Annotated in this window: 45 protein-coding genes (1 of these 45 running past the window's edge); 21 read left to right on the forward strand and 24 right to left on the reverse strand. The window is 51.7% G+C overall.

Features of this window, described 5'->3' with window-relative positions; translation table 11 throughout:
* The first annotated feature begins 102 nt into the window (after positions 1-102).
* Both DBY66_RS14005 and DBY66_RS14010 read left to right on the forward strand, forming a co-directional pair.
* Positions 103-546 carry a DinB family protein gene (locus tag DBY66_RS14005; protein ID WP_108570282.1) on the forward strand — a complete coding sequence of 148 codons (444 nt, stop codon included), beginning with the start codon at positions 103-105 and terminating at the stop codon, positions 544-546.
* Complete coding sequence (locus DBY66_RS14010; RefSeq protein WP_108570281.1) at positions 539-976, forward strand: ASCH domain-containing protein; 438 nt, start codon at positions 539-541, stop codon at positions 974-976. Before DBY66_RS14005 ends, DBY66_RS14010 begins: the two co-directional genes overlap by 8 nt.
* A 48-nt stretch (positions 977-1,024) precedes the next feature.
* Here the strand turns inward: DBY66_RS14010 and DBY66_RS14015 are convergent, their stop codons facing one another.
* Positions 1,025-1,594, reverse strand: coding sequence for a DsrE family protein (locus DBY66_RS14015; protein WP_158249874.1), 570 nt, complete (start codon positions 1,592-1,594; stop codon positions 1,025-1,027).
* A gap of 200 nt (positions 1,595-1,794) precedes the next feature.
* Between DBY66_RS14015 and amyA the strand changes: the two genes are divergently transcribed.
* The 3 genes from amyA (at position 1,795) to DBY66_RS14030 (ending at position 9,474) form a co-directional block, all read left to right on the forward strand.
* Positions 1,795-3,273 (forward strand): alpha-amylase, encoded by a 1,479-nt coding sequence (gene amyA / locus DBY66_RS14020; protein WP_108570280.1) that lies wholly within the window; start codon positions 1,795-1,797, stop codon positions 3,271-3,273.
* A gap of 84 nt (positions 3,274-3,357) precedes the next feature.
* Positions 3,358-4,041, forward strand: coding sequence for a haloacid dehalogenase type II (locus DBY66_RS14025; protein ID WP_108570279.1), 684 nt, complete (start codon positions 3,358-3,360; stop codon positions 4,039-4,041).
* Between the two features lie 714 nt (positions 4,042-4,755).
* The gene (locus DBY66_RS14030) at positions 4,756-9,474 is read left to right on the forward strand and encodes an SET domain-containing protein (RefSeq protein WP_146745177.1); all 4,719 of its coding nucleotides are present in this window, start codon (positions 4,756-4,758) and stop codon (positions 9,472-9,474) included.
* 429 nt (positions 9,475-9,903) lie between these two features.
* Here the strand turns inward: DBY66_RS14030 and traT are convergent, their stop codons facing one another.
* From traT to DBY66_RS14045, 3 genes are all read right to left on the reverse strand, one after another.
* The gene (traT, locus tag DBY66_RS14035) at positions 9,904-10,635 is read right to left on the reverse strand and encodes a complement resistance protein TraT (protein WP_108570277.1); all 732 of its coding nucleotides are present in this window, start codon (positions 10,633-10,635) and stop codon (positions 9,904-9,906) included.
* A gap of 315 nt (positions 10,636-10,950) precedes the next feature.
* A complete protein-coding gene (locus DBY66_RS14040; RefSeq protein WP_108570276.1) occupies positions 10,951-12,489 on the reverse strand; it encodes a methyl-accepting chemotaxis protein in 1,539 nt (512 codons plus the stop codon).
* Positions 12,490-12,600: 111 nt separating this feature from the next.
* Positions 12,601-13,401, reverse strand: a complete 801-nt coding sequence (locus DBY66_RS14045) for a glucose 1-dehydrogenase (protein ID WP_108570275.1) — start codon at positions 13,399-13,401, stop codon at positions 12,601-12,603.
* A gap of 211 nt (positions 13,402-13,612) precedes the next feature.
* Between DBY66_RS14045 and DBY66_RS14050 the strand changes: the two genes are divergently transcribed.
* Positions 13,613-13,849 carry a DUF2171 domain-containing protein gene (locus tag DBY66_RS14050; RefSeq protein ID WP_040113409.1) on the forward strand — a complete coding sequence of 79 codons (237 nt, stop codon included), beginning with the start codon at positions 13,613-13,615 and terminating at the stop codon, positions 13,847-13,849.
* A 72-nt stretch (positions 13,850-13,921) separates the two neighbouring features.
* Here the strand turns inward: DBY66_RS14050 and DBY66_RS14055 are convergent, their stop codons facing one another.
* Both DBY66_RS14055 and DBY66_RS14060 read right to left on the reverse strand, forming a co-directional pair.
* Complete coding sequence (locus DBY66_RS14055; protein WP_108570274.1) at positions 13,922-15,028, reverse strand: T6SS immunity protein Tli4 family protein; 1,107 nt, start codon at positions 15,026-15,028, stop codon at positions 13,922-13,924.
* Entirely contained in the window at positions 15,025-16,395 is a 1,371-nt protein-coding gene (locus DBY66_RS14060; RefSeq protein ID WP_158531834.1) for a hypothetical protein, read from the reverse strand. Before DBY66_RS14060 ends, DBY66_RS14055 begins: the two co-directional genes overlap by 4 nt.
* A gap of 475 nt (positions 16,396-16,870) precedes the next feature.
* Here DBY66_RS14060 and DBY66_RS14065 point away from each other — a divergent pair, with 475 nt between their 5' ends.
* Both DBY66_RS14065 and DBY66_RS18080 read left to right on the forward strand, forming a co-directional pair.
* A complete protein-coding gene (locus DBY66_RS14065) occupies positions 16,871-17,116 on the forward strand; it encodes a hypothetical protein (RefSeq protein ID WP_040113408.1) in 246 nt (81 codons plus the stop codon).
* A 212-nt stretch (positions 17,117-17,328) separates the two neighbouring features.
* Entirely contained in the window at positions 17,329-17,457 is a 129-nt protein-coding gene (locus tag DBY66_RS18080) for a hypothetical protein (protein ID WP_255420999.1), read from the forward strand.
* Positions 17,458-17,462: 5 nt separating this feature from the next.
* Here the strand turns inward: DBY66_RS18080 and DBY66_RS14070 are convergent, their stop codons facing one another.
* The 3 genes from DBY66_RS14070 to ycgZ all read right to left on the reverse strand — a co-directional run bounded on the left by DBY66_RS14070 (position 17,463) and on the right by ycgZ (position 18,477).
* A complete protein-coding gene (locus DBY66_RS14070) occupies positions 17,463-17,720 on the reverse strand; it encodes a biofilm development regulator YmgB/AriR family protein (protein WP_108570285.1) in 258 nt (85 codons plus the stop codon).
* Between the two features lie 139 nt (positions 17,721-17,859).
* Positions 17,860-18,126 carry a hypothetical protein gene (locus DBY66_RS14075; RefSeq protein WP_146745178.1) on the reverse strand — a complete coding sequence of 89 codons (267 nt, stop codon included), beginning with the start codon at positions 18,124-18,126 and terminating at the stop codon, positions 17,860-17,862.
* Between the two features lie 108 nt (positions 18,127-18,234).
* Positions 18,235-18,477 carry a regulatory protein YcgZ gene (gene ycgZ / locus DBY66_RS14080; protein WP_108570271.1) on the reverse strand — a complete coding sequence of 81 codons (243 nt, stop codon included), beginning with the start codon at positions 18,475-18,477 and terminating at the stop codon, positions 18,235-18,237.
* 433 nt (positions 18,478-18,910) lie between these two features.
* Between ycgZ and DBY66_RS14085 the strand changes: the two genes are divergently transcribed.
* From DBY66_RS14085 to DBY66_RS14110, 7 genes are all read left to right on the forward strand, one after another.
* On the forward strand, positions 18,911-19,150 hold the full coding sequence (locus DBY66_RS14085) for a biofilm development regulator YmgB/AriR family protein (protein WP_108570270.1): 240 nt from the start codon (positions 18,911-18,913) through the stop codon (positions 19,148-19,150).
* 179 nt (positions 19,151-19,329) lie between these two features.
* Positions 19,330-19,917: a TetR/AcrR family transcriptional regulator gene (locus DBY66_RS14090; RefSeq protein ID WP_108570269.1), complete on the forward strand. Its 588-nt coding sequence runs from the start codon at positions 19,330-19,332 to the stop codon at positions 19,915-19,917.
* A complete protein-coding gene (locus DBY66_RS14095; RefSeq protein ID WP_108570268.1) occupies positions 19,917-20,837 on the forward strand; it encodes an EamA family transporter in 921 nt (306 codons plus the stop codon). The genes DBY66_RS14090 and DBY66_RS14095 overlap by 1 nt, the downstream gene beginning before the upstream one ends.
* Positions 20,838-20,964: 127 nt before the next feature.
* Complete coding sequence (locus tag DBY66_RS14100) at positions 20,965-21,420, forward strand: hypothetical protein (RefSeq protein ID WP_108570267.1); 456 nt, start codon at positions 20,965-20,967, stop codon at positions 21,418-21,420.
* Complete coding sequence (locus tag DBY66_RS14105; protein WP_108570266.1) at positions 21,384-23,663, forward strand: pentapeptide repeat-containing protein; 2,280 nt, start codon at positions 21,384-21,386, stop codon at positions 23,661-23,663. Before DBY66_RS14100 ends, DBY66_RS14105 begins: the two co-directional genes overlap by 37 nt.
* Before the next feature lie 210 nt (positions 23,664-23,873).
* Positions 23,874-24,179, forward strand: a complete 306-nt coding sequence (locus DBY66_RS17800; protein ID WP_146745179.1) for a hypothetical protein — start codon at positions 23,874-23,876, stop codon at positions 24,177-24,179.
* A gap of 81 nt (positions 24,180-24,260) precedes the next feature.
* Positions 24,261-26,105: a hypothetical protein gene (locus tag DBY66_RS14110; RefSeq protein ID WP_108570265.1), complete on the forward strand. Its 1,845-nt coding sequence runs from the start codon at positions 24,261-24,263 to the stop codon at positions 26,103-26,105.
* Positions 26,106-26,122: 17 nt separating this feature from the next.
* Here the strand turns inward: DBY66_RS14110 and DBY66_RS14115 are convergent, their stop codons facing one another.
* A complete protein-coding gene (locus DBY66_RS14115) occupies positions 26,123-26,791 on the reverse strand; it encodes a hypothetical protein (RefSeq protein WP_146745180.1) in 669 nt (222 codons plus the stop codon).
* Positions 26,792-27,221: 430 nt separating this feature from the next.
* On the opposite strand from DBY66_RS14115, the gene DBY66_RS14120 reads away from it, so the two are divergent.
* Together DBY66_RS14120 and DBY66_RS14125 are read left to right on the forward strand one after the other, a co-directional pair.
* A complete protein-coding gene (locus DBY66_RS14120; RefSeq protein ID WP_108570263.1) occupies positions 27,222-28,031 on the forward strand; it encodes a winged helix-turn-helix domain-containing protein in 810 nt (269 codons plus the stop codon).
* Positions 27,997-28,521, forward strand: coding sequence for a hypothetical protein (locus DBY66_RS14125; protein WP_146745181.1), 525 nt, complete (start codon positions 27,997-27,999; stop codon positions 28,519-28,521). The genes DBY66_RS14120 and DBY66_RS14125 overlap by 35 nt, the downstream gene beginning before the upstream one ends.
* 54 nt (positions 28,522-28,575) lie before the next feature.
* On the opposite strand, the gene DBY66_RS14130 is transcribed toward DBY66_RS14125, so the two are convergent.
* The 5 genes from DBY66_RS14130 to DBY66_RS14150 all read right to left on the reverse strand — a co-directional run bounded on the left by DBY66_RS14130 (position 28,576) and on the right by DBY66_RS14150 (position 40,713).
* A complete protein-coding gene (locus tag DBY66_RS14130) occupies positions 28,576-29,709 on the reverse strand; it encodes an Abi family protein (protein WP_108570261.1) in 1,134 nt (377 codons plus the stop codon).
* Between the two features lie 223 nt (positions 29,710-29,932).
* Positions 29,933-32,884, reverse strand: coding sequence for an autotransporter outer membrane beta-barrel domain-containing protein (locus DBY66_RS14135; RefSeq protein ID WP_108570260.1), 2,952 nt, complete (start codon positions 32,882-32,884; stop codon positions 29,933-29,935).
* A gap of 352 nt (positions 32,885-33,236) precedes the next feature.
* Positions 33,237-35,741 carry an autotransporter outer membrane beta-barrel domain-containing protein gene (locus DBY66_RS14140; RefSeq protein ID WP_158531835.1) on the reverse strand — a complete coding sequence of 835 codons (2,505 nt, stop codon included), beginning with the start codon at positions 35,739-35,741 and terminating at the stop codon, positions 33,237-33,239.
* A gap of 1,095 nt (positions 35,742-36,836) precedes the next feature.
* Positions 36,837-39,743, reverse strand: a complete 2,907-nt coding sequence (locus DBY66_RS14145) for an autotransporter outer membrane beta-barrel domain-containing protein (RefSeq protein ID WP_108570258.1) — start codon at positions 39,741-39,743, stop codon at positions 36,837-36,839.
* Positions 39,744-40,197: 454 nt separating this feature from the next.
* Positions 40,198-40,713 (reverse strand): hypothetical protein, encoded by a 516-nt coding sequence (locus tag DBY66_RS14150; RefSeq protein WP_108570257.1) that lies wholly within the window; start codon positions 40,711-40,713, stop codon positions 40,198-40,200.
* 370 nt (positions 40,714-41,083) lie between these two features.
* Between DBY66_RS14150 and DBY66_RS14155 the strand changes: the two genes are divergently transcribed.
* Positions 41,084-42,049: a hypothetical protein gene (locus DBY66_RS14155; protein WP_146745182.1), complete on the forward strand. Its 966-nt coding sequence runs from the start codon at positions 41,084-41,086 to the stop codon at positions 42,047-42,049.
* Between the two features lie 164 nt (positions 42,050-42,213).
* On the opposite strand, the gene DBY66_RS14160 is transcribed toward DBY66_RS14155, so the two are convergent.
* Positions 42,214-42,978 carry a hypothetical protein gene (locus DBY66_RS14160; protein ID WP_108570255.1) on the reverse strand — a complete coding sequence of 255 codons (765 nt, stop codon included), beginning with the start codon at positions 42,976-42,978 and terminating at the stop codon, positions 42,214-42,216.
* A gap of 581 nt (positions 42,979-43,559) precedes the next feature.
* The gene (locus DBY66_RS14165) at positions 43,560-44,594 is read right to left on the reverse strand and encodes a RepB family plasmid replication initiator protein (protein ID WP_108570254.1); all 1,035 of its coding nucleotides are present in this window, start codon (positions 44,592-44,594) and stop codon (positions 43,560-43,562) included.
* Positions 44,595-45,961: 1,367 nt separating this feature from the next.
* Between DBY66_RS14165 and DBY66_RS14170 the strand changes: the two genes are divergently transcribed.
* Positions 45,962-47,164: an AAA family ATPase gene (locus DBY66_RS14170; RefSeq protein ID WP_108570284.1), complete on the forward strand. Its 1,203-nt coding sequence runs from the start codon at positions 45,962-45,964 to the stop codon at positions 47,162-47,164.
* Positions 47,161-48,132 (forward strand): ParB/RepB/Spo0J family partition protein, encoded by a 972-nt coding sequence (locus DBY66_RS14175; protein WP_108570253.1) that lies wholly within the window; start codon positions 47,161-47,163, stop codon positions 48,130-48,132. Before DBY66_RS14170 ends, DBY66_RS14175 begins: the two co-directional genes overlap by 4 nt.
* A 55-nt stretch (positions 48,133-48,187) precedes the next feature.
* Here the strand turns inward: DBY66_RS14175 and DBY66_RS14180 are convergent, their stop codons facing one another.
* Positions 48,188-48,901, reverse strand: a complete 714-nt coding sequence (locus DBY66_RS14180) for a winged helix-turn-helix domain-containing protein (protein WP_108570252.1) — start codon at positions 48,899-48,901, stop codon at positions 48,188-48,190.
* Between the two features lie 242 nt (positions 48,902-49,143).
* Between DBY66_RS14180 and DBY66_RS14185 the strand changes: the two genes are divergently transcribed.
* Positions 49,144-50,403, forward strand: coding sequence for a hypothetical protein (locus DBY66_RS14185; protein ID WP_108570251.1), 1,260 nt, complete (start codon positions 49,144-49,146; stop codon positions 50,401-50,403).
* Positions 50,404-50,465: 62 nt separating this feature from the next.
* Here the strand turns inward: DBY66_RS14185 and DBY66_RS14190 are convergent, their stop codons facing one another.
* The 6 genes from DBY66_RS14190 to sctE all read right to left on the reverse strand — a co-directional run.
* Entirely contained in the window at positions 50,466-50,729 is a 264-nt protein-coding gene (locus DBY66_RS14190) for an acyl carrier protein (protein ID WP_108570250.1), read from the reverse strand.
* Between the two features lie 75 nt (positions 50,730-50,804).
* Positions 50,805-52,760, reverse strand: a complete 1,956-nt coding sequence (locus tag DBY66_RS14195) for a hypothetical protein (RefSeq protein WP_108570249.1) — start codon at positions 52,758-52,760, stop codon at positions 50,805-50,807.
* Entirely contained in the window at positions 52,745-53,611 is an 867-nt protein-coding gene (locus DBY66_RS14200) for a hypothetical protein (protein WP_108570248.1), read from the reverse strand. The genes DBY66_RS14195 and DBY66_RS14200 overlap by 16 nt, the downstream gene beginning before the upstream one ends.
* Before the next feature lie 22 nt (positions 53,612-53,633).
* The gene (locus DBY66_RS14205) at positions 53,634-54,776 is read right to left on the reverse strand and encodes an IpaD/SipD/SspD family type III secretion system needle tip protein (protein ID WP_108570247.1); all 1,143 of its coding nucleotides are present in this window, start codon (positions 54,774-54,776) and stop codon (positions 53,634-53,636) included.
* A gap of 29 nt (positions 54,777-54,805) precedes the next feature.
* Positions 54,806-55,951: a hypothetical protein gene (locus tag DBY66_RS14210; protein WP_108570246.1), complete on the reverse strand. Its 1,146-nt coding sequence runs from the start codon at positions 55,949-55,951 to the stop codon at positions 54,806-54,808.
* A 9-nt stretch (positions 55,952-55,960) separates the two neighbouring features.
* Positions 55,961-57,671, reverse strand: partial view of a type III secretion system translocon subunit SctE gene (sctE, locus tag DBY66_RS14215; protein ID WP_108570245.1) — the 3' portion only. It continues 149 nt past the right edge of the window; 1,711 of the gene's 1,860 nt are visible here — the last part of the coding sequence; its start codon lies beyond the right edge, outside the window; it ends in the stop codon at positions 55,961-55,963.

Genomic DNA, 57,671 nt, shown 5'->3' on the forward strand with positions numbered 1-57,671 from the left:
TAGCCCACGGAGCGACTGTAAACCCTAAAGCCGCGTAATGCGGCTCAGGTAGGTTGCGTTGAAGTGGGAATCCCCGCCCTTTAGGGCGGGGAGCAGTCAAGGATAGATGCCGCCACCCTGCAGGCAATTTCTGACATTGATGCCGCACAGTTTGCGGAGAAACGTCATCTGGCATTGCGCCTGATGAACCACATCTATGTCGTGGACGCTATTTTCAAAGCCAACCTCACCGGTGAGCAACACGGTTACACCGCACTGAATACCCCTGAAACGCCTGCCGTTGAAGAACTGATGCACGCTCTGTCAGAGACCACTCGCTGGTACCTGAAGCATGTCGCCACGCTTAATGAAGCCGATCTTGCTGAAGTGATCCGCTTTCGTTTTGTGGATGGTGGCGCCGGAGAAATGCAGGCTGAAGAGATGATCAACCATATGCTATTTCACGGCACCTATCATCGCGGTGCCGTGGGCTGGCTCTTATCAGAATGCGGCGTTACGCCACCGAAGGATGTGCTGGCGGTCTTTTTGCGGGATCATAATGACTAAGATAAATGCTCTTAAAGCGAAATACCCGCAGGCGCTGAGCTGGACGTTTGGTGATTCCCCTGCCCTGGCAGATACCCTGGCGAAACTGATTGCAGATGGCAGGAAAACCGCCACCTGCAGTTCGCTGGCTGCTTTTCAGAACGATGCTGAAGCACCGACTGTCGGCCGCTACAGCATCGTCCTTGACGGCCGCAATCAACCGGTTTGCGTGGTCCGCATCGTCAGTCTGCAGCTGATACGCTTCTGCGATGTCACCGAAGCGTTTGCCCGTAAAGAGGGTGAAGGCGATCTGAGCCTCCGCTACTGGCGTCAGGAGCACCAGCGCTTCTTTGAAAACAGTGGCGTTTTTGATGAGCGTATGGAGCTGGTGGCTGAAGAGTTTGAGTTGCTTGAGGTAGTCGCCTGTCAGGCCAGCATTGAGCGCATCTAGATCTTTATTTTCTCCGCGTAATCCATCTCCAGCATCAATCAGCAGGGATTATTCAACCTGTCCGGCCCCCTGCGTATCCAGCAGCGCGTAACCCTGGTTCTGCAGCGTGGTCAGCGTCGTCAGCGCTGAGGGAGTGCGGATCACGGGGGACGCGACCCAGCGCGGATCGTAATGATGCCAGGCCAGCGCCTGACTGCACAGCGTCACTTTTACACCCGCATCGTTCAGCGCTTTTATCAGCTGCAGGTTAGGATTAGCCGCGCCAAACAGCTTCCGGTAGTGCTGCTCATCCAGCATAGCGGGCGTGGCACCGCCGTTAACCGCCACCACGGCGTCCAGCTGATTAGCCGGCACGCCGGAACGGCCATAAAGATTGATGACGCGCGCCACCTCATTCAGGCCGGGATTGATATCTGCTGCATTGCTGGCCGCCTCGCTCACTTTAAAAACCAGTTTGTAGTGCTGCGTACTGTCGGGCTGAAAAGCCGCGTCAGGGGTGTCATAAAGCTTACCGTAGCCGGCAACGAGCGGCGCCCTGGGCGTATCCGCATGCGCCCCCTGCGTTGCGTAAAGATAGGCGAGAACAATAAGCGAACAGAAAGAGAAATATCGGGTCATGTGCGTTCCGCATAAGCAAATGGCGGGGTCAGCATAAATTAAAAAACGCCGCTGCAAAGCGGCTGGCCTGTTTTTAAGAGTAATGCACATCCCGTGCCGGTCCTGCTGTTGCAACAGCAAAAAGTGCGGTGGCCGCTGAATATTCGCGCGCTTTTCCATTCCCGCTCCATAATTCTTTTGACTATAAACGGAGCCCGGCGATGAAAAATCCAACCCTGTTACAGGCATTTCACTGGTATTACCCCGAAGGTGGCCAGCTCTGGCCTGAGCTGACCGAACGGGCAGCGCATATGAGCGAATCGGGTATCAATATGATCTGGCTGCCACCAGCCTATAAAGGTGCTTCAGGCGGCAGTTCAGTCGGCTATGACACTTACGATCTGTTTGACCTGGGTGAGTTTGATCAGAAAGGCACCGTTGCCACGAAATATGGCGACAAAGCGCAGCTCCATACGGCGATTGAAACGCTTCATCAGCATCAGATTGCGGTGCTGATGGATGTGGTGGTTAACCACAAAATGGGCGCGGATGAGAAAGAACGCATTCTGGTTAACCGCGTCGACAAGCAGGATCGTTCACAGATTCATGAAGAGGTAGTGGAGTGCGAAGCCTGGACCCGCTACACCTTCCCGGTACGCGCCGGACAGTATTCAAAGTTTGTCTGGGACTATAAGTGCTTCAGCGGTGTCGATCATATCGAAAATCCTGATGAAGATGGCGTGTTCAAGATTGTGAATGACTACACCGGCGAGGGCTGGAACGACCAGGTTGATAATGAGCTGGGCAATTTTGATTATCTGATGGGCTCCAATATCGATTTCCGTAACCGCTCGGCGACGGAGGAGATCAAATACTGGGCGCGCTGGATGATGGAAACCACCCAGTGCGACGGATTCCGTCTGGATGCGGTTAAACATATTCCGGCCTGGTTCTACAAAGAGTGGATTGACCATGTGCAGGAGGTCTCTGAAAAGCCGCTGTTTATCGTAGCGGAGTACTGGTCGTTTGAGCTGGATAAACTGCAGCAGTATATCAATCAGGTTGAGGGTAAAACGCTGCTGTTTGATGCCCCACTGCACATGAAGTTTCATGAAGCCTCTAAGCAGGGCAGCAGCTACGACATGAGCCAGATCTTCTCCGGTACGCTGGTAGAAGCCGATCCGTTCCACGCCGTCACTATTGTTGCTAACCATGATACTCAGCCGCTGCAGGCACTTGAAGCGCCGGTGGAAGCCTGGTTCAAGCCGCTCGCCTATGCGCTGATTTTGCTGCGTGAAAATGGTGTGCCGTGCGTGTTCTATCCGGATCTTTATGGTGCCAGTTATGAAGATACCGGCAGCGATGGTGAAACGCATAAAGTTGAAATGCCGGTAATCGATAAGCTCGATCGGCTGATGATTGCGCGCCAGCGCTTCGCTCACGGGGTACAGACGCTGTGGTTTGATCATCCTAACTGCATCGCTTTCAGCCGCAGCGGGACTGAAGATGAGCCAGGCTGCGTGGTAGTGATGTCTAACGGCGACAGCGGAGAGAAAACGCTGACGCTGGGAGAGAATTACGCCGGTAAAAACTGGCGCGATTTTCTCGGCAATCGCGATGAGACGATTACCACCAACGAACAGGGTGAAGCAGTCTTCACCTGCAACGGCGGCAGCGTTAGCGTCTGGGTTATTGAGTAATACCCGCGCGGGCTGCGTCTCTGGCAGCCCGCGCGTTATGCTCTGCAGCAATACGTTTAATGCAAAAAAGGTACGCAGATAATAATGAAAGAGACCACTGTGCTGGTATTTGATGTTAATGAAACGCTGCTCGATCTGACCTATCTGGATACTTTTTTTCTGGATACCTTTGGCGATGCGCAGGTGATGCGTCAGTGGTTTGCGGAACAGATCCTCTACTCCCAGACGCTTACCTTAAGCGGTCGCTATGTGCCGTTTGGTGAACTGGCAGTTGCCGTATTGAAAATGGTAGCCAGCATCCGCAGTACAACCCTCACTTCAGCACAGATAACGCGGTTTCAGGAGGAGATGGCGGCGTTACCTGCTCATCCTGATGCGCTGCCCGCACTGGAAAAACTCCAGGCTGCAGGTTTTGAAATGGTGACGTTCACGAACTCATCGGCAGACGCCGGCAAAAAAGTGCTGGCGCAATCCGGACTGGCGTCGTTTTTTTCACAGCAGTTCTCCGTTGAGCTGAGCGGCTGTTTCAAACCTGCCGCTGCCGCTTATGGAAGTGTCAGTCAGGCGCTGGATCGGCCTCCTGCTGCGCTCAGAATGATAGCCACACACGCCTGGGATATTATTGGCGCCATGGCCTGTGGCTGGAAAGGCGCCCTGCTTACCCGCGCCGGTAACGCGCCGCTGTTGCTGGGCGAACAGCCCGATATCTGCGGGCCCGATTTACAGGTAATAGCAGAACAGATTATTGCGGCAGACAGGCCGGGATAAAACGGCGAGAAGGGTTACAGCTCACCTGACTGATAAGCAGAAATACCCTGCGCTGCTGATGCTTGAGCGCGAGGGCAGCTCAGGGTGGTTTTAAATCCCAGCGTCAGGCTGCTTTGAGTTGCCTGACATCCTGCCAGTTGCTATTTCGTCGTATAAACTTTTACAGTTATCCAAAGGAGATGTATGCCAGACTGGTCATATAATGATGAAATCCAAAGCAACTGCTTTTTTGGAACTTTATCTGGGAATAATAAATTACCTTATACATATTATTCAGTCAGATATCAGTGTGATTTGATGAAAGCACCCGCAACTCATCTTGTTAATCTGCTGCTTTGTATTTAATATAAATTCAATAAAAATTGAAAGCTTGCTGAGTCTTATTGGTAAGCTTAACAAGAAAAAACATTCGGTTAATTCGGCTTCTTTAAATTATGCTTTCCGGTTTCATCCTGTCCGTTAAGATATTTTCCTGCAGCCTGATTACTACTGCATCCTTTCATCTTCTATCATCGATTTATATAATATTTATTTATATGACATTGCTATCTTATTTATGCACTTTCGCAGGGTGAAATTTTTCGGGTGTATTTTATGCAAGTCATTGCAGCACGTCTGTAAACACGTAATGTCTTAAACAGTAACACTCGTTGCTTTCATTCATCCACTGCGCATTTGGTTTGTGATCTTATTAAAAATTGTGAGAAGCTAACTATGCCAATAGGAAAAACCTCCTCTGATTACCGCAGGCTGAATCAAACTACTGAGCAATTCAATCAGCAATGCACTGTAAATACGCCACAGTTTAACAGGAACGTGGGAAAATCCCCTCGCCTTCAGGACTATTCTCATAAAAAACAGTCCGGCGTCGTTAAGAGAATGGCGGCGGATCCAGGCAATCACATTAAGCGAGAACAAGCCCAAACTCTTCTTTGCGCGCTGACTACCATTACTAATATATCATTACCTGCTCCTCCTCCTGCCGTGGTTCACGCTCCCGCTCCTGAGATCCCTGTTCCGAAACCCAAGAAGGAGAAACATTCAGCCGCCGGAGAGGAGAGTAAGGAATTGGAAGGCGTGAAAAAAGCAAGCAGCGCAGAAACTACAGAAGCTGGCCGCTCAGGTGCTGACTTAAAGAGCGAAAAACCACTTCTTTTAACAGCAGGCAGTGCAGCAGCTATAGGCGCAGGCTCTGTATTGCCCGCAGCGCGACGTCCTGGTCCCTTATCTGCCGTAATCTCTATCGGAGCTAGGGCCGCAAGTACTGCGATGATGGCCGGCGCTACCTATATGGGTTACCACTATTTTTCTGAGCGAAAGGATAATAATGCTCCTCCGATTACGTCTGCGGCAGCTGAAAATGTTAATCAGACAAGTGATTTTATCGCTCTCAGAAGTGCGCTGGCATCGAACCTGGCGGCTGTAATTGCAGATGAGAGCGGACATATTCAGGTACAATCTTTGGGCGATCGTCTTTGCACCTTGCATGAAATCCATGGCGATACTCCTGCTTTTATCGCGGAGGCAAGGGCGTTGCTGCAAGCTAACGGTCTCCTTGCTATGTTGGATCAATTGCTTCCGTCGCAGACCGCGCAATCGAAAGAGGTTAACCCGACGAAAGAGACGGCAGGCCGTGGGCATGTGCGCCAGAAGCGATCTGCAACGGATGCAAATACTGCTGACCGCTCACCAGCGACGACTGCTGCTGAACTGACACTGCTGAATAGTCTGATAACATCTCCGGCGGCTAACGTTACAGAAAATGAAGATCGCTATTTCACTGCATGGCGCAACAGTTTGCCGCGTGGTGAAACGTTCAGCTGGTTAAAAAATGCGCCTGAAGATCGCCAAAGAGCGTATAAAAAATTGCTGGATTACGTTGCTACCAGTGAAGCCGGTGTGGTCTCTTCCCTTATGACGGTGCTGGCAGAACAGCCAGGTACGGCACAGTTGTCACAACGGTTGCAAAGGCAGCAGCACTTGCCTGTGCAACCAGAAGAGATCATCCTGCATGCCAGTATCAATGAAAAGGCGGGTACCCTGTCCGCTCCCGTTGCGGTCAGCCTGACGCTTAATGAGGCATGGCAGACAGGCATGCTTGATAAAATGCTGGCGTCTGGTGATTTGAAAGTTGATCTCCGCTCACAGCGGCGTCTGCTACAGGGAACAGAGCTGGCCGCTTTTCGAACTGCATTACACGGTATTCCGGCGCCGCCTGATGTGGTAACACTTAACCAGGATGATCGCATCAGACTGGCGTTTCGTCACCTGACAGAGGCTCGCTTTGAACTCAGTACCTTAGAGGCGGAACTGAAAGGCGATCTGAGAAGTAACGATCATATCCGCGGCCTGCAAATTGTCAGTAAATTCCGCAACGGTGCCGCTGATGTTGAAGCGGGGAACCTTACATTTAGCGCGCTTGATGCCAGCGGACGGGCATTTAGTGTCCCGCTTTCTGGCTGGCTGGTCCTGCGTGATAACGATGGAAGTTGTGTTTTGTATGACGCTGATATCAGTGCGCGCAGCCATTACTTCAGCAGCGAGCAGGCGATGATGCAGTTCGTAAGTGAAACAGCGATGCGTGACACAGTGGGAGTTGGACGGCTGGAAACAGCAGCAATGGCAGAAGGGACAAGTGAGGCGTTCCATCTGTCTGAATTCTTCAGAAAACTAGAAAATAATCCCACAGCATGGTCCAGCAGTAAGGCAGCGTTAAGCTTCACCCCCAGCAACAATACCCGTTTTGATGAAACAATGTCAGCATTTGCCGACCGCTTGCAGATGAGGAATAACGCTATTCTGGCATATGATGCATCTATTCAGGACGCAGCTGCCCGTGTCGTGAATCTAAACGAAAACTGGGTAAGTGCGATGAGACAGCATGGAATGCCCTCCTTACTTGAGTATACGCGGGCGTGGATGAAGACACGCGATGAGTACGGTAAGTTTCTTCAGGAAAAACAGGTCATCAATAATACCCAGGAATTTGATCCGGATAAAATAATCATCTCTCCTCCCGGCGGTAAGAATATCGGAACGCTCACTGAGTTTGCAGCCTACCTGCGCCGCAAAGAGTCAAACAGCGCTGATTTCACCAGAAATATGGAAATTCTGCCAATAGAGGTTTTCGACAACACCTACGTCAGCGCACTAACCCGGACTCAAAAAATAGCTTTTACCAACACGCTGAGCCGCATGATTAACATGCAAGGCGGCGGAAATCCATCAACGGCTGACGAGCATTACATTTCCACGCTAAAACCGGATAGTCAGCAGTCATTACATACCGCCATGCAGATGTACCTCAGGCTTAATCAGCAGGATGTTAAAGATGGTCTTGATTCTGCCCTAAAGGCTGGCTATCCCGGCACCAGTTATCAGCAGTACCTGCGCCAGAAAATTGATTTAACATTGCCGCAAAACCGTAAGCTACGTGAAGCGTGGAATATGGTCGAGGTAGCAAAAATGCAGCTGGCACTTAAAGCAACGCAAAAAAACAGTCAGCAAGGCATAGGGGGAGTACTACCTGCCGATGATGCAAGACGTATTGAACAACTCCTCGCAGGCTTTCCGGGAAGTACCACGTCCAGATATGACTTTATGGCCCCGCTTACGGTGGGTAACGTGCGCATACCTGGCATGGTAATATTTACACTAAGAGATGGCTATGAACCACGCACAGGCTCCCGGGTCCGCCCAAGACAATATATTTATACGCCGGAAGCTATTCATGGCAGCAACCTGTTCGAAGTTAACGTCTTCAACAATCTGATAAAGCGATCGCAAATCGCACGGAGTACCGTAAAAGCACGGGCCGCATTAGCTGACACAGACAAGCTAGACGAAACCTTTGAAGCTATGTTGAGAGGCGCTTCGCCCGCAGGTGCCCGCGCAGGTTACGCCCTGGTAAATCACTATGATCTGTACAGTGAGATGATTGAAAAAAGAATTGCCGATTCCGATGCAAAAACAATAAGTCGCTGGGAGGTTATACGGGATGCGACGATGACCGGCGTCGGCGCTATGGTGCTACCCGCCTGCCTCGCATCAGGGCCGGCTGCGGCCGTGATGTGTGCAGGACTGACGGCGGGTACTCTGATAAATGACGGATATGAGGCGGTTAAGCAGTGGTCCAGAGGAGCGCGCGGTGAAGCGCTTATGACCGGGCTTATCGGTATGATGGACGTAGCCGATATAACCAGTGGTTTACGGACAACAGGTCGGACGATGGGTATTGCACGTAAACTGGGCTATGCGGTTAAGCAAACTCCGGACGTATTAAAAGGCGTAGCTGGCGGCGCACAAGGGTTGCTGAATCGGCTTAAACTTAAAACATTCAGCAGCGTCGCCGATGCTGCAAATTCTGCCGGCAGGTCAGAGCGACACAGCGGGGCATTTGATGCAGGCTGGCTGAAGAGAGAATGGGCGATAAATGTCGATCTAAGCGAGGCCAGACGCGTCACGCCGTCCGGTGCACCAGCAGGTGCATTCTATGAACAGAATGGCAGGACCTACATTAAGGAGCGCGGTTACGAAGGGGAAATGCCAATGGTTTACAGAGTTGAACCAGAAAGCGGTGGAGTCGTAAGAGTCGTTAATCCGGCCCATCCCGGGGTGCCGGGAGACAGGATCCGGTGGAATAGTGAACACTGGGTCAAAGATTTATCCGGGCTGCAAGGCGGCGGTAATGATGTCGGCACGTTTAACCCTCAAATAGATGAAATGTACGCTATCAGGGACAAAAACAATCGCCCGCTATATATTTCAAAAATCAGCGATGTTAGCGTGAATTCTCAAAGTGGAACGGTTTACTCCAGTGAAAGTGTTTTGCCATTTATCAACAATAAGTTTATGAATCGCCCAGACCCAATTCCGGTCAATGAAATAAATAATGAAAGGAAGAGTGAAAATAACTCAGCTTATAAGCAGATCAGGAAAGCATTATACGAAAATAATATTGATGTTCGTATCATAACCGCAAAGGATGTTCCAGAAAATGAGCAGGCTCTTATAGGTCAGTTTGGAGGCTTTGCAGCAAAGGATATCAAGAAAGGTGAAGCTATCGGGGTATACGGTGGGCGCGTGGTGAGTAAAAATGAGCTCAGGAAAGATGAATTTATTATGAACGCCTTTCAGGCCAAGTCGGCACCGGGTGATACTGTCAGGTTGTTACATTACTCGGGTGACAACTCCATCTCAAGAATCAATACCATCTATGAAGCAGACAACGGTGTGCTAAAACAGGCGCGAACCGGATACAATGCAGAAGCAGCGAGTTTTGATATTACTGCCTTGAATTATGACCCGCGTCGACCCACCCTTAACTTGCGCCTGGTCGTGTTATATGCGACGGAAGATATCCCTAAAGGAAAAGAGTTAAGGTGGAACTATGGTTACTCAAGCCAGGGTGTAAAAGAAAGCATTACCCGATAACATTAACTTAACGCATATCACTACCTGGTTTTGATTCTTCTTATAACGTCAAAACCAGGTTTTTCTTCAAAACTCAAACGGAGACGCCTGACTAAGGATTAAAACCGGCGCTGAATATTTAACTAGTGTGCTGCCAGACCGCAGTTTATTTGTATTAGCTCGCTTACTGATGCATTCATTTAGTTACAGCACTCTTTTACCTGTTCCACTCTTTCCGGCCCTGCGGGCCGGGCGCGGCGGAGAGTCAGGAGGGGCAACCCTGTTTCAGATCTGTACCTGAGGTTGAAAGGGTCAGAGAGGGGCTGTGTGTGTCAGACCGGCACCGATTAGTATTTCATGTTAAGGAATGCTGTAACTATTTGGGAAGTATATTCATAGTCATTCCGTTGCGATCTGCCGCCAGCCGGAATGCACCAGCGGCATCCGTGCTTACATAATACCTGCCACGGATTTCGCCAGCTGCGCTTCCAGCACCGGCTTCGCTTCTTCAAACTTGAGATTAACCTTGTTGGCGTTGGACACCACGCGCGTCTGATACTTCATGCGGTTGCCCTCTTCGCTGCTGGTCTGTAGCTTGATGCCTGATGTACCCTGACGCAGCGCGGCAATGTTGTCAGTGGTCACGGCATTTTTGCTGCGTTCGGAGATCTGCAGATCGGTCACCATGGTGAAGTTAACATCTTCAATCAGCGCATCGGCCGCCATTCCTGCCAGGCCTGCGGCCAGGCCGACGCCAAGCATCGCACCACCCGAGTTACTGTTATAGGCCGTAATGCCGGCACCCAGCGCTGCACCGGCAACCGCGCCTTCATAACCGGTAGCCAGGAAGCCCTGCGACTGGCGCAGATCCATTTTTTCCGCTTTCAGCACGTTAGCCTGAATCCAGTAGAACGCAGTATCAGGCGAGGATGTAACTGTATACCCTTTAGCCTGCAGGTCCTGCGCCAGCAGCGACTGCAGATCGCTCATATCTTTGTCAGAGGTATTACGCACCTGCAGATAGACCGTTTTCTGAGTGGAAGGCTCAAGCCATACCGTCTGGCTCATCTGCGTTTTAACTTCAAGATTGCGCTTTTTGATGGCGGTAGTCATGGCGCTGCAGCCGGAAAGGACGATGCAGGAGGCGACGACGGCCGCCACCAGGGGTTTACGATGGTTCATTTACTGCTCCCTGAGAAGAATTAACTGCGGCGCACTCTTGCCCGCAGCACACCCGTAAAGCAGGCGCAAACGTACCGGTTTGCGCTAAGGTGGCAGGGAGGAATATCGGCAAAGCGTAAGAGAAATTTACGCTTTGATGAAAATAAATATACTAAAAACGAACTATCATACTTAATACATTGAAATAATGGCTTTTTATAGAGGAATTTTCAGGAGTGCTCTTTTAATCATTAATAGTGGAGCAGTGATCATTAAGGCCCTGTATTGCGGTCTGAGAGATTGCCGGCTCCTGAAAAAAGAGCCGGCACGGGGCGCTTATGCCAGATGGAAAGTGGAAACCGAACGGGTCAGATACTGTACCTGCTCTTCAAGCGATGCCGACGCAGCCGCTGACTCCTGTACCAGTGCGGCGTTCTGCTGCGTCACAGAGTCCATTTCAGTCACCGCTTTCTCAATCTGACCGATGCCGCGACTCTGTTCACCTGACGCCACAGAAATATGCTCCATCAGGAGATTAACGCGGCTTACGGACGCGATAATAGCGCTCATCGCCTCCCCGGTGCGGCTGACCTGCTCCGAGCCGGTGTGAATAATCGCTACCGACTCTGCAATCAGCGTCTCTATCTCTTTGGCTGCCAGCGCGCTGCGCTGTGCCAGATTGCGGACCTCTCCGGCAACCACAGCAAACCCCCTGCCCTGCTCACCCGCTCGCGCTGCTTCCACAGCGGCGTTCAGCGCGAGGATGTTGGTCTGAAACGCGATCCCGTTGATCACCGAGATGATCTCTTCGATTTTTTTCGAGCTGGCGTTGATCAGGTCCATCGACACAATCACCTCACGCGAGACTTTTTCACCTGTTTCCGCATTTTGCACCGCTTCGCCGGTCAGGCGGCAGGCTTCAAATACGTTGTCAGTGTTCTGCTTCACCGTAGCACCCAGCTGCTCCATGCTGGCCGCGGTTTCCGTCAGCGCCGCAGCCTGCTGCTCAGTGCGCGAGGCCAGGTCAACGTTTCCGGCGGCGATTTCGCCGGAGGCGGTGGAGACCGAATGCGCGGAGTCACGTACCTGCATGATGATTTGTGTCAGGGCGAGACGCATCGCTTCCAGCGATCCCATCAGACTCTGAATTTCACTGCGCGACGCCCCTTTTGCCGGAACCACACGGTTAAGCTCGCCGGCGGCGATCAGATCGCAATGCTGTTTTGCCATGCTAAGCGGCACCAGCACAAAGCGATGCATCAGCAGTGAAATCACAACAATGATGCCGACAAACAGCGCACCAAACAGCACCAGCAGCATCAGGCCGGAGTGAAAGTGACGCTGTGCATCATCATTGAGCTGGCGTGCGTAAGCTTCATGCTGCGCCAGTACCTTATCGAGGATAATTTCATACTGACGATCGAGACGGACGACGGTCGGGATCTGCGCTTTGAAGCGTGCCTGATCGTGCGCCTCAGCGGCAGCCACCAGCGGCCGGATCCCTTCATCGCGATAGCTGAGATAAGCCTGCCGGTAAGCTTCTGCTTCTGCTGCCTCACCGGCCAGACGCGGGGCATCCATATAGGCCTGAAATGCCGCGTCTGCTTTGACAGCCACCGCTTTAACACTCTCAAGTGACGCTGCTGATGCGGTATCGTCCCCCTCGCTCGCTTTCATATATTCCATCACCCTGACGCGCAGCGTACGGCTGTGGTTGATAGGATCGATAACGGAGAGTACTACGCGGATCTCTTTGTTAACAGCGGTCAGCGAGGCGTTACTGCGCACCAGCAGCCAGCTGCTGATGGCCACGCTGGCCAGAAACAGTACCAGCATCGTGAGGAATACCAGCAGTGAGGATTTTTTCAGCGACATAATTAACTTCCGGTTGAAGGTGGAGAGTTAGTTATATCGGCCCGGCGGCGCAACTCATTAGCCGTGAAAGTGTCGCAATCGGCTGATTGCGACAGCATAATTGGTAAGTGCTTAACCGTTATCGCGAAAGCCAGGATAGAGACTCATCCCGCCATCAATAAACAGCGTGGTGCCATGCACGTAGTCAGATAAATCACTGGCCAGCCATACCACCGCGTTACCCACATCTTCCGGATCGCCCACCCTGCCATAGGGAATAAGCTGCAGCAGCTTTTTCTCTGCGTCACCCTCGGTGGCTTCGGTATTGATTGGCGTTCTGATGGCCCCCGGCGCAATCGAATTAATGCGAATACGCTCCTCACCCACCTCCTGCGCCAGGCTACGCATCAGCAGATCGACACCCCCTTTAGAGGCGGCATAGTTGATATGACCAGCCCAGGGGATGAGCTGATGAACCGAGCTCATATGAATGATTTTTCCGGCAGCGCGGCTCACGTCCGGACGCTTCTCCTGACGGCGGAACTGACGCAGCGCCGCCCGGGCACAGAGAAACTGACCGGTGAGATTGACCTGGATAACCTTATTCCACTCCTCCAGCGTCATCTCGCCGGCTGGCGCATCGCGCTGCAGTCCGGAGTTCGCGACCAGGATATCCAGCCGCCCAAAGTGGTTGATGGTTTCAGCAAACAGCGCCTCTACGGCTTTTTCATCAGAGACATCCCCCCCTACCGCTACCGCCTTACCGCCGCGCTGCCGGATCGCTTCTGCCAGCGCCTCGGCAGGCTCCTGCTGGCTGTTATAGTTGACCACCACCGCTGCACCCGCCGCAGCCAGCGCTTCGGCGCACGCGTAGCCAAGCCCTGAACTGGCGCCGGTAACCAGCGCAACCTGTTTCTCCAGTGATATCTGCATGCTGTTAATTCCCGTTATGAACAGAGAGGAGGCTGGCGGCGCGCGCCGCCAGCGGCTACAGGAAATCATAGTCGGCGCAGCAGAATTGGTCGCGTCACGGTTCGCCTAAATATTTCATTCTGTAAATTACTGGAAATCTGCGGATTAATAACCAGACTTAAGCAGTCAGGCAGCAGAACTGCTGCATTTACATTCACAGAACGGAGGCAATATGGTAAGCAAATCAGAAATCCTGGATCACGCACAGGTTGTTGACGTCAACGGTGAGCACGTGGGCATTGTCGATCACTTCGAAGGCGAAGATAAAATCAAACTGGCAAAAAGCGATCCGGAAGCGGGCGGCCAGCACCACATCATCCCATTCAGCTGGGTAAAAGAAGTCGATGATAATAAAGTCATTCTTTCCAAATCAAAGGATGACGTTGAAGCCGAATGGCAGAGCGCATAATCTGTTGTCGGACCGCAGCAGCCCTGCTGCGGTCTTGTTTTTACACGTGTGAAGAGCCCAATACCGGCTGATTCAAAAAGCATTGCTTCTGATACGAAAAGAACCCACGATCCGATCCCATATCTCCACCAGCTCCGCATCGCTACAGGCCGGCGCAGGCAGGGCGTGGTTGCTCATGGTCAGATCGATAATCGGATGCCGGAAATCCACCCTCTTTTCATTGGCGATGGCGTTAAACAGCAGCTGTGCTGATGCATGACCGGGTGATTTTTCAGAGGGCGCGGTGTTGAGCCACTCATCCGCTTCAAAGCCCGCTATTTCCGTTTTATTCTTGCGCAGGGTCCGCGCGTTGAGCGAGGTCAGCCAGGGCTGTATTTCATGGCTCCGCTCCAGCATGCTCTTTGGGTCGCCAAGATAGGTGTTGGTGGCAACCGACAGGGAAAATACCTGGCCGTGCGGATAGATTAAGGTAATGTTCTCTCTGGGTTTTGCGCCTCCGTCGCGAATAAACCCTTTTGCAATACAGCTGCCAGGCTGCACCGGGATTTCGTCATTTTTTCGCCCGCTGAGGCGGGACATCAGGTCCTGCAGCTCCGCCAGTTTTGCCGGTTTGTCATTTAGGGTGCTGTCATTAAATCCGGCATTGATAAATGTTTGTTTGTCTTCTTCATACTTACTGTCCGATACATCAAAGATCTCCTGAGTAAGAATAAATGCCACTCCATCAGTATACAGATGCGCTTCCAGTACACGACTAAACCCGGCTGCGCTCTCATTTTTATTGCGATCGAAAATCACCGCGCTGTCACTTATCCGGTAGACGTCTTTGAGAAAAGGCCGATCCACCGGATCAACGGTATAGCTGTTTTTCAGCGCCTCTTCCCGCAGGCGGATACGCTGCTCAAACGCCGGCCGGTAGATTTGCTTGCTGCTGATGCGGACGTCATTAATCAGAGCGCGATCCGGCAGGCTGTTTTCGAAAGAGTCCGGAACCTCAAACACGTAACGCCCCACGCACTGAGGTTTAGTGGTTGCAAACAGGGTATCGACCATACGTTTTTCCTTATCCGTTAACGCCGCTGGCGCATGCACAAACGTCACATAGTTATGAAGATAATATCCCGCCGCCAGCAGCACGAGCGTCAGCGGGAACAGCAGGGTCAGCGGAGGCTTTTTCATGGCGCAGGCACCTGCTGTACGATTTTCATCACTGAACGGACGGTAAATACCATCGCATCAGATAGATCGCGGTAGACCGAGCGGGAGTGGTTAACGGGATCAACAGCGTAGGCACTTTCGTGATCAACGTCGGTTGCCAGAACTCCACGGATCCGTGAAGAGGCAGTCCGGATAGCCGTAACCGGCACCGTGCCGTCGCCGGGTGTTGCGGCAGAAATTAGCTGGTGGGTTCTTAGCGGAGAGAGTTCGGGAGGCGCGTCAGAACTATTATGGAGCCGCTGCGCCTCCCTTACTCGCGGTGGAATCTGCTCTTTCCACGTCAGAAACGCGTCAGACTGGTTATCTGCGCTTGCGCCGTAAAACAGCCAGGTCTGCGGATGATATTTGCCATGCAATTTTTCAATAAATTTTTCAACCTCGGCCGGTATGCGTCTAACAAAATTCTTCCATTCACTGTTTGTATCATCCAGCAGTAAATCCTGATCGCACAGCCGCCACCAGTCTTTCTCGTTAAGATAAATTTCCTTATACGGATCATTCAGCGGTAGCGATGGTCGGGAATGGCTTCCTTCAATTTTCAGCCAGCCCGGAGGATAAGCCTTGCCCGGCAGCAGCTGAAGCGGGCCAGGAGACCGGGCCAGCACCGGCATCAATTTTTCTGCGCTGTTCCCGATAACCATCCCGACAATACCGCGTTCGCCGGTTTTCATTCGCCGGTAAGCTGCCGGTGAGCCGAGATCGGGCATTACCCCGTGTACAATGCCCAGGATATTTTCCTGCCCGTTCATGTTTTCAGAATAGTGCCGGGCAACCAGTCCACCCATGGAGTGGGTGACGAGGATAACTTTGTTCACTGCCAGACGACCGTGATAATCCCCCAGTACTTTTTTGATATAGGTTTCCAGCTGAGCCGCCGAGTCCGCGTTAGACTGCAGCCAGTTATAACCAAACACGTGAAGCGGGTATAAAAACTTGTGGCCGTGTGCCGTCTCTTCCTCCGTCAGCACCTGTTCTTCCGGCTCATCGCCTATCCTGACGCCGGTAAAACGCTGTCGCGCTGTCTGAAGCTGCGCTTCCCTAAAGTAGTTATCCATCAGGATGTCGTCATCGCTGAGCAGATACTGCAGCTTGTCGAGTGCTTTGCCGTAACTCTTGTAAAATGCGCTGCCCCAGCCCCGTTTTCGTCGTGAGGGAAATTTTTTTCCGTCCGCGTCGTTATTAGCAATCTCACCACTGTAATCAACCATGGTGGTGGCGGGATCCAGCAGCTCTTTTCTTTTTTTAGCGTTGGCAAGCGGCCATTTGGTTAACGACGTAATGCTGAACTGCCAGACCTCACCGTCTCCGTTTTTCAGATTTGAACCCATAACTCCCGGAATAAAAATTATCGGGATCACCTGTTCAGGCGGTAAAAGGCAAAATGATACATGTTTCTTCTCTTTCGCCTGTGAAACGAGCTCGTAATGAAACTGTCCGTTGTCATCCCATACCGGCCGATGGTAAGAACAGCTTTTCTTGTCATCCATGCGCGAATACCCCTCTACTCTCCCTGTAAAGATAAAGACTCTACAATACCCCGGACCTGACTTAACTGAAATTTTTGTGAAAATACAGAATGCCAGCGTAGTAAAGCTCCCTCCCGCTGCTCTGGCCTCTGAAAAGCCCAATGGCAGGATCCGGCTTTTCATTTAATAGATCTGCTGCTTTCACGCTTCACAACATCCTGCTGTGTGCATCACAACGTAACGCAGGCTTTGGTTTCCGCCACGCTTCTGGCTATGATGACATCCAGTCACGACGTAGGTAGAGCCGTAAAGCGTCAGAGCAATACAGGAGGCAGCGATGCTTAGCGACGAACGCCTGCAATATATAGCAGGCAACCCTGATAATAATTCACCAGAAGCCGTTGAAATGGCGCGCGAAATATTGCGCTATCGCCGCGCCCTGGCAGAGCCCTATGCCATTATCGAGCCTCTGGGTATGCAATATCTGGGGGATGGTAACGGCGCCATGGTATTTCCGCCCCGTTATCGTGAAAGAAACGATATCAATCTTTATCGTCTGGATGAAAATGAGATGGCTGACTGAGCCTGCCAACGCCTCAGCGTCCTGAAAGAAAAACGGGCAAACATAATGATAGCGCTGCATCTCACACGGCAGAAGATAACGTGCATTAAAGCAGCGTGCCTTAACTGCAAAAACTCACATCAGAATTATCCTTTTGTCTCTTCTGCTCCAGGCAGATCGCGTAATCCGTGCCAGGCTTATTTAATGTTAAAGCCGTTACTGATAGGGAGAAAATGATGATGATGAAGGTGTGGATTGCTATTACGTTGATTGCTGCAGCGAGCTGCTCAGTATGGGCTTCAAAAGGTGGTTTTGAGACCTCAGCAGCCATTCCTGCCGCACAGAGCGTGCAGCAGGAATAAAAATCTTAGATACCTTCGTCGTCCGGTGTGCGTCCGACCACTATCTCCAGCGCATTGCGCAGTACATCAAGGTGTACAACGTCTGATGTGCTTTCCAGTTCGGCGATAAGATACAGGATGATAGTTTTACTGGTAACGCGCTTGCCGTGTACAACAATATCGCGGATGACCGCATCCAGCACGGCTGTTTCAGCAGCCAGCTTCTCGCCAGCGTGACGGAAATGGTGAATGATGTCGGCTTCGATCGTTTGGGTGTGCTGCATTTCTTGCTGCATAGTCTTTCCGTTTAATTCCGCACCAGCGGCTGAGTTACCAGGCTAAATACCTGAAATAAAGACGGCCATCCGCAGATGGCCGCGTCCTGCGGGCTTTTTACCGCACTTCGCTCTCGCGAACGCTTTTTTAATGCTTTTTGTTACCGGGCAGTACCGATCCCAGCGCCATGATAGCCGTATCCTGCGTTTGCCGCGCACGCGGAAACTCTTTTGCTACTTCAGCCAGCGCGCACTCCAGCGCTGCCAGCCGTTCAGGATGCGATTCAAGCGCCGCCATCCGCTTCAGGGTGGTCATCAGAGCGGTTGAATTAATCCGGCCTGCATCGCCGAGCAGTGCTGTCACGGCTTCGCCGATAACAATATCTGTCAATCTTTCAAGGTTGCTTCGTTGCATACCCGCTTCTTATCTCTGCGTGCCTGCTCCGGCAAGAGTATCTGGCTGCCTGTCCGGACAGCCCTGAAATATGCTGCGGAAAACGCTGAGCACGCAATCAAACGCGACTCAGCGATCAAACAGCAGTCCGATAAGCGCCTGATAATGGCGTTCTTCTTCCACGCTTGCAGCGACTTCCAGGCGGCGTAACAGCTTTGTACAGATCGCTTTGCGATTAAGATTTTTGCCCGCGCGCAGGATCTCAACAACAATCTGACCTAATGTTTCCTGCTGACCCGGAACGGAAACTTTGCTGAAGTAGTGGGCAATATCATTTGCTGTTGCTGGATAGTTCGCAATGTCCTGACGCATGGTGAACCTCTGTAATGGTTAAAATATAATCATCGCTCTATGAGCGTAAAGTTATACAACTTTAATAAACTTGTACAGCGATTGTGTATACCCCCTGGCTTGATTTTTTTGCAAAAAATGCTAAGCGCTATTTATCATGGGGTTATAAATGAGAATAAGGCTAAGTAAGTTGTACAGCTATATCAGCAGCTTCGATAAAAAAGCGGTAACTGATGCAGAAAGCTTGTAGGCAATGCTTTGTCTTCAGAAAGAGGATGCTATCCCTGCGTGAATTGTTAATCATCAGGAAAATAAATTGTATAGGTGACTGTAACTTATAGATATTTATTAGATCCAGACCAGTCTGAGGCCGCTCTTACAAATCAACGCTGTACACACCGCTGCGCATCGTTTACTTTGCGCACGACTTCTCCATTAACTTTCAGGTATTTCAATGCGCCAGGGCGGACTGCCTTCTGAAACCACTATCGGGCTGACTGGCTACTTCAGCAGGGTAACGCACCCCTGCCAGATTGAAATGCTGGGCAGGATCACCGTCGAAATCCTTCGCCAGGAGCGACGTCTTACCCGCACCGCCGTCTGTCTGAAACTGATTGGCTGGCTGGATAGTACTGAGGACGCCACAGAAGCCGCGCACCTGCGCGAGCTTCTCGCCATGCTGTTTGGCCGGTAACGATCCTCTTTACACTCTCAGCCCGCTTGATGCGGGCTTTTTCATCTCCGCTCTGTTTATCTCTTACCTGGCTAATACCGGCTTTTCCTGCAGGTCATCATGCTAAATAAAAGATCAGGTTGTCCTGCGCGCCAGAGTAGGTAGACTGGGCTACCTACTTTCTGTCTAAAAGAGTGACTATGACCTTACGGCCTGCAGGTTCTGAAACCGCTTACGACAAACTGCTTAATGCCGCACGCATTCTGTTTTACAACCACGGGATCGCCGGCACAGGTATTGATGCCATTGTGAAACGGGCCGGCGTTGCGAAAAAAAGCCTGTACAACAATTTTGCCTCTAAGGATGAGCTGGTAGCGGCTTACCTCAGGGTGCGGCATGAAGAGTGGCTGGCGCTGTATGGAAAGCGGCGTCAGTTCGCCACTACGCCCCGGGAACGGGTTCTGGCCGTCTTTAAAGCGTATGAGGATCACGCTGAGTATGCTTATGAACACGGCTTTCGCGGCTGCGGGCTGCTTAATGCCGCTGCAGAGCTGCCTGCCGGGGCACCGGGACGCCAGGCCGTACGCGAGCATAAAGAGGAGGTTGAGGCGATTCTGGCTTCGCATCTGGCTGAGTTAATGAACGGAGAGGCAAACAACGCCGGCCTGGTGGCAAAGCATTTCGCTTTTCTGCTGGAAGGCAGCATCTCCCGGGCCGGGCTGGAAGGAAACAGTCGCTGTGTGGCTCAGGCCCGCGTAATAGCTGAACAGATGCTGGAGGCGTACTGATGCTTTTATCAGAGCAGCGACTGGTCGGTATCGCAGGCGTGTTGATGGCCGCGATCCTCTGGGGCACGACCGGCACGGCAGCCACCTTTGCACCTGACCTCAGCCCGCTAGCGATGGGTGCCGTAGCGATGGGCGTCGGGGGGTTACTGCAGGGGCTGATTGCTGCGCGTACCCTTTTGCGTCAGCGCCGGCTTATTGCCACACAGTGGTACTTTCTGGTCACCGGCGCGCTCGCGGTTGCCGTGTATCCCCTTGCCTTCTATGCTTCCATGCGTTATGCCGGCGTCACAACTGGCACGGTGATTTCGATTGGTTCAGCTCCGCTTCTTTCAGCCCTGATTGAGTATCGCTTTGACGGCGTGCGCCTGACAAAGCAGTGGCTGTGCGGAGCAACGCTGGGGGTCACCGGAATGATACTGCTCTGCCTGGCGCAGAGCAGCGGAGAGGCTGCCGGCAACGAACACGCCCTGAGCGGCATTGCTCTGGGCCTGCTGGCGGGGTTCACCTACGCGTTCTATTCATGGTCGGCGCGACGGCTGATGCAGGCAGGCGTGGCATCGCGCGCGGCTATGGGGGCGACGTTTGGCGCAGGCGGCATCCTGCTGATGCCCGTACTTGTTATGACGGGTGCTCCGCTTCTGGCGAGCTGGAATAATGCAGCCGTCGGGATCTACATGGCCCTGATCCCAATGTTTGTCGGCTATCTCTGCTACGGCTATGGTCTGGCGCGTATCCCGGCCAGCATGGCAACCACCATTACCCTGCTCGAACCGGTCATTGCCGCTTTACTGGCTGTCCTGGTAGTGGGTGAAAGACTGCCTCCCGCCGGATGGATTGGTGTCGCTCTGATAGTCGCCTGCCTCGGTGTTATTACCGCGCCAGTGAAAAGGCGCTCGCCTGTGCCGGCACGGCAGCTCTGACTCAGGTAAGCGCTCAGTGATGTGCGTTTGAGGGAGACGCTGCATACAGCATTGCGATCTGGACGCGGTGCCGGGGCGCTATGCTGGCATCGCCTGCCCGCCCTGTGGTCGTACCCAGGAGCGGTTATTGATAGCACAGCGCTTAGCGACATGGTCAGATGCCCGCTTTCCGGCTCCGGCCGTACAACTGATTAAAGAAATGCCGATGAAAATCACCTCCAGTGAATCTGTCTCTGCCCGCCTGCTGGATATTGCAAGCGATGTTATATCTCCCCCGCGCTCCCTGGCGGACAAGATAAAATCTGTCTATAACACCTCGGTAACGTCCGAAGCTCCCAAACTTCAGCAGGCTATCCGCAGCGGCAAAAAAATATTGTTTTCCGCCAGGGGCAGCACATTGTCCGGGTACGCTCGCTGGATGCCGTCGGGCATTACCGGATTAGCGTTACAGACGTTAATAAAGGGAAAGGCTTATGCCGGGAGGTTCAAAACCGAAGTGAAGTTAATTACTATGCCCGTAAATTGTATTCGGAGCTTTGTCAGGCAATGCCACGCGGAAATTCTTTATCGAAAAAACCCTTAAAAGACGGGCACATCAATTTTGACAAAAGTAAATTAAACTCGGCCAATCTTATTAGAAAAAATCTGGCAGGTTGTAGTTTTAATAAAGCCTGGTTTAAAGATGCTAAAATGACGGGCATAAATCTTGAACGTTCCTGGCTAAAGGGTGCACACCTGAAGCGAGCTAATCTGGAAAATGCAAATATGGAACGGGCTCTTCTGGAAAAGGCCTATTTGAAGCATGCAATTTTAAACAATGCGAATCTGAAAAGAGCAAGATTCAGCGAAGCTGTTATGAACAATATTTCTCTGCAATACGCTGACCTACAGCATGCCGATTTGAGCGATGCAGATCTGCGCGGTGCAGATTTGCGTAACGCTGACCTGCGTAACGCTATTCTGATTAATGCTGACCTCACAGGCGCTGACCTGCGCGGTGCAATACTGACCAATGCAGACCTGTCCTGCGCACGGCTTACTGGTGCTAATTTAAGCGAGATTGAATTCAATGGTGTTTTACTTGGAGGCACAAATTTTAGTAAAGCTATCTTGAGAAAAACAGATTTTAGAAAAGCTCATCTTGGCACAATAATTTATTACCGATATCTTCAGTCTGGCATGATAAATTTCAGCGAAGCAAACTTGCAAGAAGCTGATTTTTCCGGGCAAAATCTTCGTCTTGTCAATCTGGATAAAGCAGACTGTAGCTATGCAAAATTAAGGGGTGCAGGCCTATGTAATACCATTCTGACTGACGCGATTTTAACTGGTGCTGATCTGCAAGACACAAACCTAAACAGTGGATATTTACGCGGGAGCAGGCTGACAGGCGCCATATTAACCAATACCTCTCTAAGCATTGAAAAGATAATAGGTGGCAGTCTCAGCAACATCTGCCTGAATGGAGCCTGTATAGCGCTTTCGCAGGATGGAATCAGCTGGGACGATAGCCGTCTGGACCTGCTGCTCAACCACCATAATAACGCCAGCGGCTCTCTGCTGACCACCCTGCACAGCATCGACGATCGCCATAACCAGCTGAAAACAGACCTGGCGCTTCAGCTGATGCGCTCGCTCACTGACGCGGGCTACGGTCCGGAGAGGCTGACGTCCGTCGCGCTGCCGGTGCTGGAGATCCTCGGACAGCCGCCGTATACCGATGATTCCGCGCTGGTCGCCTGGCTGGCCAGCGTGGCTGAGGCCCGGATAGCCGCGCGCGGCACCGAAGAAATGACGCCGACAATCGCCGGAGGCTTGCTCTTTCCGTTCGAGCGCGAACTCTGCCTGGCGGTGCGTCAGAGCGCCGCGCTTATCCAGCTGGTTCACGCCGCCCTGGACAGCGGCGATCCGGCGCTGGCCGGACGTGCCGAGGCACTCTACGCCCGCTACCTGGCCCTGCCGGAGGTTGCCCCTTACACCCGTTCCGCCCCGTTTGACCGCCTGAACCCGGACGTCCCGGACGAGCCGGCGCGGGTCAGCCTCGCGGAGCGCGACGAGATAAACCTGGTCCTGCTGCCCGCCACGCCCGGCGGCCCGGTAATGCTGCTGAGCCGCGACGCGCTTGACGGCATGCTGCATCCCGACCCGGCGCAGCCCGCCTGGGACCACTTCTGCCTGATGGAGACGCCGGAGCACGCCCGGCCCGTCGCCGCGATTAACCCCGAAATACTGTTCCGGCAGGACTTCCCGCTGTTCCTGAGTTCCTACCTCACCGAGCAGAACAAAAAAGCCTTTGTCCGCCTGCTGGATACGCTTGACCTGAAAGCGTACCGCGCAGATTTTGACGCCGCCCTGCGGTCGCGCAGCAGCGGGCAAAAGCTGATAAGCGCAAAGGCGCAGACTGACCTCAATGCCCTGTTCAGCCACGCCCTGCGCCCGGATGAAAGCTGGGGCCGCCTGACCGCAGAGCACGCAGCGCGCGTTCTGCGCGCCTTTACGCTGGAAGGGGCCTCGCGGCGCGAGCAGGCGCAACACTTTCTGTGCCTCTCGGCGCTGTTTGCCCGGCTCTCATCAAGCTTGTACTTTGGCACAGAGGATGACTCGCCCGTCACCCTGCGCGTCTACGCTCACGCGCTGATGCTGGAGGCCGCTGAACTCGACAGCGACGTATTCAAAGCAGGGCAGCTTGGCGACTGGCAGAACCGCTTTCAGAAGCGCGGCGATGCGTTTGAATGCACAGCGGTCCTTTCTGACATCATGACCTCCCACGCAAGACACACCTGCCCGGCCGTGCTGGCAGGTATCAGGCCGGCGGCGTGGACCTGATAGTGCTGTTAACGCATAAACACAAAAGCTGAAAAAAGCGAACCCGGACACTGTTATCCGGGTCGCAAAATAACAGCAGGCAAGAGTCCATCTGCTGTCGCTACATCATCAAAAAAAATTTATCTTACAGATCAGAACAGTCAAAAAATCTGGCGGGCAGTAAACTTTTCTCAAAAGAAAGAGCCTTTTAGAGTGATCTAAAAGTAAAAGATGACCATCAGTACAGCCCGTGATGTCTTTCAAAAAACTGTCATTCAGCCCGCTTACATGAAAACAGATCACACTTTAATCGTGCCCCCGCGCTTTCTCCAATCATCAGCAGGCATAAACAGAAGTGCTCAAACAGTTAAGCGTTATCGGTCGCTGGTGATGAGCTCCGGCTTTTTTCTGGCTGCTGAAGAGCCAGTGATAAAAAACAGTGAATGCGAAAAATCTGTAAAGCAAAATGGCATCTGCTTGCCAATTAACATCTTAACCGCTCTTTTTCCGCCGCTTCGTCATTTCCCTCTCATTTAGACCGGCCCTTTGCAATTATAACTTTTTCAATGGCTTATACTTTTTTCCGTTGTGCAACTTTTATACATTCAGGAGTGCATCATGACAGAAACATCTGCTATAGCCTCTTCTTCTGCGCCGGTTCCGGCCAGCATCCTGCATCTCAATGATATCGCCGCCTTACGCGCTACAGAGCCTTCGGTAGCGGGCCAGCTGGCGGTAGTGCTGGAATATACTAAAGATACGCGGATGGGCGGCGGCGTGTTTATACACGATCCTGTCGATACCGCGTCCGTTGATGATGGCGGCATAATCTTTGTCACCGCCGGTAAAAAACGCTGGAAACGCGTGGTGCTGGACTACAACAGCGTAACCGTGGTTGATTTTGGCGCGGTCTCTGACGGAAGGACCGACTGTATTGAGGCGGTGAAACGTATGTTTGCCTGGTCGCAACGCGTGTTGCCTTCAGCGGGCATTCGCTTCACCGCAGGTGAATTCAGTATGTCGATGTTTGATATCTCAGACAAAGAGATCAACCGCTTCAAGGTCAGCGGTGCGCCGGTTAATTTTGGCTACTTCCCTACCACAACGCTGCTCTTCAACTGGGACACCCGGCCGCGCGGGCTGCATTTCTTCAAAGTTAAGGCGCGCTACGTTGAGATCTCCGGCTTTGTTATCAAAGGCAAAAGCTCAAACAGCGGGGAGGATGGCGGAACCGCCTTTAACCAGGTCGGTTTTTACGCCAACACCATTACCGGCGGTCAGTTTCTGCGCGTCTCCAGTATGGAGTTTCGCTATCTGGGCGGACGCGCGCTGGACCTGATCGATACGCTGGATTGTAAAATCGATCAGTTCTATTCACGCGGCTGTCAGGACAGTATCGTCTATGCACGCTGGTCCGATCGGGAACTGGGCGCATGGGACCACAGCACCGCCATCGAGCTCTCTAACTTCAACCTGCAGCGCGGTACTAAAAAGCCGGTGCTCGACCTTCCCCGCTGTACGCAATCTTTTATCCGCAATGGCTGGATTGAGCACTCTGAGTACGCGGGCGATCTCACTAACGGACAGTGGACAATTGAGGGGCTGGTGATTGAATCCACCGCCAATCCGATGAAGATGGGCTACTGCCGCGCCATGATCATCCAGAAAAGCGTGCACCGGGACAGCGCCGGCTTTGACTTCAGTAAAGAGGGCGTTGAGCCCTGGACGCTGCTGGCGGAAGGCGATCGCGGCGTGATGGAGATTTCCGATCTCGGCGCGGTTATTCAGGGGTCGCTAAATTACGACTTTATGACCTCGCAGCACCATATGGATAACCGCACCGATAAACCGCGCTGGTTTTACATTGGCGAGTTTAATTTCTCTGACGCCGCCTCGCAGATCCACATCCGCGTGCTGGGCAGCGCGCAGTTTCTCTCGCAGAGTGAGACGCAGACCGATCACAGCGGCAGAACGCCTGAGGGGGTAGCCCACATCTATCTGCAGGCGCGTGATAAAGCCGACACCATCGGTAGCTGGTACAGCGAGGGCTCCAGTCCAGTCATGAAAGTACACGTTGAAGGCGGCGGCGCGCGCACCAAACTCTTCGTTAAGATCCCGGACTACACCGGCTACTCAATTGCGCTGGTGGAAACCAATGGACGCGATCGCTACACCTCCGGCCAATGTTTTATCTTCCGTAAAAGCTTCACGGTGTGCGATGCAGAGGAGAGCGCGCGACTTGAAGCCACGCCGGTTGTGGCGTTTGAACAGCGCTGGACCGGTAACAAATCGGTTGGTTTCGGCTATAACGACAATAAGGAGCTGCTGGTGCGCGGTCCATACTTCTTTAAAGATGTTGAGCATCAGCCGGGCAAATGGAAGCGCCGACATTTCCTTAAAATCAGGGTAAACGGTACACCCCGCAGCATTGAACTGCTCGACCCGGAGGAGCCGCTGGGTTAAACGCAGAGGGAGCCAGGTCAGATTGCGGCCTGGCATCCCGCTGGCCATTCCGGTCGGGTGCCAAAAGAGAGCGCGCTCAGATAACTCAGCATCAGCTGCAGGTCGTTGCGGGCTTTCAGCTTGCTGCGCGCGGAGAGCTTCTGCGTACTGAGCGTTTTGATACTACGCTGCTGAAACCGGGCCAGTTCCGACAGCGTATACCCCAGGATCAATCCCTCCACGACACCCATTTCTGCGGGCGTCAGCAGCTGCAGCTGAATCGGCATGATGTGATGACAGTGCGAATTGCGCCGGAGCGCCTGCATAATTTCGTGGCGGGACGCCGTATCGGGAAACACACCGTAAGCACAGACGCGAAACCAGCGGCGCACTTCCGTGGACTCCTGATTACTCATGCTGAAAAACAGACGCGCATTTGCCCGGCGGATATACCAGAGGTTAGAGGCGATAAACAGCCGCACCGCTTCATTTGATCCCTCAGCCAGAATAAAGCGCGGCTGCAGGTAAAAAATATCAGCCAGTGAATCCAGCACGACCGGGATATCGCTACTGAATTTTGCACTTGATGATTTTTTATCAACCAGGAGTGTTTTTATATGCCGGATAAATTCAGCGGAAGATCCCAGCACCAGAATGCCACAGAAATGGAGGCTGAAGATTTTATTATCCTGTGAACACATTAGCATGATGCTCTCTTATCTAAGATTTTGGAGCAGCTACTTTACCTTACCGGGTTGATTAACCTCTGTTAAAGGAGATTAAAATAGGTTATCAACGCCTTATGACGCTGATTTAACAAGCCTTAACATTTAATCGCAGCCTGCTGCCGAAACATTCTCATGTTCACGGCTAACGCCTGCAGTACCACGAATAATCTGTCACTCTGCGTGATAAAAATGATTATACTGGATGTAATAATATGCAGCGGCAGCGCTCAGCATGAGCAAGAGGTATATTGATAACGTTGTTAAACGCCGGCCAGCAGCCATGCTGACGCTGGATCAGAAAAAGGCGGCTGTCATTTTTTGCCGCCGTCGCTTTTTGGTTTATTAACGGCGCTGAGATAGCGGCAAAAAAACCGTTCTGCACGGCAGACCAAAATGGAAATCACGCAGTATGGAAAAAATTCACATCGGCAAAAACGTTATTTTTGCGCCCGATACCCGGGTGCTTGCCAACACTGAGAACAGAAAAACCATTGCGATTGGCGTATCGCCGGCAAACTGCCTGAAAGGTCTGCTGCAGGCAGAGGGGCGCGTACTTTCGCAGGATACGCTGATCGATATCGGCTGGCGTCAGGCGGGTATCGAGGTGACTATCAGCAGCGTGCGCGTGGCGATGAATCAGCTGCGCCGCGCCTTTGCACATCTGCAGGTGGAAAAAGAGCTGGTGATCATCACCGTTCCGCGTGAAGGTTACCGGCTGGTGGTCACCCATCCGCACAGCGACTCTCCCCTGCTGGCGGAAATCTCACGCCCTGCCGATCTCTCCGCGCAGGAAGATGCAGAGCATGACGCCCTGCTCTCGGCGCAACCTGATACCCCCGAGGTACCGGCGTCTGCCGGCTGGAAGCGGTTTGCGGTCGTGGCGGTTATCGCTCTGGCGCTGGGTTGCGCGCTGGCGTGGGGCATTAAAGAGGCGCTGCTGCCGGAACCCGTACCCATCAGCTACCAGCCGGTAAACAGCGCAACTGCCGGAGCCGGTCCGGAGTTGCATATTTTTGCCGTTCAGTCGCCGCGCGTTACCGATGAGCTGGTGCGCAAAACGGTGCGTTTCTGGCGCGAATATCCTGACGCAGCAGGAAAGGAGACGTTTCTCTATGTGCACGGCGGCAACGATGCGTTTCATTACGGCTTATTTGCCTGTGCCAGACCGATTGAGGAGAACAGCAGTGGATGCAAATCGTTTGTTTTTAAGACCAACTAAATGGCTGATCGCAACCGGCGTTATCGCCTTTGCTCTTCCGCTGCTGGTGCTGTTCGCGACCCTGCGCAGCCAGCCGCTGCTGGCGGGTGAATGCGCGGCGCCGTTTACCTTTGTGGAGTATTTTCATAACGGTGAAAAAACGGTGGCCAGCGGGGAGTACACGCTCTATACCGGCACCGGCAAACCTAACCGCACAACCTATACCGGCGCCATCATCTATTACGATGCGCAGGGGGAGAAAAAACGCATTGTGCGCGTTAACCGCGAAATTGCCTGGGATGTCTCATTTCGCCACGATCAGATCATCAGCAAAATCACCAATAATGGCCGCCGGATGGGCGATAACAGCAGTGACGCGGAAGTGATGCAGTATATTTTCCCTAACTACCGCCCGGATGAAACCATTCACGCCACGCTGTTCCAGCTCGGCGGATCGGTGCTGGCGACCGGTCCCCACAACGTGCCGCGCATCCTGTGTGAGGAAAAGTAGCTGCCTCCACTCTCCGGAGTCGGCAGTGATGCGGCGGTACGCTGCCGCATCGCACTATTGTGGAGATGGACTTTGGTAATGCTCCGCAAGCTCCAGCAGTCTGTCGGATAAACTGTCCGGGATATCAGCCAGAGGAATTCCGGCTATCTTTTCTAAATCCCCGACCAGCTGCTCTGCGGTCTGAGCTGCATCTGCCGGTTTAGCGACATGGCTAATCGAATGCTTAAAACGCGATCTCGGGAAAGACGTCAACGTGCGGTCAAAACCCATCGAGGAGAAGTGAAAACCCGGAACGACGGGTTTGTTGTCAATAATATTCGCTATCCTGTCGAGCCAGTTGCTGCCCGGACCGATTTTCCTGATCAGAAACCATACGACTGCGATAGCTCCGAATAGCTTCCCTGATTCATTTTCAGTGACGTTTAACAGATTGAAGTAACCATTTTTCAGCAGCCTGAACGCGCGCGGATTGGGTCGATTACAGAACCTTGAGTGGTGCGCACAGCGGTTGCGCAATCCGTTAATGTTAATTAACCAGTTATCCAGAACGTCGCGTTTATCAATGCCAACCCGCTGGCATATCAGATCGCGGTAATCATCTTTCAGCATACTGTAAAACTTCGAGAGCAGGCCAAAGTCCCATGCTTCCACAGCCACCCAGACAGGAATGGGCTTACAGTTAGCAAAATGCGAGGTAATGCTATCGTCTTTACACTCTTTGAGAAGTTTTTGATGACGGACAGTCCATTCATCAAAATTTGGACCCTTCTTTAAGTTATTGAACGCATTAGCAGAGAATAAGGTTTTATTTTCATAAGCCAGCGGATTTATCCGGCCCATTTCATGGGCAATAATAGTCCGGAAATAAATTTCTATACGCTCAATTGCGCTCATAAACTCATGGCGGAGCGCTTTATCGAACAGATAAAATTTAAAGACAGATTCAAAATGCGTATTTGGCTGAAACTGGTTGTTGTAGCTGATTTGACGTTCTGTATAAGTGTAAGTTCTTGAAGTGTGCCAGTATCCTGACAGCCGGTAATAGCCAACCTGTGCAAGTTTCCTTTCACAGCGTTTACGGTCAGACACATTCATGCCGCGATCAATCAGCTGCTGCATCAGGGCGGGATATTCAAGAAACTCTTTTACCTCAGGGGGGACGCTGTGAAGCGGAGTCTGGCTTTCCATAGCAACTCTGTAAATAGCAGGCAAAAAAAAGGCCAAACCGTCACTGCAGTAACTGCAACAGGAGGGGGTTTAGCGCTGTTGCAGAGTATTATAGTGGCGCAAAAACCTATGTCAATCTTAAACCTTCAGGGCCGGGCCAGCACAAATGTCTCACCGTGGCTGATTTTACGACATAAAAAAGCCGACTCCGCTGTTGCGGAACCGGCTCTGCCTGCAAGGTTAATCAGAAGCGGTAGCTGACGCCCAGCGTGGCCGCGGTGTCTGACCAGCCTTTGTCGCCCACCTGCTGGCCGATGGTGCCTTTCACGCCGAAGCCGCCGCCCAGCGCCCCATCGACGCCGACGCGCACTTCACCGATGTTCCGGCTGCCGCTCTGCGTTACCGCCACGTCGTCCATGCGCACGCCCCAGGCTTTCGTATTGTGGATCCAGTTTGCCTCAGCGAAACTGGTAAACGTCCGTCCGGTCTGGCTGTCCGCCGCCGCGTGACTCTTCATAAACGCCTTCACGCCGACGCTGCTGCTCACATTATCCTGCCCGCTGCCCTGTACCAGGGTGCCGTTGTGCTCCGTGTGGTCATCGGCTTTGATGCCCGACCAGCCGGCCCGCGCCTGAGGCTGCAGGAAGAACGCCTTACGCTCGCCTTCGCCCAGCGGGATAACGTAGCCGGTGGAGAACGATGCGCTCAGCCCTTTTGATTTATAGGACTCGCCCGCCTCATCCTCACCGTCAACACTATTGTTGAACCAGCTGTATTGCAGCGTGCTGTCCGCCCACAGGCCTTTTTCGTCGGTCCCTTCTGCAAACCAGGTACCGTACACGCCGGTGGTGTAGCCGTTTATCTGCCCTTTCGCCCGATAGCCGGTGATATCTGACCGCGTATTGCTTTTGCTGTTGCCGTAGCCCGCCATCACGCCGAGGCGTGCCTTATCGGTGGCCATAACGTCGCCGCCCAGCATCGTGACAACGCTGTTGGCGCGGGTAGAGAGCTGGCCGCCGCCCGCATTGAGCCGGTTGTGGTCACCGGATACGCGCAGCCACAGGGAGGTGTATTGCTCTTTGCCGGTGAGCGGATCAAGATAGCGGGTGCCCTGACGATCGCGCATGCGCGTGTCGAACAGCGTGGACGCCGCCGCCAGGTTCGCCGCGTAGGCGCCGCCCTCAGGACGCAGCACTGTCACGCCTCCGCCGTTGCCCGGATTGCCGCCATTACCCGGATTACTGCCATCACCCGGATTACCGCCGCCAGGGTTTCCGCCGTCGCCCGGATTTTCACTGCCATCGCCGCCGATAATCGGCAGGCCGGTCTCTTCGTCGATACGGTTAGTGAGATACCAGTTACGGTTGCCGCGTATCAGCCGGTAGTCATAGGCGCCCGCCACGATGCGGCCATCCTGCCGGAACGCGTTGCTGTCCGCGCTGCCCTGCACCTCAATCAGCTCAATGCCGTTCAGCGTCGCGGCGCCCCTGCCACCCAGGTTAGTTACCCGCACATTTGTGGTGCCCGAGACGTCGCCGGTTACCACGAAGCGATCCGTGACGGAGGCATCTCCGTCGAGCGCGGTACCCAGAATCAGGGTACCGTTGTTGCCTGTATAGTTGCCGTCCACGGTCAGCACCGCCCCCGCCGTTTTACCGGCCAGGTTCAGGGTGCCGCCGTTGACGATGTCGCCGGTGCGCTGGCTGAAGCCGTTCAGGTCCAGCGTGCCGCCGGGGGTCAGGGTGTAGGCGGAGCCCGCGCTGAAGACGTTGTCCGCCCCGGCGCGCAGCACGCCGCCGCTGAGGCGGGTGTCGCCGCGATAGTCGTTCTGCGCCAGCAGGGTGGTGATGCCGGAAAAGACGTTAACGTCGCCGTCGCCGGTGATGCGCGGCGCAAAGCGCAGGTCGCTGCTGCTATGCGCAAAGTTGACCACAGCACGCGAACTGACCACAGCACGCGAAGTGGCACCGGAGGCCAGCGTCACCGTGTCGCTCTCCACCGTGCCGCCGCTGCCGGACAGGGTCAGCGTGGAGTCCGTGCCGGTGCTGCCAGCCTGGAGCAGAATGGAGTCCGCGGCCAGCGTGGCGCCATCCTGTACTGCCAGGGTATTGGTGCTGGTGAGCTGCCCGGCGACCTCCAGACGTGTATCTTCATCGCGAAAAAGTACAGTGCCACCGTTGGTCAGGCTGCCCGCGCGTACGATCGCGCCGTTTCCTGCTATGAGGTTATTGTCGTTGGTTAATCCGTTTGTGACCGTCAGCGCCGTGCCGCGGCCATTTGCCTGTACGATGCCGCCGCCGCGGTTAGTCAGGCTGTCCGCCACGATTTTACCGCCGGTTCTGAGGTCTGCCACGCCGCTGCTGATAAGCTCGCCCGCCACCGTCAGCAGCGAGCCCGCGCCGGTGACGCTGAGGCGAGAGGTAAAGTCATTCAACAGTATGCTGCCGGCACTGACCGTAGCGCCCGGTGCGCCGTTAGTGGTGAGGATATTAAGCCCAGCCTGGTTGCCGCCGCTGCCGCTGAGCGTCAGCGCTCCGCCAATCTCTGCCCGGCCACCATCTGTCACCTGAAGCAGGCCGTTCTGCGCGCTGCCCGAACTGAGCTGCAGGTTATTCTGTACATTCAGCTGCGCGCCGTTGTCACTTACCTGCACCGTCCCGCCATTAACAATAGCGCTCTGGTTCAGTTCTGCGATCGCACGATCGCGAATTATCAAAGAGGCATTCTCATCAATGGTCAGACTGTCAGGCCCGGGAGCAGTCAAACGTGCGCCCGATTCCAGCAGGGTGCTACTGCCGGATGCCAGGAAAAAAATAGCAAAACCACCTTTATGATTAAGCTTTGCGCCATCGCTGACAATCAGGTTGCCATAGTTGGCGATTGAGCTTACATCAACAATAGAGCTCCCCCCGATGAAAGGGCTCGCTCCTGAGATCGTAGTAGTGCCATAACTGCCTATACCAAGTCCGGAAGCACTAATGCTCGCGCCATCCGTAACGTTCAGGGTACCGCTATAAGTTTCTCCTACATTAACGCTTCCACCATACCCCCTCCAGCTACCCGCCCCCTGTGCGGGCGGCGGCGGACCAACAAAAACGGTGTCACCGCTGTAGGTGATCGCGGCATATGCCGACTGGCCCAGCGCGAGAGCAAAAGTGATGGAAAGTGAAAGGGTGGTTTTTTGCAATGATCTCATGGATGTCCCCGACGCGGCGCGCGCATCTGTTAACTGAAATAGTGTGCACGGTCTGCCGGAAATATTTCTGGCAGAGATGCAAATAAGGACACCAGTCCGCGATAAATGATCAGTGGCATTCTCAGGGAGCGGGAATGAAGAGTGAAATAATCTTATATTTGAAAAAAATTATTACACGCTAAGCAGAAAGCGTCAAACTACTGAGAAATATATTCAATTGTATGTAATATGGAGTTAATGATATTAATCACGCCGTTTATCTTCTGACAAATAACCGTCTCATTCCGGCTGCGGGGCAGGCATAAAAAAAGCCGGCTCCGCTGTACGGAACCGGCTCTCTGTTATGCGCTAATTAAAAGCGGTAGCTGACGCCCAGCGTGGCCGCGGTGTCTGACCAGCCCTTCGCACCCGTCTGCTGGCCTACCGCTACCGACACGCCGAACCCGTTGCTGAAGCTGCCCTCGACGCCCGCGCGCACCTCGCCCGCGTTGCGCCCGCCCTGCTGCGACACCCGCACGCCGTCCATCTCCGCCGCGTAGTCTCTGGTGTTGTGGATCCAGTTGGCCTCCACGAAGCCGGTAAATTCCTGTCCGGCGCGGCCCGGTAACGTATTGCCTTTAACCAGCGTCTTCACGCCGACGCTGCTGCGCACGTTGCCCTGCCCGCTGCTGTGCACCCGCGTGCCGTTCGCCTCGGTGTGGTCGTCCGCCCGCACCCCGGACCACGCCGCCCGCGCCTGCGGCTGCAGGAACACCCGCGTCCGCTCCCCTTCGCCCAGCGGTATCACGTAGCCCGCCTCCAGCGACGCCGTCAGCCCCGCTGACTTATAGGACTCTCCCGCCTGGCCCTCACCGCTCACGCTGTTGTCAAAGCGCCCGTACTGCAGCGTCCCGTCCGCCCACAGGCCCCGCTCACCGGTGCCCGCCGCCTGCCAGCTGCCGTAGATGCCCGCGCCGTAGCCCTGCACCTCGCCCCGCGCCCGGTAGCCCGTCAGCGACGAGGCGCTCCGGCTGCGGCTGGTGCCGTAGCCCGCCATCACCCCCAGCCGGGCGGTCTCCGTCACCCGCAGGTCGCTGCCCAGCTGCGTCACCGCGCTGTTTGACCGCGTCTTCAGCTGCCCGTTCCCCGCACTCAGCCGCCCGTGGCTGCCGCCGGTGCGCAGCCACAGCGAGGTATAGCGCGCCTCGCCCGTCTGCGGGTCGGTGTACCGCGTGCCCTGGCGATCCTCGCGCCGGGTGTCAAACAGCCGCGACGCCGCCGCCAGGTTCGCCGCGTAGGCCGCCCCTTCCGGACGCAGCACCATCATGCCACCGCCGTTGCCTGGGTTACCACCGTTGCCGGGATTACCGCCATCCCCCGGATTGCCGCCGCCCGGGTTTTCACCGCCGCCATTGCCCGGATCTTTACCGTCGTCATCGCCGATGATCGGCAGGCCGGTCTCCTCGTCGATACGGTTAGTGAGATACCAGTTCCGGTCGCCGCGTATCAGCCGGTAGTCATAGGCACCCGCCACGATGCGGCCATCCTGCCGGAACGCGTTGCTGTCCGCGCTGCCCTGCACCTCAATCAGCTCGATGCCGTTCAGCGTCGCGGCGCCCCTGCCGCCCAGGTTATTCACCCGCACATTTGTGGTGCCCGAGACGTCGCCGGTTACCACCAAGCGATCCGTGGCGGAGGCGTCCCCCTCCAGCGCGGTGCCCATAATCAGGGTGCCGTCGTTGCCGGTGTAGTTGCCGTCCACGGTCAGCACCGCGCCCGCCGTTTTGCCCGCCAGGTTCAGGGTGCCGCCGTTGACGATGTCGCCGGTGCGCTGGCTGAAGCCGTTAAGGTCCAGCGTGCCGCCAGTTGTAAGGGTATAGGTGGAGGCGGCGCTGAAGACGTTGTCCGCCCCGGCGCGCAGCACGCCGCCGCTGAGACTGGTGTCACCGCGGTAGTCGCTCTGCGCCAGCAGGGTAGTGATGCCGGAGGAGACGTTGACGTCACCGTCGCCGGTGATGCGCGGCGCAAAGCGCAGGTCGCTGCTGCTGTGCGCAAAGTTCACCGAGGCGCGCGAAGAGGCGTTCGAGGCCAGCGTCACCGCGTCGCTTAACACCGTGCCGCCGCTGCCGGCCAGGGTCAGCGTGGAGTCTGTACCTGTGCTGCCGGCCCGGAGCAGAATGGAGTCCGCGGCCAGCGTGGCGCCGTCCTCCACCCTCAGGGTGTTGGTGCTGGTAAGCTGCCCGGCGACCTCCATACGTGTATCTTCATCGTGAAGATGTACAGTACTACTATTGGTCAGGCTGCCCGCGCGTACGATCGCGCCGTTACTTAATAAAAGGTTATTGTCGTTGATTAATCCGTTTGTAACCGTCAGCGCCGTGCCGCGGCCATCCGCCAGTAAAATACCACCGCTGCGGTTGGTCAGCGTATCCGCCACAATTTTACCGCTGGCAGTAAGCGCCACCCAGCCACTGCTGATCAAATCGCCCGCCACGGTCAGCAGCGATCCTGCGCCGCTGACGTAAAGGCGCGTGTCGATGTTGTCCAGCAGCACGCTGCCGGCGCTGACCGTGGCGCCGGGTGCGCCGTTAGCAATGCGGATATCAAGTGAAGCGTGGTTACCACTGCCGCTGAGTGTCAGCATCCGGCCGATATCTACCTGCCCGCCATTTTCCACCGTCAGCGAAGCGCCCTGGTTTGCGTTGCCCGTGATCGTTAAATCCGTACCGGTTTCGAGCCGCGAACCGGTGCCGGTGACCCTGATGCTGCCCCGGTCAATAGCAGTACCATTTTTGATCTCAGCTACTGCCCCGCCGCGGATATCCAGATTGCCCTGGTAGATGTGGAGTCCGTCATCAACACCTTGGGCGCTGTCCACCTGCAGCCGCGCGCCGGAAGTAAGCAAAGCATGCGCATCTGGGCGTAGCTGGAACAATTTTGTAGCGTGAAACAGAGCATTGCCGCTAATGATTAGACCGCCAGCGCCCATGTTCAAAATATAGGCAGTTTCAGCCAGCACCTGAGTGCCTGCTCCAGAGACGGTGACGTTAGAGGTACCAACTGAAACATTAGGATCATCCCCTACGCGAAATTGACGAACCCGTAATGACGCGCCGTCAATTACCTCCAATCTGCCATTATCGTTTAAAACATTAGGCATATGAACGCCCTGCAAGCTACCGCCAACGTTACCAGAGTGATAACCATCGTCCCAGGAAGCAGCACCCTGAACCGGGTCTGGTGAAAACGGACTAGTAAAGTAGGTACTTCCGCTATAGTAAATCCCCGCCCAGGCCGAACTGCCGAGCGTTAACGCCAGCGTGATGGAGAGTGAAAGGGTGGTTTTTTGCAGTGGTCTCATACATTTCCCCGGCGCGGCACGCGCATCTGTTAACTGAAATAGTGTGCGCGGCCTGCCGGAGTGCAGCCTGCCGGAAACGTCTCCGGCTGAGGTGAAAAATGTGACAGCAGCCCGCGATAAACAACTGGCGGCATTCTCAGGCAGCGGGAACGAGGAGTGAAATAATCTTATATTAAAAAGGGTTATTACACGCCGGGCGGAAAGCGTTAAGCCGCCGCAAAAACGCATATAACCCAATGTAAAATAAAGTTAATAATATTAACCCTGCCAGTTACACACGCCTTTTTTCGTCCGCTGGCGTTAATGTTTACAGGTAGAGATTACTGACGGCGTTAAGCGTTTTAACCCGCTGCGCGGCGTTTCAGGACAGGAGGTTACCCGCCGGCGATTGGTGGTCTCAGCTGCTCGATAGGCAGGGGAGCAGCGCAGCGCGCAGAGATGCGGCTGTATAAGAGCCAATAAAACAGCGGCGGGCAGATCGCGGGCAGCGCAGGAAACGGACTGGTTGAGCGCCGCATCACCGCAATCTGCCGGGGGTAACATCTGACGTGCGCGAGAGGCATAAAAAAAGCCGGCTCCGCTGTACGGAACCGGCCCTCTGTTACCCGTTAATTAAAAGCGGTAGCTGACGCCCAGCGTGGCCGCGGTGTCTGACCAGCCTTTGTCGCCCATCTGCTGCCCGACCGCCAGTGATACGCCAAACCCGTTGCCGAGCTTGCCCTCAACCCCCGCGCGCAGCTCGCCCGCGTTGCGGCTACCCTGCTGCGACACCCGCACGCCGTCCATCTCCGCCGCGTAGTCTTTAGTGTTGTGGATCCAGTTGGCCTCCACGAAGCTGGTAAACTCGCGTCCGGTGTGGTCATCCATCGCCGCGTGGCTCTTCATAAAGGTCTTCACGCCGACGCTGCTGCGCACGTTATCCTGCCCGCTGCTGTGCACCCGCGTGCCGTTCGCCTCGGTGTGGTCGTCCGCCCGCACCCCGGACCACGCCGCCCGCGCCTGCGGCTGCAGGAACACCCGCGTCCGCTCCCCTTCGCCCAGCGGAATGACGTAGCCCGCCTCCAGCGACGCCGTCAGCCCCGCTGATTTATAGGACTCTCCCGCCTGGCCCTCACCGCTCACGCTGTTGTCAAAGCGCCCGTACTGCAGCGTCCCGTCCGCCCACAGCCCGCGCTCGTCCGTGCCCGCCGCCTGCCAGCTGCCGTAGATACCCGCGCCGTAGCCCTGCACCTCCCCCCGCGCCCGGTAGCCCGTCAGCGACGAGGCGCTCCGGCTGCGGCTGGTGCCGTAGCCCGCCATCACCCCCAGCCGGGTGGTCTCCGTCACCCGCAGGTCGCTGCCCAGCTGCGTCACCGCGCTGTTTGAACGCGTCTTCAGCTGCCCGTCGCCCGCGCTCAGCCGCCCGTGGCTGCCGCCGGTGCGCAGCCACAGCGAGGTATAGCGCGCCCCGCCCGTCTGCGGGTCGGTGTACCAGGTGCCCTGCCGGTCGCTCATGCGCGTGTCGAACAGCGTGGACGCCGCCGCCAGGTTCGCCGCGTAGGCCGCGCCTTCCGGGCGCAGCGTCAGGCGCCCTTTGCCCGGCGTGCCGGTACCGCCGCCCGCGCCGTTATCACCGCCCTCGCCGCCTTCGCCACCGCCGGAGCCGCCTTCGCCCGCGCCCTCCTCCCGGCTATCATCGATAATGGGCAGCCAGTGCTCCAGATCGTCAAACGAGGTGATCTTCCACGCCTTGCCGTCGCGGTAGAGGCGATAGTCGTAAGCGCCCGCCACGATGCGGTTCTCCTGAATAAAGTTGCCGTCCGACTGTCCCTGCACCTCCACCAGCGTGATGCCGTTCAGCGTCTCCGCGCCGCGCCCGCCGAGGTTGCTCACGCGCAGGAAGGTGTCGCCCGCGGTGTCGCCCGTCACCACCATCCGGTCGGTTGGCGAGCCGTCGGCGCCGAGACGGGTGCCGAAGTGGATCAGCCCGCCGCTGCCGGTGTAGTTGCCGTCCACGGTCAGCACCGCGCCCGCCGTTTTGCCCGCCAGGTTCAGGGTGCCGCCGTTGACGATGTCGCCGGTGCGCTGGCTGAAGCCGTTCAGGTCCAGCGTGCCGCCGGTGGTGAGGGTATATGCGGAGGCGGCGCTGAAGACGTTGTCCGCCCCGGCGCGCAGCACGCCGCCGCTGAGGCGGGTGTCGCCGCGGTAGTCGTTCTGCGCCAGCAGGGTAGTGATACCGGAGGAGACGTTGACGTCGCCGTCGCCGGTGATGCGCGGCGCAAAGCGCAGGTCGGTATTTGCGTGCATAAAGTCAACTGAGGCGCGTGAGTAGGCGCCTGAGGCCAGCGCCACCGCATCGGTCTCTATCGTGCCGCCGCGACCGGCCAGGGTCAGCGTCGAGTCCAGCCCGGTATTGCCGCCCTGGATTAGCAGCACGTCCGCGGCCAGGATGGCGCCGTTCTGCACCAGCAGACTGTCGCTGCTGGTGAGCTGCCCGGTGACGTCCAGGCGAGTATCCTCTCCGGAGAGGTTTACGCGGGCGTTATTGGTCAGGCTGGCGGCGCGCACGGCGGCGCCATCGGTGACCTGCAGGATATTGTCGTTGATTAAGGCGCTGGTGACCGCCAGCGCCGTGCCGCGGCCGTCCGCCAGCAGAATGGCGCCCCCGCGGTTTGTCAGGCTGTCCGTCACGATCTTACCGCCGGCGCTGAGCGCCGTCACGCCGCTGCTGACAAGACTGCCCGCTACCGTCAGCAGCGAGCCTGCGCCAGAGACGTTAAGGCGCGTGTCGCTGTTGTCCAGCAGCACGCTGCCGGCGCTGACCGTGGCGTCAGCCGCGCCGTCGCTGGTGCGGGCAATATCCACAATTGCGAGGTTGCCGCCGCTGCCGCTCAGGGTCAGCGCCCCGCCAATCTCCGCCCGGCCGCCGTCCGCCACCTGCAGCTGTCCGTTCTGCGCGCTGCCGCTGGTGAGCTCGAGGTTATTCTGGACTTTTAACTGAGCGCCATTGTCACTTACCTGCACCGCGCCGCCGCTGATGATGGCACGGCTAAGGTCCGCTATCGCGCGGTCGTGAATAACCAGTGAAGCGTTTTCCCGAATATGGATAGCTAACAAATTATTAGATGTTAATTGCGCACCCGACGTTAGCAGTGTGTTGCTGCCGGACTCCAGTGAACTAGTAAAAAATTCAAGCTGCGCGCCATCGCTGACAACCAGACTGCCATAGTTGGATAAACTCGACACAGTGATAACAGATCCTGATCCGGTGACTGTAGTAGTGCCGTAATTACCTGTTGTGAGTGAATTAGCCGCAATTTTTGCACCATTCGTAACCTGCAGAGTACCGTTACGTGTTTCTCCTACGTAAATCTCTCCAGCTTGTCCATACCCATCCCAGCTGCCCGCACCCTGTGCAGGAGGCGGCGGACCGGTAAAAATGGTATCGCCGGTGTAGTTGATGCCGGCCGAGGCGGTCTGGCCGAGGGTAAGCACCAGGGTAATGGCGAGCGAGAGCGATTTTTTTTTCAGTGGTTTCATAGTCTGTCCCGGCGCAGCGCGCGCAGCTGTTAACGAAAGTGAGTGCGCGGCCTGCCAGGGTATATGCTGCCGGAGGGGTCCGGCGGCGTCAGCGCAATAAGAGCAGTCCGCAATAACTGACGGACGGCATTCTCAGACAGCCGGAACGAGGAGTGAAATAATCTTATATTAAAAAGGGTTATTAACCGGTGACCGTGCATGCCGGACAGATGTGAAGCGCTTATTTATCCCGCTGAATTTTCAAGTTAATAATATTAAACAGGGGGTATTTTGATGTCACATAAAGGCTGTTCAGATACGCCCTTACTTACGCGAACTGCGGCGAAAGATAATTAACTTTTTACAGATGTGAGGCTGTTTCTGACGCCAGCAAACTGCACTGCTGCAAATAACAGGTAAAAAGCCCGACCGGCAATAAACCGGTCGGGCTGCACGATTACACTCTGGCTTCAGTTCAGCGCGGCTTTTGGCTTTCCGCTGGCTCTTGCGAACTGTCCGATACGACGGGAGAATCTTCCTGCGCTTCCAGGCTGGCAAAATATTCCGGCAGGTTTATGCAGCGGTTACTGGGGGGTTTACGTGCACCTGAATCTGTATCTTTATGTTCAAAACGTGGCGTCGGGGGCTGCTCAGGTACTGACTTTTTGACATCTTCAGGCGTGTGATACCCATCCTCAATGTCAAAATCGCTGTCTGCCGGCAGTGATAATGTTGCATCAGGCTTCAGCCTTTTGACGGACAAAGACGATGCCTCACTTTCCTGTAGCAGCTGCTTTTTTGCTTTATCATTGAGCGCCTGCAACATCTCTGGCTTTTCAGGCACTGATTCCTGCGATGCCGGCCTGGCAGGCGTTTCGGCAGAGTTAGAGGCGTTATTTACCGGCACCGGTGAGGCTGCAGACGGTTTGCGCAGCATAATGTCAAAAGGATCGTTACAAATAGAAAGACGTGGGTTTATTTTGTTATCCATAATAATAACTCCGTGTTAACGCTGAGAAAAAGTTAGCTTGCTGACACACAACCGTGGCAGGTATCAAACCGCAAAGATAAAGTTATAACTGGCCCTGAAATTATGCGATCCACTAATTCATCAGCCAAAGAGTTTTTTCCAAAAATCAACTTTATGCACAAATATTAACGCTGGGATAATTCTGATGGCGTTAACTCAGCGCCATTAATCTTCCAATTAAAGGAAAATAATATTTCGATATCAAAAAACGCTCATATTTAAATAAATTTTGCAGAGTGTGATGTGCCTGATGGCACAACGGCATTGCGTAGGGCTATGCTGAGCGGGCTCGTTTATTAAGCCGATAATGTCTGACAGCGAGGTAAGCAGCATGAAAATACAGCAGGCTTCAGCAATCAGCTACGCCACCTTAACCGCGTACGGTGAAAACCCCCTTAGAGAAGCTACCGCTCCGCATTCAATCATTGAAATGATCGTTAACTTCTTCACGGGCGGCGTACGGCGAGCCAACGAGCGGTTCTATCAGCAGTTTTATGATGGGATGAGCCACTATTGCGCCTCGCTCGATCCTGACAATCTCTCCAGCGAGCCGTTTGATTTTTCGTTTCAGACGGACCACTACCGTATAGAGATCAGCAGAACACAGCGCGGCCACATTGCGCCACTTGTCTGGCGTGCACGGATTAATGTTATCGCGCTGAAAGATGGTTCGCCGCTAAGTACAGAGATATCTGATGTCGCATTTATCAGGGCATGCGAGGTGCTTTCAGTAAGAGCGCAGCACAGTAATATTTGCCAGTATGCGCCAGTGTTCACCGAATCAGGCCTGAAGAATTTTGAAAATCTGTGTATGAAAGCGTTGACGCTAAGCGGAAATGCTTACTCATACGCCAGCTTTAATGGTTCGGTTTTCGACTGGCTGACGCTGAAAAACATGTATATTGAAGCGACCACGTTTGACGATATACAGGTGAGTGAAACCCTGCTGATTGAGAACGTAACTACAATGGGGCTATCGTTTCGTAATGCCAGGGTAAGCAATCTGGAATTAACGCACAGTGAATTCCATTGCTGCAACCTTGATGGGCTTGACATCAAGCGGGGATCGTTTTTCTCCTCACATCTTATCGGTTGCTACGGCACGCGACCCCGCTTGCGGGCTATTTCCGCTGATGAGACCAGACTGCAAAGCTGCTCACTGATTGAGCCTGAATTCAGTAGTCCTTACGGACTGCGCGAGCGTTTCCAGGATTCTTTTATCTACAAAGCTTACTACACAGGCTTTAACGGAGTCAGATTTCCAATAGAGAATAATGTGCTGATCAAAGCCAGCTGATGCGCTGATGCGCTCCGCTCAATCCACAGAAGCAGGGCCGCCTGAGCGGCCCTGATTTATGAGGTTTGTGCTATGGGTTTCAGGAAAAGACCAGCCTTTTAGCCAAGACAGGGTGAAAATTTTAAAACTCATAGATTTATTATGACTTAAAAATAGAAATCACTCTATTTTTTATCAGCAAGAATTTTGTCAAGATCTATGCGCTCAGGAACATATGTTTTGATAAAAGTTTCTTTGTTATCCAAATGATATCTCAAAGCTTTCAGGATATTGCTGTAGTCATTGTAGTGAGAGGAAACCACTTTTTTTAATCTATTTCTCCCTTCAATTTTTTCTTCGGGAAAGAATTTCCCATGCACTTCGTCCAAGGCTTCATTTATAATTTCCTTTTTAACATTGTAAGCACTACATTTCTGGAGATCACGTAGCTTTTTCTTGATTTTTTCACAATTTTTTTGCGAATATTCTTTATCGTATTTTTTATCTTTTAAATCAATTTCCGCTAATCTTAATGAAATGTTATTGGCCAAAAATCGGTAGGCCGTATCTCTTGGGTATTTTTTTATAATTTCGCCGCCTGTTCCTTTTTCTGGTTCATACAGCTCTTCTACTTTTTCCTTCGCCACAAGATAATTATATACTGGTTTCTTTTCTTTTCTTATTTCAGAAGAAGTTTTAAATGGATAATCGTAATTTTCATAAAAAACACATTTTGGAAAATCATATTTAATATAAACATTGCTTTTAATAAATATTGCATTGTTTGACTCATTTATTTTTTTATTGTTCTTATCAAAAACTCGAGAAGAATTACCTGGTTTACAGCCGCTAATACTATGACTTTTATCTGTATTGCGTTCTGAGGATGTCAGACAATTTACATTGGGCTGGCTAGCACGAATTTTTTCACTTTCCGCTAAATATGACATGTTTTACTCCTGCTTTTTATTATTGTCTTTTTGACCGTCGCAGAGACAACATACGGGACCGGGTTTAGTCTGGTGTTGTTAATATCTGTTAAAAATTGTGCAGCTGAGAATAGCGTCTACCCAATCAGGGAAACACGGGCCGCGTGGCACCTCCTCATTGCAAACAGCTCCTTTAAAGGCAAAACCATAGCAATATCGTTGCCACACTTCTTGCTAAAAGCGCTGATTTTGTCAGAGGGCGATGTGCGAGTTTTTGCCGGCAGAATGAAGTGAGCCGCGCCGGGATCCCGGCGTGCTAAAGCGCGATCGTAAGGCAGCCACACAACTGCAGGGCAGCGGTGCTGACAACTGACAGAGCCGCAATAACCACTATAGCGAGTAGCAACCACGCAAAAGAGGAGTAACCGTTGTAGCGAGCAGTCGGGGATGAGATGAAATAGCGGGGCTGGCCAATAGCATACCAGGATGAGAGGCCAGGCCCCCTGCTCCGCCCTGCGGTGAGCGGCGCCCGCCTCGCTGACTAACAGCAACCACTATACAGAGCAGCTTTCTCTCTATAGTGGTTGCCATCAGAGTTTGCCTTAATTCACTTTACCTTTACGAATCTTTCTCAGCAGCGCCAGTTCCTCGGGTGAGAGCATCACCATTTTGCCGCCCTGCTCCTCCTGACCAGACAGGCCATCGAGTTCAGCGTCGAGATCGTCATCCGTCAGGCCCGGCAGGCTCAGCGGCAGTTCCGAAGGCTTGAGCTTGGGCCGGCGATAGTGCACCGAGAAGTACACGCTCTTGCCGCGCATAAACTCGGTGTAGTCGAGATAGCCAATCTCCTTCAGCTGCCCCATCGCCTTGCGTACCGTGGCGTTCTGCGTAATTACGCGTGAGGTGAGATTGAGCCTGGCGCGCAGGCGCTGCATAGAGATAGGCGCCGGATCGGGCGGCAGGCTCTCGATGAAGGTGTAAAGCGCCTGTGCTGACTCCTTGCGGGCCAGCTCGTTGATGGCGCGCAGCTGCAGCAGCACTTTTTTGTCGAACTGGTAGAGCTCAAATATCTTGGGATCGGCCTGCAGCGTCACCGTATCGTTCTTTGCGCTGTATTTGGCGGACTGTACGAGGTGTGTAACGTAAAATTCGCCCCCGCTGCTGAAACGGATGGTGTTGGAGGCAATTCGCGTCAGGGACGCATCCAGACGCTCTCTGAGGCGCGCTGACGAACGCGCTGAGGGTATCCCACAGAGTTTCACGAAATCGACGAACGGCAGCGTTACGCTGTCTCCCAGCGTCTTGTATTTGGCAAAGGCGTGGATGATGCCAACCCAGGTCTTGAAATCGTTATCCATGTCCAGCCGCTGACCAATGATCTGAATATTCTCGTAACCTTCTGATTTTACGAATGAAAGCTGCTTTAATTCATTGGTAACGTCAGTAGTCGCCATCATATTTTTGCGATTCCGGCTAAATGACTTCAGCGTCGGCACAAACAGCCCCAGCCGCATCAACGCAACAGGCTGTACGGTGTTATTGGTGTTGGGCATAAGCTTAACGACTTCGCCTGTCCTGCCATCTATTTCGGTAAAAGCATCTTCTATCTTTTTGATTTCTTCGTCTTTTTTCGACATATCATGTTCCTGGTTTGACAGGCAAAGACCGCACCGCTCTTCATAGTGGATGCTAAGACTCACTATAGCGGTTTCACTACAATCAGCGACAACTATTTACTCGTTATAGTAGTTCTTCTGCTCTCTATAGTGGTTATCAACATCCCTTAGCAATAGTGTTAAGTTATTGATAATAATTCTATTTTACCGGTAACTTACATAAATCGATTACAGGAAAACGTTAGTTGAAAATAACGCTTTTATAGCGGATTTGCTGCCCGCTTACCTGTGGATATCGTGGCGATAAAAAAATCATTTTTGAAAGAGATATGATTAAGCTATTGATTTTAAATGGCTTTTTAAAGATGCGTTGTTCACAGAAAAAATAGCTGTCTGCTCGTTATAGTGGATGTTAACTGCCTTCGATAGTGGTTGATCTGCTCTTTATAATGGATGTTTTACTCTTTATAGAAGTCAATTTACTCTCTATAGTGGTTTTCAACAGGCTCTCAGCCCTTGTGTACCAAGGCCTGCGGAGGATTTGGGATCTTTTAGGATCTATTGGGGATCTATTGGGGATCGAATAATGGGATCTATCCTGTGAATAACGTGGATAAAAAAACCTCGCAAAATCACGATAATGATTCATCTAACCCGAACCCGTAACGATTCCTCTCCTTGTCAGACCAGTTTAGTTTTTCAAAGGTTGACTGATTTAAGAACTTTGCTTCAGTTCAATAAATTTTCATACAGGATCAACCACTATAGAGAGCAGCCGCTTTCACTCTCTGAAAAGCCAGTTTTGTCTATAAAATAGACAGATCAATTACTGTTCAATCCTGCAATACCAGGGTTGTTATTCTGCATCAACTACTCTTCTAATCACCTATTGCATGACTCTATCGACTAATAAATTCACTGATCTTACAGCGACTAACCTGCTCCTAAGCGTTTATCAACAAAAGTACCAGATGGTGTTTTCATGCTGAAAATTTCAAAATTATCTATTTTATTCATTGAGTTAATTAGCTTTTTCACTGGTGATAGATAAAACTTGTTTTGCCCGCCTGTTCAAAAACTTCAACCTGAGCACACACGATAACTTGCGTGAAAATGCAATTTTCACCGACCACTTTTCATGGTTAAATTATTGTTTTATATATATTTTTGATACTATTTTCAGACTGAAAACACCAGGGTGTCATCTCTTTTTCAGAGCGGATTTTCAGTTAAAGCTGATTCCTACAATCCTCTGCTTTCCTGCTTGTCATTCTAACAAACGCTATGAAGCACCAGACGACCTACCAGTTTTATGGCTTATCAGGTAAAAACTGGCAGGCCATTTTTTTTCCTGTATGATGCAAAAAAACATACAGGATGAGGAGCTTATGAAGCGTGATTATGGTGGAGTGCTGGAAATGGCACAGCGTGCAAACGGAATGTTGTACGCGCTGAGCGATCATATTGAGAAGCAGCGTCAGGAGTTTAACCAGACGCAGTTTTATCAAACCTTCTCCCGCAATGCAGTAGCTAACATGCCCTTGCTGAGTAAACATGCTGTGGTAGCGGCAATGGAGGCGATGGAATCACAGGGATATGAATTTGGCAGAAAGCAGACCGGCAGTACGTCGCAATATGCGCTGAGCCTGCAGAACGTTATCGACATTTATCAGCACCGCAAAGTCCCTAAATATCGCGACCGGCACCCCTCGCCTTTTGTCATTTTCGTTGTCAGCCTTAAAGGCGGCGTCTCAAAAACGGTCAGTACCGTTACGCTCGCTCACGGTATGCGGGCGCATCCGGCTATGCTGCATAATGACCTGCGCATTCTGGTGATTGATCTCGATCCGCAGGCGTCCAGCACCATGTTCCTGAGTCACACCAACAGCGTAGGCTCGGTACTGGAGACCGCCGCTCAGGCGATGCTGAATGACCTGAGTCGTGAACAGCTCAAAGAGCAGTTTATTAAGCCTACGGTGATGCCGGGCGTGGACGTCATCCCCGCTTCTATTGATGATGGCTTTGTTGCCAGTGACTGGGAAGCGCTGGTTGCTGAGCATCTGCCTGGCGTTGCGCCGTCAGATGTTCTGCGCCGCAATGTGATTGACCGGGTCGCTGATGATTATGACTTCATCTTTATTGATACCGGCCCGCACCTCGACTCCTTTATGCTGAACGCCATTGCAGCCAGCGATATTCTCCTGACTCCCACGCCACCGGCGCAGGTTGACTTCCATTCAACCCTGAAATACCTGACGCGTCTGCCGGAAATGCTGGAGCGTATTGAGTCCGAAGGCGTAGAGCCGCGCCTCAAAGCGAATATCGGCTTTATGTCAAAGATGACCAGCAAGCACGATCATCTTACTTCACAAAGCTATGCCAGAGAGGTGTTTACCAAATCGATGCTGGATGCCGGCCTGCCGCGCCTGGATGGTTTTGAACGCTGCGGAGAGTCATTTGATACGGTGATTAGCGCTAACCCGACCTCTTACCCCGGCAGCGCAGATGCGCTGAGAAAGGCCAAGCATGAAGCTGAGCAGTTCTCGCGCGCCGTCTTTGACCGCATTGAATATATCAGGAGCACGCTGTGAACAAACCTGTAAACCGTATCGGCCGGTCACTGGGTCAGTCTTCTATTGCCAGCATGATTGATGGCAGCAACCAGGCCAGAACCTTTACGCTTAAGTCGGGCAAGACGGTGACGTTTGTTCGCAAGCTTATTCCGTTTCAGGATATTGAGAGCACCACCTTTGTTGATCCGCAGATTAACGGTCGCGATCAGTCGACGCTGACGGAAGAGTCAGTTAAAGAGATCACCCGTACTATTAAGCTGCAGCAGTTCTTTCCTGCAATAGGCCGTTTGCGTGCCGGACGCATTGAGATCATGGATGGTTCCCGCCGTCGCGCAGCCTGCCTGCTGACGGGGGCCAGCCTTGAGGTGCTGGTGACATCAGATGAAATCGATGTCGCCGATGCGCGCCAGCTGGCTGCAGATATCCAGACCGCGAAGGAGCATAACCTGCGCGAGCTGGGGCTGCGCTTTATGCTGATGCATGATAAAGGCATGAGTAAGAGCGATATCGCCCGGAGTGAGGGGATCTCCAATGCTAAAGTCACGCGCGCGTTTAAAGCTGCTTCGGTGCCGGCTGAGCTAATAGAGCTGTTCCCGGTGGTCTCGGAACTGACGCTGCAGGATTATGAGATATTGCTCGACGTATGGGATCACGCCAATGCAGAAGGCGTGGCGGTAAAACAGATTGCAGATGAGATCAGAGCTGACCTGGCTGAGCTGCAGCTGGCAGCCACGCTCAGCGCTGATGAGTATAAACTGCAGGTCCTGAAGCGGGTGCGCGCGGCTAAACAGCAGATTAAAACGCCAGCCGATCGCAGCCGGGCAGTTATCGAGCATCTTGCGCGCTTCAGCGATCGCAACGCCTACGCCCGTCGCAAAGAGAATGCGGATAAACGCACTATTCACTATGAGTTCAGCCGCCTGCCAAAAGAGCTGGCGGATAAAATCGATGAGTCGATACGGGCAATACTAAACCCTCCTGCATAAAAAAAGCCTGGCGATTTGCCGGGCTTTTTTTCCTTTCCTGCCTGCTGACGCCGTTTTAACGGAAGAGCAGCAGCGACCTGCATGAGTCCGCGTGCAGTGAGATATCATCAGTGCAGGCCAGCGTATGCACGACCTTTCCCTCCAGGTAAGAGAGATAGCTATAGTAGTGATGCACGGCGGCAGAGGCATGTCGTACTGGCATCATTGCTGCTTGATCTTCCAGCAGGCTATGCAGAGGAGAGTCGGTGACGTATTCAATCAGAAGCTCGCTATCGGTACCGCGCGGAGCGGCACGTGAGAACTTGAGCACGGCAACATGGGCCAGCAGCGTCAGTACCATGGCCAGAGCGGCGAGCGCCGGATAGCTTGAGGTAAGCCGTTTACGCCATCGTGTCTGCGGGGTAGCCGGGAGAGCTGAAGGGCAGGGCGCCAGGCTGGCAGAGGGGTAAACTAACATTCTGACGATGTTACTTTTAAGAATATAGCCGCGGCGGGGCGAGGTGACGATACAGCGGTTGCCGGCATCCAGAGCCTGAATTTTTTTCCTGAGATGGGTCACAACCTGCCGGATAGACGCTTCCGATACCACCACGCCTTTGCATCCCCAGCACGCTTCAAAAATCTGCTGCTTGGAAACCACCTGACCCTCATTAGCCAGTAGCAGCTCAAGACAGCTGGCCATATTGCTGGTGAGAGTGACGCTTTTATTTTTAAACACCAGTGTCAATGTGCGTGGGTCAAAGAGTATGGCAGGCTGATTATTATTCATAAAGTGACTCGATGGTGGGATAAAGTGCGCTGAATAGTTATATAAAAAAGTTAGGCATTATGCTGTTTAATATCAACAGCTAACGGGAGAAATGAGCGAAATATGAAAGCTTTGGTAGTTATCTATCTATGCTGCATCAACTTTGGCAAAACAGAACCGTGAGGAAAGAGCGATAGATAGTAGTGGAAGCGGCAATAACGCAGTAGAACTGGGTCATCACTCACCGGTCTGGAGAGTACATTATGACGATACCCCGCGTTGAACCTCAGCTAAAACAGCCGCCCCGGGCAGCTTCGTGTCCGGACAACAGGTTGCATGCTCCAAGTAATACAGGCAACAGTGATAAAGCGCCGGTGTTGCCGTTTAAACGGTATGATTCAGTTGCTCCCGGCGCAGCTGTGCTGAAGCTTCTGAAAAAGAACTATGGCTCAATACCGATGGAGAAAATGCGCGAACTGGAAAAGCTTATTGAAAAGGGGGAAGTTGATAATAAGCTGACAGAGGGGGATAAAAAATTAATCTATAAATTTAAGTCGGATAGCTTAAAAAAAATAGATACGGAAAAAGGTTTTTTTGTTCCTCAGGATTTCATAAGCGACTTGGGTAGAAGTGACTTATATATTAATTATAACAATAAGCGTGTAAGCATAAAAAATCCGGCGGCATTCAAACGCGTTCATCAGCATTTTATAGATAGAAATAGTAGGGTAATGGAAATCCTTTCTGTTGCTTGCTGTCAAAGTTTTTTTGCGGAGAACTGGTGCTCTCTTAAAGATACTTTGCCGAAAAAGTTTTTTTCTTCCAATAGAGACCAGAAATGTACTATCGAAGTCTGGATTAAAGATCGGGAAGACAAGAGTAATTCTCTGATATCTCAACAGGTTCATATGCGCGGAGAGGTCACATATAAAATCAGTTTTGTAACAGATCAAGGCGATCGGGCAGATGTTGAGCATTTGCAGGTTAAAGGTACCGTTGATAGAGCCTTTTTTTATCAGTGTCCGGCGCCTGGCACACATGCAAATCTGCTGCAGAATGACTTCGAAATTTCATATATTCCCGACTTCGGAAAAAACAGTTTATCTTTTGAAATAGTAGAAAATGACTCACTAGATAGTGTTTCAAATAGAGGACGATCGCAAACTCAGCCTGCGATTCCGCTAAAAGATAGACACTGGGCCAGTGAGACATTCAAAAGCAGTGAGTATGACACTTCTCACTCTGTCGATGAGGATGACACTTTTCCCACTACAGAGTCGTCATCAGTTGTCAGTGAATTTGAAATAGAAGATGAAGGTAGCATGCCGCCGATTCCGAAAATAATATCGTCAGACACCGGATTTATAAAAACCGACAAAGAAACTGTTTCACTGCCCTCAGTGCAGAGTTCGAAATCGAGTACGAAACCATCGTTCTTTGCCCGTATCCGGCAGGCGTGGTCTGACATAACGGAAACCGCGGTTTACTACTGGCAGCGTATCAAGAGCTTTTTTACATTCTAGGTCACCAGCTGTGCCTGCAGAAACCACTGCGGATTTCTGCAGGCCTGAACATCCAACACCGATCAACGTACCGCCTCATCCTGCGCTTTACTGGCGATGCGCTGTGCCACAATGGCAGAAAGACTCGCTACGGTAGGGTCCGCACCGACTTCGCGATTAACGATCGCGATATCAAATCTACCCTCCAGATGGCAGACAATCTCCGTCAGATTCATGGAATCTGCATGCAGATCCCAGACCAGAGAGTGGTTATCTTCAATGCCGGCTGCCGGGGTATCCAGAACGGTGGCAATAATCTGCTTAATTTCCTGATTAATGATTTTCATACTGTGTCCTGTAAGGGCAGGGGACCGGAACAGTCCCTGCCAAAGAGAGAAAAAAGATGCGGTTATAATTAAGGTTTAAGAAGCTCTATTAGTCTGTAAACGAGCTGCTATAGTTTGAGCCTCGTCAGCATATGCTGAAAGAGTCACTGATTTTTTTATGGGTTTTACGTAGATTGCCTGATTAGGTTTCACGTTAACAGCCTGATTAAATTCAGGCGTCACAAAATATTCAGGAATGTATTTCATTAGATCGCTGGTTTCATTAAGATCACCAGCATCTAAAAGAGTGCGAACCATAGTTTCGCGATATTGTTCCGGTAAGCTATGAACATAATTTTCTTTTTCAGCTTTTGACATATTAGCAACGTCTATTATTGCCCTTTTTTCAGGACCTTCTGCTTGTGAAATATTCTCCGGACGCTTTCTGATAATATACTGAGGTTGTGCAACCTGCCGACGAGCTGATGAAGAACTTTTATTAACAGAAACGATTTTTTCAGGCGTCTTCAGCGGAAGCTCAGATGTAGCGGTATGGATCCAGCTGCGCGGGATAGGCTGATCCGAAATTGCGTTCTTCCAGCGTAGCGGGATGGGTTCATTAGAAAGCGCTGACTTCCAGCCTAATGGTACTGGCTCTTCTGAAATAGCTGGTTTCCAGCTAAGTGGCACTGGTTCTTCAGAAATGGGCGACTTCATGCCTTGCGTTACTGGCTCTTCAAAAGCTGCTGGTTTCCATCCAAGTGCTACCGGTTCTGGGGAAATCACAGAGTTTTTGTGTTCAGTAAATACTGACTGAAGAGCGAGTTTATCGCTATTTAATGTTATAGCCTTAACAATGCGCTTTCTTTGAATTGGCGATGAAGCAGAAAAAGTACTCCTTGTTGTTGCGTTAGTGAATTCAGAAGCTGACTTTCCAAATGAAAAGGGTGGGAATATATATACATTCTGAATATTTATAGGTGAATTGAAAACAGAGTTTCCATTTCCATTTACAAATATTCCGTTGCTGTTTCCAAATTGCCCATTAATAAGAGGGGGCGAATTATCAGGAACTTTTTTTTTATCATCTTTATCCTTCCCTTTAACACTTTCATCATCTGAATTAGTTTTATTATCATCATTGTTTTTTAATATATCACGAAAAGCAAATGATCTGCGTAATAAAACTGTTAAGTCAGAAGAGAGGGTTACAGATCCATACTCATCGATATAAACCTGATGGCTTTTTAAGTACCCATCAATGGATGGCCTGAACGCATCATATATGTCATTGTTTTTATTATATAAATATGCTATATGCTTTTTGTGTTCATCAGAAAAAACATTTTTTTTGAAATTTTCCATCACGATGGAGTGTATGTTTTTATTACTGCGTTTGAAATATATTTTTAAGTGCTGGTTAAGTTTTTTATTAAATTCTTCATGTTTGTCATAATAAGAGGTTGAAAACTTATTTTTTTTATCGAAAAGCGTATAAAGCTTAGCAGTTAATTTGTTTATCGAGTCCTTATAATTCACTAACTCTTCGTCACTATGAGTGCTTAGACACATCAAGAAATTTCCCCACGCTTCCGGAAAATAAGTTTGACTTTTGCCAGACTCACTCATGAGGTCGAGTTTTTTTTTGTTTTCATCAGACAAAATTACTGAGATTTTCTTCGCTGTTTTCTTTTCAAGATTGTTTATACCGTCGTAACCCGAGGGTAAATTTTCAGCTAAACGACCTTTACCTTCAGATAGTGATATTTCTTTTATGAAATTTTTAAAGTCTGTTGTGATATCTTTTTCGCTGTTTATATCAGAGGATGTATCCAGGTTTATAGGTTTTAAGTTGTTTTGGTTTATTGCGGGTTCTGGCCTTACCCTAATTGTATCACCATTTTTTACGCCTTTCTCAAGATGCAACTTTGTTGTTATCGGTGCAGATATGTTTGAAATATTTGATAATGCTCGAATTAAATCAATCTGTTGTTTTTTTTCTGTAGTAGCTTCATAGTTACTATTGTGACGACCTATTACAATACCTGACATTTTTCAACTCCTTTTTTATTTTGCGAAACCATAATTGTCTGGATATATTCAGATAGCAAGATAGTATAGTTTATTCGATGATAAAACTTTGTCAGCTTGTTTAATGAAGTGTCATACATTATGCAGGACATTTTATTTTGATATTTTTCATTGATAACTCTTTCATAGTTGCTAGCTTGATCAATAGAGGGTTTTGTGTTCATTTTTCTTATGGATTTATTTATAGCAGCTATAACATGTTTTTCATAAATTTCAAGGTCCATTTTTTCTGCTCTTCTCCTACCAAATTTCAATGCTATTTCGTCAAAAACAGTGTTTGATAGTAAATGACATAGGTTAGTATATTTCTCTTCATTACCATGATGTTTGTTTAATGTATCCAACGCTTCTGTTAAGTAGTGAATGTAGCCTGCCGCCTCACTCATTGGGTTGTCTTTATTAAATCCGGAAAGATAAATAAGTGCTAAAGCGGTTTTTTTTACTTCACTCTTTGCGTCTGGATTTTTTGAAATATCTTCCAGTGTTAAAATTTCATTGTAATTTATTGCGTTTTTGAGTTTCCTGATTCCTTCATCATAGATTGATTTATGATCAGATGATAAACTAATATCTGATTCGCGGATGCTTAATGAATTAATGAGATTAAGAATTTGCTGGTTTTTTTCCTCGCTTAGTCCATATTCATTCTTGCTCAGTTTTGCAGTTGAATTTCTGACTTTTTTAAAGTTATGAAGATATGGTTGAGGTGTATCACCAATGTTATTTTTCCAAAGCTTAGCTACGTGTTGAGCAGAGCCCGTACCGAAGACCCCTGAGGAAGGATCATCAGGATTAAAAGTATACATACTCATACCTGCACCTATACTCCTTTTATCAGAAATTAAAATAGCCTTTAGCTGCGCTTAAGTCCTGTTCGATAAAACTGCTGAATATTTTCACCAGATTGTCATATAGAGAATTAGCGTTAGTCATTTTTTGCGTAAACATCTGTAGCGTATTTTGCAAAATGTCACCCTGCGAATTGAATCCGGTTTCCCATGCAGAGAGTTTATTAGCAGACCAGTTACCGTTGTAGAGACCTTCTTTCATTTTTTCTATGGCGCTCAGATCAATGCGAACAGTATATCCGCCATTTGTGCGAACGAGGCTGCCAGCAGGTAAGCCCATCTGTTTTATCCACTGTTCACATTCTTCCTGGCTGACAGTTTTGCCGGCTTCAGGAAATAGCTGACCAGCATCTGAGGGTAAAGCATATTTTTCAAGCAGCTTATCGATCTCTTTTTTGAATTCTTCACCCTGAAAGTTGACTTCCCCCTTGTCATTGGTGCCATGTATGAACTGAGCAAGTGAGCTTTTGAGTGCGACAAAATCTGCGTAAAAGCTATTCATCTTTTCAAATGCTTTGAGAAATACTTCCAGATAGTTCTCTCGCGTTGCGCCAATGGCCTCCCAGTGCTTCTCTGCCAGATCACGGCCCCAGGCATTATCCGTGGTGTTCAGACTGATTAGATCAGTTTCAAAACGCAAAATATCAAACGTTTCCTGAATCTGCTGTTCATCCTGCTGGTGAATGCGCATGTCATAGAACGTATCCATAATCTGGTTAATCTGGCGCGCGTTAGCACTTTTCGCAGCAAGCTCTTTAGCCTGATTCAGGCACTCCTTATTCTTAAAGGAGGAGCTGCGCAGCAACACGGCGAGTTTTTCGGTACCGGTTTTTACCACAGCGCTATCGCTGCGGTTGTTGCCTGTTTCCTGCTGCAGTAAGGTCAGATACTGCTTTCTCAGCTTATAACTCTCTTTTTCCATCTTTATTTTTTCAGCAGTCAACACACTTGTGCTGCCTGCTGTGCCAGCTTCAGGCACGGTTAGCTTCGATGATAAAGTAGCTGCAGTGCCGGGTTTATCATCTGCAGTGCTATCTTGCTGTTTATTCGCAGAGAGCCCTTGATTTTCAGGGAAAAGGGACTCTTTGCGCTGGATAAATTCAGTGGTTTGGTTTGTAATTGAAATCATTTTGATCCTGTAAGCTCTTGCTGAAAAAATTAATTGGCGCGGTTAATGATGGTATTATTTGTGCTGGCTGTGTTATTTAACAATTGAGTAAGTAATTCTATTAACGCCTGCAATATTTTGTGTGTTTTACCTTCCATATCCAGACTATTTTCTGACGTTTTCTGATGGATGGTTCGTTCATTATCAGCAATAGCAGACTGGGCACGGTTTGACGCCGCTTGAGCCTCTCCTGCAGCACCTGCAACTTTTTCAAAAGAAGAGCCAAATACCTGCACCGCATAAAGTTGACGCATCACGGCATCATAGCCTTCTTTCCCTTTGAACATATCGTTAGAAAGACGGTTTTCATGTGGTTTGGTTGTTCCTACATCACCAACATGCTTGTCATCGTTTCCAGACTGTTTAATTTCTTTATCACTTTTATTTTTATCGAGTTCTGAGTTTTTTTGTACATCGCTGGATTTAGTATTTTTAGTGCCGATATTTTGCTGCTCGTTTAAATTTTTACTGGATTTATTAGTATGATGTTTTGTTCTGGAAGCTGATGCTGCAACAGTCCCTGTTGTCCATGCAACATTAACCGCGGCTCCGCTGATAGCACCCGTTAATACATTTTGCCCTGCAGCGATGGTTTTTTTTGCCGAGCGTTCTGTTGATTCAGTTTGCAAACTCTGAAATTTACTCTTTAGCTTATCATCCATCGTTTTCAGCAGTTGTAGAAGCTGAATGACTAAATCCATTACTTTTGACCACTTGAGGGAATAACCCGAGAGATTTGAGTAATCAATGGAGTCGCTGAGCTGGTTGGTTAATTTTAGTTCATCAGTTTGTTCCATTAACTTTGCAGTGGCATTATAAATCTGAGCATCCGCCGGCCGTTCAGCATTAATTTTAATGCCTGCTGATGATTTTTCTTTGTTCATAATTTTAAGCAAAGTATCTGCTTCTTTCTGTGTCTGTGCAGGCTGACGCAATTCAGGCACAGTCGTAATAATATTGGATGCAAGACAGCCGGAGTTATCAATAAGTAGAGCATCGATTGAGCGCGCGGCATAAGCGTTCTCTTTTTTTGTTACTGGCTGCAATTGCTCAAAACCAGGTTCATCAAGAGAAACCACTAAGTTATTATTATTTCTGCTATGTAAGATTTTATCTAGCTGGCTAAGTCCTGACATAATGTTTCCTTATACGCGAGTTTTACGGGCGATGTATTTTGCTGTGGCGTGACTCTGTTCCTGCAACGCACTTGCCTGCTCTTGAAGTGAATTAGTAAAATTATCATGGCGCGTGAGCCGCTCGAGCAGTGTTTCCAGTTCTCTGGTGAGCTGTTCAAGCTGATTTTCTGATATTCTTGAACCAGCCAGCATTTTCTGCGCATCAGCGTAGCTCTTTGCGCTAATAATATTTCCACCTGCCTGAACGGCTGTATTGACTGCATTTCCCGCCATTAATATGACCTGGCCTGTTTTCTCTAAGGCATAACGATTTCCCTGCTGCTGCACTTTTTTAAATATGGTCTCATTCAGATACTTATAAGCTTGCGCTGCTGTTTTAGAGATGCCATTAACAATATTTTTTATAAATTGAGGGATAAGATCTTTAACCATTTTAACAATATTCTGTACAATGCTTTTTTGTATTAACTTTGATGCGCCGTCAGTAATAATCTTTGCCGCTTTTCCTGAAAGGAACATTGCAGCGATAAGTGCTGCCGCCGTAACGACAACAGTAACACCAACTTTAACCCAGTTTTTAATCTGTTCAGTTTTTTCTTCACCATACTTTTTAAGTAGTGCGGCCGTTATTTTCGTAGTGTCCATTATTTTTAATATCAACTTACCTATTTGTTCCATTACAGGTGATAGGATCTTTTCCATGATAAATCCCATGGTGTGTTCCATCAGAGATTTACCATTAATCTTGATATAATCCATGGCTGTAGTGACGGCTATGATTGTTAAGCCTATAACCAGGGTTGTACCACCATCAAATAGTGCAAGACCAATACCAATAGCACTTACTATTCCGCCAACTATTTTTCCAATACAACTTGTTTTTTTAGCTGCTTCCTCTGCTTTTCTTAGTTTCTCTTCATATTCAGCTGCTTTTTTAAGCATTGTCTTGCGAAGGCCATCCGCGCGTGCCTGATTGAGGGAAAGATCGTTTTGCAGTTTCTTAGCATTGCCTTCATTGAGGATATTGATTAACGCGGTAAGCAGCAGCACCATGCGCTTTAAAATAGTCTCGCTTTTCTCCTGTGCAGCCATAAGCCCGGCGCTGGCCACCACTGCTTTGCCGCGCTCGTTTGTGGCTGCCTGCGTCAACTCCTTTATAGTCGCTGCATGGTTATCTACCAGAGCCTGCGTTTTCTCAGCCTGAGCCTCCGCACGAGCAGTGGCGTCGGCAACGGCTTTTTGTGCAGAAGTCACGCCTCCTTCGGCTGCAGCAACCTCCGCCGCCGCCGCCATAAAGCGCGGATCGCTCTCATCTACGCCCGCCTCTTTCAGCTGCTGCAGAGATTTTTGTGCCTGCGCGAGTCTGGCGCGAGCAGCTTCCAGCAGCTGCTGTTTCGCGGCCAGATCGCCGATAGCGTTATCCAGTTCACTCTGGGCGTTTTCTAGTTCGGCGTTAATTTCTTCAAGCTGAGCTGCAGCATTTTCAAACCGCGCTTTGCGCGCTTCAGCACCTGCCAGTGTGGCGGAGAGCTTTGTGACCAGTGAGGCGTCACTGTTGCTGGCGTTGTTCTGATTAAACTCCGCCAGAAGCGCCAGCAGGCGCGCATCTTTTGTCAGACGCGCTTTTTCACTGGCAGGGCGCAGCATTGGCGCATTCAGATCAAAAATTTCATCGTTGGTGTTCTCATCCATGCCCGCCATTTTAGCCATGGCTTCCAGC

It is taken from the genome of Pantoea sp. RIT413, assembly GCF_003057675.2.
In the GTDB taxonomy this organism is placed as follows: Bacteria; Pseudomonadota; Gammaproteobacteria; order Enterobacterales; family Enterobacteriaceae; genus Pantoea; species Pantoea eucrina.

Excerpts from the sequence above, each read along its gene's own strand:
- DBY66_RS14010 (WP_108570281.1), top strand. The coding sequence starts at position 539 with ATGACTAAGATAAATGCTCTTAAAGCGAAATACCCGCAGGCGCTGAGC.
- DBY66_RS14015 (WP_158249874.1), bottom strand. The coding sequence starts at position 1,594 with ATGACCCGATATTTCTCTTTCTGTTCGCTTATTGTTCTCGCCTATCTT.
- amyA (WP_108570280.1), top strand. The coding sequence starts at position 1,795 with ATGAAAAATCCAACCCTGTTACAGGCATTTCACTGGTATTACCCCGAA.
- DBY66_RS14025 (WP_108570279.1), top strand. The coding sequence starts at position 3,358 with ATGAAAGAGACCACTGTGCTGGTATTTGATGTTAATGAAACGCTGCTC.
- DBY66_RS14030 (WP_146745177.1), top strand. The coding sequence starts at position 4,756 with ATGCCAATAGGAAAAACCTCCTCTGATTACCGCAGGCTGAATCAAACT.
- traT (WP_108570277.1), bottom strand. The coding sequence starts at position 10,635 with ATGAACCATCGTAAACCCCTGGTGGCGGCCGTCGTCGCCTCCTGCATC.
- DBY66_RS14040 (WP_108570276.1), bottom strand. The coding sequence starts at position 12,489 with ATGTCGCTGAAAAAATCCTCACTGCTGGTATTCCTCACGATGCTGGTA.
- DBY66_RS14045 (WP_108570275.1), bottom strand. The coding sequence starts at position 13,401 with ATGCAGATATCACTGGAGAAACAGGTTGCGCTGGTTACCGGCGCCAGT.
- DBY66_RS14050 (WP_040113409.1), top strand. The coding sequence starts at position 13,613 with ATGGTAAGCAAATCAGAAATCCTGGATCACGCACAGGTTGTTGACGTC.
- DBY66_RS14055 (WP_108570274.1), bottom strand. The coding sequence starts at position 15,028 with ATGAAAAAGCCTCCGCTGACCCTGCTGTTCCCGCTGACGCTCGTGCTG.
- DBY66_RS14060 (WP_158531834.1), bottom strand. The coding sequence starts at position 16,395 with ATGGGTTCAAATCTGAAAAACGGAGACGGTGAGGTCTGGCAGTTCAGC.
- DBY66_RS14065 (WP_040113408.1), top strand. The coding sequence starts at position 16,871 with ATGCTTAGCGACGAACGCCTGCAATATATAGCAGGCAACCCTGATAAT.
- DBY66_RS18080 (WP_255420999.1), top strand. The coding sequence starts at position 17,329 with ATGATGATGATGAAGGTGTGGATTGCTATTACGTTGATTGCTGCAGCG.
- DBY66_RS14070 (WP_108570285.1), bottom strand. The coding sequence starts at position 17,720 with ATGCAGCACACCCAAACGATCGAAGCCGACATCATTCACCATTTCCGT.
- DBY66_RS14075 (WP_146745178.1), bottom strand. The coding sequence starts at position 18,126 with ATGCAACGAAGCAACCTTGAAAGATTGACAGATATTGTTATCGGCGAA.
- ycgZ (WP_108570271.1), bottom strand. The coding sequence starts at position 18,477 with ATGCGTCAGGACATTGCGAACTATCCAGCAACAGCAAATGATATTGCC.
- DBY66_RS14085 (WP_108570270.1), top strand. The coding sequence starts at position 18,911 with ATGCGCCAGGGCGGACTGCCTTCTGAAACCACTATCGGGCTGACTGGC.
- DBY66_RS14090 (WP_108570269.1), top strand. The coding sequence starts at position 19,330 with ATGACCTTACGGCCTGCAGGTTCTGAAACCGCTTACGACAAACTGCTT.
- DBY66_RS14095 (WP_108570268.1), top strand. The coding sequence starts at position 19,917 with ATGCTTTTATCAGAGCAGCGACTGGTCGGTATCGCAGGCGTGTTGATG.
- DBY66_RS14105 (WP_108570266.1), top strand. The coding sequence starts at position 21,384 with ATGCCACGCGGAAATTCTTTATCGAAAAAACCCTTAAAAGACGGGCAC.
- DBY66_RS17800 (WP_146745179.1), top strand. The coding sequence starts at position 23,874 with ATGACCATCAGTACAGCCCGTGATGTCTTTCAAAAAACTGTCATTCAG.
- DBY66_RS14110 (WP_108570265.1), top strand. The coding sequence starts at position 24,261 with ATGACAGAAACATCTGCTATAGCCTCTTCTTCTGCGCCGGTTCCGGCC.
- DBY66_RS14115 (WP_146745180.1), bottom strand. The coding sequence starts at position 26,791 with ATGCTAATGTGTTCACAGGATAATAAAATCTTCAGCCTCCATTTCTGT.
- DBY66_RS14120 (WP_108570263.1), top strand. The coding sequence starts at position 27,222 with ATGGAAAAAATTCACATCGGCAAAAACGTTATTTTTGCGCCCGATACC.
- DBY66_RS14130 (WP_108570261.1), bottom strand. The coding sequence starts at position 29,709 with ATGGAAAGCCAGACTCCGCTTCACAGCGTCCCCCCTGAGGTAAAAGAG.
- DBY66_RS14135 (WP_108570260.1), bottom strand. The coding sequence starts at position 32,884 with ATGAGATCATTGCAAAAAACCACCCTTTCACTTTCCATCACTTTTGCT.
- DBY66_RS14145 (WP_108570258.1), bottom strand. The coding sequence starts at position 39,743 with ATGAAACCACTGAAAAAAAAATCGCTCTCGCTCGCCATTACCCTGGTG.
- DBY66_RS14150 (WP_108570257.1), bottom strand. The coding sequence starts at position 40,713 with ATGGATAACAAAATAAACCCACGTCTTTCTATTTGTAACGATCCTTTT.
- DBY66_RS14155 (WP_146745182.1), top strand. The coding sequence starts at position 41,084 with ATGAAAATACAGCAGGCTTCAGCAATCAGCTACGCCACCTTAACCGCG.
- DBY66_RS14160 (WP_108570255.1), bottom strand. The coding sequence starts at position 42,978 with ATGTCATATTTAGCGGAAAGTGAAAAAATTCGTGCTAGCCAGCCCAAT.
- DBY66_RS14165 (WP_108570254.1), bottom strand. The coding sequence starts at position 44,594 with ATGTCGAAAAAAGACGAAGAAATCAAAAAGATAGAAGATGCTTTTACC.
- DBY66_RS14170 (WP_108570284.1), top strand. The coding sequence starts at position 45,962 with ATGAAGCGTGATTATGGTGGAGTGCTGGAAATGGCACAGCGTGCAAAC.
- DBY66_RS14180 (WP_108570252.1), bottom strand. The coding sequence starts at position 48,901 with ATGAATAATAATCAGCCTGCCATACTCTTTGACCCACGCACATTGACA.
- DBY66_RS14185 (WP_108570251.1), top strand. The coding sequence starts at position 49,144 with ATGACGATACCCCGCGTTGAACCTCAGCTAAAACAGCCGCCCCGGGCA.
- DBY66_RS14190 (WP_108570250.1), bottom strand. The coding sequence starts at position 50,729 with ATGAAAATCATTAATCAGGAAATTAAGCAGATTATTGCCACCGTTCTG.
- DBY66_RS14195 (WP_108570249.1), bottom strand. The coding sequence starts at position 52,760 with ATGTCAGGTATTGTAATAGGTCGTCACAATAGTAACTATGAAGCTACT.
- DBY66_RS14200 (WP_108570248.1), bottom strand. The coding sequence starts at position 53,611 with ATGAGTATGTATACTTTTAATCCTGATGATCCTTCCTCAGGGGTCTTC.
- DBY66_RS14205 (WP_108570247.1), bottom strand. The coding sequence starts at position 54,776 with ATGATTTCAATTACAAACCAAACCACTGAATTTATCCAGCGCAAAGAG.
- DBY66_RS14210 (WP_108570246.1), bottom strand. The coding sequence starts at position 55,951 with ATGTCAGGACTTAGCCAGCTAGATAAAATCTTACATAGCAGAAATAAT.